Below are 57,671 nucleotides of genomic sequence, written 5' to 3' on the forward strand. Positions count from 1 at the left end.
GCGGTAAAGCCCGCCATTTCAGGGCTTTTTATTACTGCCAGCACCTGGCCTTTGTTTACAAAATCACCGGAATGTACTTTCACTTCGGTGACGATACCGCTTACCATCGGGAAAATGCGGGCGGTCTTGTCTTCGTTTTCGCTGATTTTGCCGGTCAGGTCAATTTCGTTGTCCATAGCAGCATTACTGGCGGTATCCACCACCAGCGTACGCAGCATAGAGTCGCTGAGGGCCCACCGGGCAGTTGTTTCAGGCGCCTTCTTGCTGCTACAGCCGGTGAGGATAATGCCCTGGATGGATATAATAAAAACAGCTGCAGGTATATAACGTTTCTTAATATTTTGCATGATTGGTGTTTGATCAAAGGTGGAAGATAGCAGCGCCGGTAGCGAAATTGATTTGCTCCAGTGCATTAAGACGGTTGTATTTCAGTTCGTTCATTTTGAGTACGTTGTTGCGGTAGGCGTCGTACAGGTCTATGAATTCCAGTAGTCCTATATTGTGCAGCCCATAGTTTTTTTCTACCTCGCGCATCATGGTGGTGTACTCCTGTTCAAACCCGGGATCAAACTCCTGTAACAGTTTTTCGGTTTTCAGCACCTGCTGCAAACTGTTCATCACATCGTGTTCCAGCTGGTCCTGGGTACCGCTGAGCTGTAGTTTACTGTTCTCCAGCCCGGCTTTTGCCATTTTAATATTCCCCTGGTTACGGTTAAAAAACGGTAGCGGCATGGCGATATTCAAACCATTGTAGTTTCTTTCAAAGTTGCCCTGCTTATCATAGGAGAAGCCCAGTTGTATGTCCGGTACGGCCAGGGATTTCTGCAGGTGCAGGTTCGTATTGTTGTACTGTACGTTTTCCTGTGCGATTTTCAGATCGTAACGGTTGGCCCGGGCGGTATCCAGCAGGGTCTGAAAAGACAGTGCTGCGGCAGGCGTAGGTGGTACAGGGTCGGGCAACTGTGGCTGTATACTAACAGTGGCGGGCACACGTATCAGCAGGGCCAGGTCGGATTGTGTTTGCTGAATATCTTTTTCCAGTTCCAGCGCATCGTGTTGCAGGTCGTAGAGTAATGATTTAATACGGATAATCTCTTTGGGGGCAATATTACCCATGGCCTTCTGCTGTTCAAATACCTTGACAATCTGCCGAAGGAAAGTAATCTGGCGGCCAAAGGTTTGCAACGATTGTTGTTTGTAATAGAGATCGAAAAAGTTATCGTGCAGGGAAAAACGGAGCGTGCGCAGCAAGTCGAAGAACTCGTATTCGGTCATCTTCACGTTGCTCTGCGCCAATTTCACGGCCTTGTTACGCTGACCGGCAATCTTAAACAACTGTTGTACCTGCAGGGCGTTTTGACCATTATATGAAAAGTCGAACCACTTTTTAGTCGTATGGTTATACAACACGTTTTCAAAAGTTACCTGGGGGTTGTCCCACAGCCGGGCTGTGATGACGGCCGCTTTGGCTGCGTCGATGTTGAATTTTTGGGCCAACAGCGGGATATTTTTCTGAAGGAGCTGCTGTTCCGCCTCCGGGAGTGTAAGCTTTAGGGTATCCGGGGTTTGCGCACGTACGCTACAGCCCCATAAGATGCCCGACAGTACAGCGAAGGTTTGTAATGCTAGTCTGATCGTCATACAACTTAATTTTCGTTGCAAAGATGGCGATAGGCTATTAAGCAGTAATTAGAATGAAGTTAAAACAAAATTAGATTTTAACATCCGTTGGAAAAAAAATGTTAAAGGTGGTACCTTCTCCGGGTACGCTGCTCACCGTCACTGTAGCCCGGTGGAGCTGGAAGATACGCTGGGCCATCGCTAAGCCGATACCATAACCGGAAAACGTATAGGCGTTGCCTGCACGGTATAGCGGGAGAAATATTTTATCCAGTTCATCCGGCGCAATGCCAATGCCTTTATCACTGATGGAAACCACCAGACACCCGGTATTGTAGCTAAGACGGAGACTAACGGGCTGGTTATACGAAAACTTAAAAGCGTTGCGTACAATGTTCTGCAACGCCAGCATCAACAGGGGGCGGTTGCCCCGGACAACCAGCAGAGAGGCTTCTGCCGGTAAATTATGGAGCACTACGTCTACCTCCTGGGGCGGTGTTTTATATTGCCAGTGTTCCTGTATCTCCCAAAGCAGTTCATCAAGCCGTACTTCTTCCGTATTGGCAGGTGTGAGGATCACATCTACCCGGGTAAGTTGTAAAAGTCCGTCGGTAATGACTTTGAGCTTTTCCGACTCATCCAGCACGGTGCCCAGGGTAGTAATATATTCTGCGTTGGTACGTTCCCGGTGGAGGGTCACTTCTATCTCACCGATAATGGTGGTCAGCGGTGTACGCAGCTCGTGGGAAGCGTTGGAAACGAAAGAACGCTGCATCTCGAAAGCCTGTTCCATATGTTGTAATAGCTCATTAAAGTTGCGGGCCAGTTCGTCCACTTCATCTTTATTGCGCCCTTGCGCTACCCGCATGTGCAGGTTGTTGGAGCGTATTTTTTTCACCTGCCGGTTAATGCTTTGGATAGGCTGTAATGCTTTGCTGGCAAACCATTGTCCCAGCAGGAAGGTAACGAGCAGGGATATACAGAGAATGATGCCCAATATGAGAGCCAGGTATTGCAGCTGTTGTTCGCCGGCACTGTTGCGGGCGGTCACAATCACCACAAAATCACCCTGGTTATCGGGATAAAACATGCCTACCCCATACTTCTCCCTGAAAGTAAAACGGTAGGTACCCACTTTACGGACGGTATTTAACAGCGAGGGAGGCCAGTTGTATTTTACTTTTTCAATGAAAACGGCTTTATCGTCTTCATCATAAATATTGCTGGATTCATCAGGAATACTCTGTTGATAGCTCTTTTCGATTTCCAGGAATTTCTTTTTGGTAAGCTCGTCTTTTTCGAGGTACACCTGTGCGGTGACCAGCGCTCTTACCTGCAGCAGTTTATAAAAGCTGTTCCGGATGTATTGGGCAGACAATAAATAAATCAATACAAACACCCCGGCGAGGATAATACCGGTGATGAGGGTGAACTGCAGGGATAGACGATGCCTTATCTTCATAGCTGTTGCTGCCAGGTACTTTTAACTTTCATCACGTACCCCATTCCCACTACCGTGTGGATCAGCTTCTCGCCGCTGAAGCCTTTTTCGATTTTATTGCGGAGGTAGTTCACATATACATCGATGGTATTGGTGCCGGTGTCGAACTCCAGTCCCCATACGGCTTCCGAGATCAGCGCACGGGACAGCACCTTGCCGGTATTTTTAAGCAGCAGCTCCAACAGGGCATATTCTTTGGCGGTGAGCGTTATCTCCTGCCCTTCTCTGCTGGCGGTTTTAGATGTAGTATCCAGTCGCAGGTCTGCCAGCGTAAGTATTTCCTTTTCCTGTTTAAAATTGTTTTTGCGGCGTGACAGTGCATTTACGCGGGCTACCAGTTCAGAGAAATGAAATGGTTTAGCGAGGTAATCGTCTGCACCGGCATTGAGGCCGTCCACAATATCATGAGTAGCGCTGAGGGCCGTGAGCATGAGTACCGGCGCCGTTACATCGCGGGCGCGCAGGTTTTTGCAGATGGTCAGACCATTGATACCCGGCAACATAATATCGAGTATCAACAGATCATAGTCCTGATCCATTGCGGCTTGTTGTCCCTGAAGCCCGTCTGCGAATACATCTACCTGGTGGTGATGTTCTTCCAGTCCTCTTTTGATAAAGGCGCCTACTTTGGACTCATCTTCTATTACCAATATTTTCATACTTGATGCATTATTATACTATGACCTATGCAAAAGTAGCAATGTTTATGTTGGTGCGGATTAAAGCCACATTAAAACATTTCCGGATTTTGAAATTTTGATATTTAGATATTTGCCGGGAAGGATTAGTTTTGCAACCAACCTAACCAGGTATTCAATCATGCAACAACCCGTCCTCCAATCAGCACAACTGGTGCTTCGTCCTATTACAGAAAAAGATACTGCAGCATTGTTTTCCCTTTTTTCCAATGAAGAAGTAACACGCTATATGGATATCGATGCTTTCAGCAATATAACGGAAGCTACACAGATTATCACATTTTTCCGGGAGCGCTGGGAAAAGCAGGAAGGCATGCGCTGGGCTATTACATTTAAAGAGAAAGACGAGTTGATAGGCACCTGTGGGTTTCACCACTGGAATAAAACACATCATAAGATAGAGCTGGGCTATGATCTGCAGCCGGCCTACTGGGGCAAGGGTATTATGACCGAAGCCATTCCGCTGGCGCTGAAGTTTGTGTATGAAGAGCTGCAGTTTAATCGTGTAGAGGCTTTTGTAGATCCGGTGAACGGAGCTTCGTCCCGCTTACTGGGGCGGCTGGGTTTCCGTCATGAGGGCATGTTACGGGATGCTTTTTTTGAAAAGGGGCAGTTTGTGGATGCGGACTTATATAGTTTGCTGCGCCGGGAATATGACCGGGAAATTAACTGGCAATAATTTTTTATCAGACATATGATGCATTTACAGTACCGGGATGCCGTCCTGGAGGATTTACCGGAGATAGTAGCGATTTATAACAGTACCGTGGCCGGCAGGATGGTGACAGCCGATACCACACCGGTGACGGTGGAGAGCCGGTTGCCCTGGTTCCATGCCCATGGTCCGGAGCGTCGTCCTTTATGGATGGCATATGATGGCGAAACGCTGGTAGGCTGGATCAGTTTCTCCTCTTTTTACGGCAGACCGGCTTACGACGGCACGGTAGAAGTAAGTATCTACCTGGCAGAAAACGCCCGGGGCAAGGGTTACGGCAAAGCCGTGCTGCAATACGCCATCGATGCAGCGCCCCGGCTCAGCATCCACACTTTGCTGGGCGTTATTTTTGCGCATAATGTTCCCAGCATAAAACTCTTTATGGACAAAGGTTTTGTTGAGTGGGCGCATCTCCCGGATATCGCCATCCTGGATGGAACACCCAGAAGTGTGAAGATCCTGGGTCTTAAAGTCAGCAATCCGTAATTTGTAATTCGTAATTCGTAATTGCCTATGTGGTGGATATATGCATTATTATCGGCTGCTTTTGCAGCGTTGACAGCCATCTTCGCCAAGATAGGCGTGGCTGATGTTCCTTCCAACCTGGCGACCGGTATCCGGACGATTATTATTTTGTTCGTTGCCTGGGGTATTGTGCTGGCGCGGGGAGAATATAAAGGTGTTACACTGACGCGGCACACGTTGCTGTTCCTGGTCTTATCCGGCCTGGCGACCGGTTTTTCCTGGATATTTTATTTCAAGGCCTTGCAGGTGGGCAAGGTATCGCAGGTAGCGCCGGTGGACAAGCTGAGTGTAGCGTTGACCATTATCCTGTCGGCCATTTTCCTGCAGGAGGCTATTACCTGGAAAACGGCGATTGGCGCCTTACTGATTATTTCAGGCACCCTCACCCTGATTATTTAGATATTTAGTTATTTTAATATTTAGATATTAAAATAACCAAGCATTTAAATAATTAAATAACTAAATAGCTAAATAGCTACATGATTAAATGGCTGGATTTTGTAGACGCAGCGGCGGGCGCCGTTGATGATATGATCCAGGCGGGTCACCTGTACTTCTTCTCCGATTACGCTGATAAAGGTGTTCATTTCTGAAGTACAGATATTGTCGCAGGTAGCGGCAGCGCAGCAGATGGGGCAATGGTTTTCGATAAAGAGGAAAACATCGCCTTCTTTTCTCCATTCTGCCAGGTAACCTTCGCCGGTGCGGATGGCCGCAAAGGCTGTCAGCCTGTTTTCGATGCCGGTTACCCCTTCCAGGGCGGTATTATATTTATCCTGTTGATTCTTTTCACGTGCTTTGATCACATTGGCCAGTGCTTCCGGCCCCAGGACCGTTTTAATGGTCTGGATGATGTCTACCGTCAGTTCAGTATGGCTGTCGGGAAAGCGGGCATTACCCAGGGGGGTGAGGCTCCATATTTGCATGGGGCGGCCAACGCCTTTGGATATGCTTTCAAACTGCAGCAATCCCTCTTCTGCCAGCTTTACCAGCTGCAGGCGGGCGCCTTCCGTGGTGATACCCAATTCACCAGCCAGTTCAGCAGCAGACAGGGGGCCCCTGGTCTTGATGAGCATCAAAAACCTGTCAGCGGCATTTTTGGTTCGTGTTGGATATTTTTCCAAGTTATTACTTGTTTTATTGTCAAATCTCGTAATTTTGTAGGAGCTAAAAAAAAGAAATTTGAGATTTGGATGATTTTGAGACGGCTTTCATCAAAAAAAAATCTCATAATCTTTTAAATCTCTAAACCTTAGGTATTAATGAACGTACTCATATTTAACGGCGCCACTGACACCCGCCCTGAGGCCACCTCCAACCGGTTGGCCGCCTATTTGTCAGATGCCCTGACAGAAAAAGGGTTAGCTACCGAGATTTTTAGCCTGGCCGAGAAGCAGATCCCATTTTTTTCCATGCCGGAGGCCGCTAAAAAACCGGAGAGTGTAACGGCGATGCTGGAGGCGTTTGGTAAAGCGGATCTTCAGATCTGGATGACACCATTGTATCATGGTAGCATGACCGGAGCGATGAAGAACTGCCTGGACTGGCTGGAGCTGACAAGCAAACACCAACGCCCGTATTTAACCGGAAAGGTTGTAGCTTTGCTCTCCTGGGCCGACGGCACACAGGCTATGCAGGGAATCAACGCCATGGATGCCGTGGCTAAAGCACTGAGAGCCTGGGTACTGCCCTACTCACTGCCTATCCTGAAAGACAACCTTTATGACCCGCAAACCAGCGGGTTTACTGCATTTTATAAAACCAAGCTGGATATGATGGTTTCCCTGCTATACGCTGCCCAGTCACATGTGACAGCCGGTATAACAGCCTGAGCCATCCGCCACAGCTTTAACAACATAAAAAATTCTGAATTATGATAACCGTTTCAGAAAAAGCAGGAGCATATATCAAGACATTGATGGAGACAGAACATCATGCCCCTGGCACTTTCGTAAGAGTAGGTGTAAAAGGCGGCGGTTGCTCCGGCCTTGAATATGTGATGAAATTCGAAACAGAAGAACAGGAAGGAGACCAGATATTTGAAGACAAAGGCGTAAAGGTAGTCGTACAAATGAAAAGCCTGCTGTACCTGTATGGTACCGAACTGGATTACTCCGACGGCCTCAATGGCAAAGGCCTTTTCTTCAACAACCCGAATGCAACGAGAACATGCAGCTGCGGCGAAAGCTTCGCGGTATAAATATCAAAATCGTATGATGAACAGTAACGAAATAATAGATGATATAGCCAATAAGGAGTACGAGTTTGGCTTTACCACCGATATTGAAATGGATATCGCTCCTCCGGGGCTTAATGAAGATATCATCCGCTTTATTTCTGCTAAAAAGAATGAGCCGGAATGGCTGCTTGAATGGCGTCTGAAAGGATTTGCCGCCTTTAAAAAAATGCAGTTCCCCAAATGGCAGCACTTTGAAATGCCGGAACTGGACCTGCAGGCGCTCTCCTACTATGCCGCTCCGAAAAAGAAAAAACAACTGAACAGCCTCGATGAGGTAGATCCGGAACTGCTGGCCACTTTCGAAAAGCTGGGCATTCCCCTCAACGAACAGAAGGCACTGACCGGGGTTGCCGTAGACGCCGTATTTGACAGCGTGTCCGTAGCCACCACCTTTAAAGGCAAACTGAAAGAGATGGGCGTTATCTTCTGCTCTTTCGGTGAAGCGGTACAGGAATACCCCGACCTGGTAAAAAAATACCTGGGCACCGTGGTTCCCCATTCAGACAATATCTTCGCCGCCCTGAACTCCGCTGTGTTTTCTGACGGCTCTTTTACTTATATACCCAAAGGCGTACGCTGCCCGATGGAACTGAGCACCTACTTCCGTATCAATGCCCAGAACACCGGTCAGTTTGAACGTACCCTCATCGTAGCCGACGAAGGCAGCTACGTGAGCTACCTGGAAGGATGTACCGCCCCCATGCGCGACGAAAACCAACTGCACGCCGCTGTCGTGGAACTGGTAGCGCTGGACCATGCGGAAATCAAATACTCTACCGTTCAGAACTGGTACCCCGGCGATAAAGACGGTAAAGGCGGTATCTATAACTTCGTGACCAAAAGAGGTATCTGCAAAGGCAACGCCAGCAAAATCTCCTGGACACAGGTGGAAACCGGCTCCGCTATCACCTGGAAATATCCCAGCGTAATCCTGCAGGGCGACTACTCCGAAGGCGAATTCTACTCCGTAGCGGTAGTACGCAACAAACAGATCGCTGATACCGGTACCAAAATCCACCATATCGGTAAAGGCACCAAAAGCCGTATCATCTCCAAAGGTATTTCTGCCGGCAGAGGCGATAACAGTTACCGCGGACTGGTAGCCGTAGGCCCACGCGCCGACAACGCCCGTAACTTTACCCAGTGCGATTCCCTGCTGATCGGCAACGACTGCGGCTCCCACACTTTCCCGTATATCGAATCCCGCAATAAAACCGCGATGATCGAACACGAAGCCACTACCTCTAAAATCGGGGAAGACCAGATCTTCTACCTGAATGCCCGTGGTATCGATACGGAAAAAGCAGTAGCCCTGATCGTAAACGGTTATGTGAAGGAAGTACTGAACCAGCTCCCCATGGAATTTGCCGTGGAAGCACAGAAATTATTATCAATCACCTTGGAAGGAAGCGTTGGATAATTCGCTTATCCAATTAACTACATACAGAACGAAATAAAACAATCATGCTGACGATTAAAAATCTGCACGCAGAAGTAGAAGGGAAACAAATTCTGAAAGGCATTAACCTCGAAATAGGTAAAGGCGAAACACATGCCATCATGGGCCCCAACGGCTCCGGCAAAAGCTCGCTGGCCTCCGTGCTCGCAGGTCGTGACAACTATACTGTTACCGAAGGGGAAGTATGGTTCAATGGTAAAAACCTGCTGGACCTGTCTCCCGAAGACCGTGCCCGCGAAGGCGTATTCCTGGCTTTTCAATATCCTGTTGAAATCCCGGGCGTATCCAACCTGAACTTTCTGAAAACTGCCCTCAATGAAATCAGGACCTATAAAGGCCTGCCTGCCATTGAAGGCCGCGACTTCCTGAAACTGACCAAAGAGAAACAGCAGCTGGTAGACTTTAACGCTAACCTGATGAACCGTTCCCTCAACGAAGGTTTCAGCGGTGGCGAAAAGAAACGTAACGAAATCTTCCAGCTGGCCATGCTGGATCCCCAACTGGCTATCCTGGATGAAACAGACTCCGGTCTGGATATCGACGCCCTGCGTATCGTTTCCAATGGCGTGAACAAACTCCGCGATGCAGAAAAATCTTTCGTAGTCATCACCCACTACCAGCGTTTGCTGGAGTACATCGTGCCTGACTTTGTACACGTACTGTACAACGGCCGTATCATCAAAACCGGTACCAAGGAACTGGCCCTGGAACTGGAAGAAAGAGGTTACGACTGGCTGAAGGAAGAGTTACATTTGAAAGAAGCATAAGAAGCATATAATTATGACGAGTGATATTACACTGCCTTTTTACCAGGCGTTAACTACAGATGTGAACGCATTATCGGCCTGCCAGGCGCAGGACGAGCTGCAGGGCATCCGCCGGGAGGCTTTGGAACGCTTCGCCGTGCTGGGCCTTCCCACACTGAAAACAGAAGCCTGGCGTTATTCCAACATACAACGGTATCTCAAGGAATTCCCTTATGAACTGCTGTATGCTACCACTACCGTACCGGCAGCTACGATAGCCCAGACGGCTATTCCGGAACTGGACAGCTACCGCATTGTGCTGGTCAACGGCCATCTGCAGGCTGATCTTTCCGAACTGCCCGCAGGCAAAGGCATCACCATCGGTGCCCTGAGCGCACATACACAGGCGCCCGGTTTTACCACCTGGTTCAACAAACAACACCACCTGGCACAGGAATCCCTGGCTACCCTCAATACCGCCCTCTTCGCCGATGGCCTCTATATTGAGCTGGCTGCCAATACTGTCATCGATAAACCGGTACATATCGTTCACGTATACACGACCACACAGCATGCCTTCATTCAGCCCCGCCACCTGTGGGTGCTGAACAGAAACGCTGCCGCTACCATTATCGAAACATCCGTACATCCGGACGCCGGCGCGGTTACCTTTACCAACAGCGTACTGGAAACCGTAGTGGAGGAAAATGCGGAACTGTGGCATTATAATATCCAGCAGGGCGACCAGCACTTCCGCGAAGTGCATACTACCGCCGCCCAGCAACAGGCCAACAGCCGTTACCACCACTTTAATTTCACACTGCCCGGTACCCCGTTCACCCGCAACAACCTGAGCGTGGCTCTCAACGGCAGCAATACGGAAACAAACCTGAACGGCCTGTACATTGCCAATGAAAGTCAGCATGTAGACAACCATACCTTTATGGACCACATCATGCCTAACTGCAACAGCAATGAACTGTACAAAGGCGTACTGCTCGATAACGCCAACGGCGTATTCACCGGCAGGATCCTGGTACACCGCGAAGCGCAGAAAACCAACGCCTTCCAGCAGAATAACAACCTGCTGCTGGGTACAAAAGCAGATATCAACTCACAACCACAGCTGGAAATTTACGCCGATGACGTAAAATGCAGCCACGGTTTCACCGCCGGACAGTTCAGCGAAGAATCCATGTTCTACCTGCGCTCCCGCGGTATCGGGGAAGACGCCGCCAAAGCACTGATGGTAAATGCCTTCTCCCATGATATTACAGACGCAGTGAAGGTGCCTGCCCTGCAACATTACCTGCAGGAACAGATTGCCGCTATCATGAACAACTAATTACCGATCCAATGGAACATATTGCTAACATAGAAACTGCAGCCCTGGACGTACAAACAATCAGGAAGGATTTCCCTATCCTGCAGGAACTGGTGCATGGCAAACCGCTGGTATACCTCGATAACGGGGCTACCACGCAGAAGCCGCTGACCGTGATAGAAACAGAAGCCCGGTATTACGAAGAATATAACAGCAATGTGCACCGCGGCGTCCATCATCTGAGCCAGGAAGCCACCAATGCCTACGAGAAAGCCCGCGAAATTGTAGCCGGCTTTATCAATGCAGCGCACAGCCACGAAATCATCTTCACCAAAGGCACAACCGACGGCATCAACCTGGTGGCCAACACCATGAGCCGCCGTTTCCTGAAGGAAGGCGACAGCGTGATCATCTCCGCGATGGAACACCACTCCAACATCGTTCCCTGGCAGATGGCCTGCGAGGAAAGCGGCGCTACCCTGAAAGTGATCCCCTTCAATGAAAAGGGAGAACTGAAGATGGAGGAATACACCGCCCTGCTCGATGATACGGTGAAAATGGTAGCAGTGACCTATGTTTCCAATACGATGGGTACCATCAACCCGGTAGAAGACATCATCGCACAAGCGCATGCCCGCAATATACCCGTACTCCTGGATGCCGCACAGGCCATCCAGCATATGAGTATCGACGTGCAGGCCCTGCAGGCTGATTTCCTTGTTTTCTCCGGACATAAAATTTACGGTCCTACCGGCATCGGCGTACTGTATGGTACCTCCGAATGGCTGAATAAACTGCCTCCCTACCAGGGCGGCGGCGATATGATCAAAACCGTAACATTTGCCAAAACAACCTATAATGAGTTGCCCTATAAATTTGAAGCCGGTACCCCGCATATTGCAGGCGCCATCGGTTTAGGGGCAGCTATCCGATACCTGCAACAGATCGGTCTGGACAAAATCCAGCAATGGGAAGAGCAGCTGCTCGCCTATGCGCTGGAACAACTGCGCCAGATCGAAGGTATCCGTTTTATCGGCGACGCCGCCCACAGAAGCGGCGCCATCTCCTTCCTGGTACACGATATTCACCCGTTTGACCTGGGCGAACTGCTGGACCAGCAAGGTATTGCCGTAAGAACAGGCCACCACTGCTGCGAACCGCTGATGGACGAGTTTAAGATCCCCGGTACCGTTCGGGCTTCGCTGACTTTCTACAATACCAGGGAAGACATCGATAAGCTGGTAACCGGTATCAAACGGGCCGTTTCCATGTTGCGGTAAAAGGAGAATATTTATTATGACGATTAACGACAGACAGGAAGAAATAAAGTCCGATTTTGAAGTGATGAGCAACTGGGAGGATAAGTACGAGTACATTATCCAACTGGGCAAGGATTTGCCACTCATCGCCGAAGAATTTAAAACACCGGACAATCTGATCAAAGGTTGCCAGTCACGCGTGTGGCTGCATACCGAGCTCAGGGATGGGAAGCTGTACTTCACCGCCGACAGCGACGCCGTGATCACCAAAGGGCTGGTAAGCCTGATGATTTACGTGCTTTCCGGGTATACCCCGAAAGAGATAGCCACCGCGGATATCTACTTTATCGACGCCATCGGTCTGAGTAGCCATCTCTCTCCCACCCGTTCCAACGGGCTGCTGAGCATGCTCAAACAGATGAAACTTTATGCAGTAGCCTACCAGGCAAAAACAAACCAGTCATGAGCGAAGCTACATTAAGGGATAAGATAGAAGAACAGCTGAAAACCGTATACGATCCGGAAATCCCTGTCAACATCTGGGAACTGGGACTGGTATACGAAATCAAGATCAAGGAAAACAACCGCATTGGTATAGATATGACCCTCACCGCGCCGGGTTGCCCCGTAGCCGGTGATATCATCCGCGAAGTGGATGAGAAGGTCCGGAATATTGAAGGCGTGTCTGAGGTAGATGTTCACCTGACTTTTGATCCACCATGGACCAAGGAGATGATGAGCGAAGAAGCGAAACTGGAACTCGGATTTTTATGATTAATATTGATTTCGCTGATTTGGGGGAGACCACCGGGGAGATCTTTAACTTGTGATGGACATGATTAGTGCTGATTTCGCTGATTTGGGGGAGACCACCAGATAGATTTTTGCGAATAGATTTTACCTTTTTGATAATACCTTCGGGATACATCTTTGAAATTTTTCTTTCAAAAATGTATCCCGAATTTTTTTGCTTTTATGTTGGGTTGATGAGGATGACGACGCTTGTATGCTTTATCTGATCCATCATGAAAAGCCTAGCCTGTTTTTTATTTTATGTTTATTATTAAATATGAGATGGAATGATTTTTATAATTGATAATCAGATTATTACAATATATTAACTAAACATCTTAAGAAAGCAGTTTTCTTTATCTTTTTACAGCCATCGCCTTATATTTTTTACAAAAAAATCCATTTGATACGATATACACTGCGCAGTAATAACCGAAATTTGATTACTATTTTATGAAATAATTTAATTTGTAGCATTATTCATCAACACCCCTTTTTAGTGTATTTTGATGTTCTGCAACAAACCAATAAACAACAAATAACCAAATATAAAAATAATTAAATATCAAAATAATTGGACCTAACGGAAGAACAGGTGCTGGCGATGGCACCCGATGAATCGTCCCGCAAGGCGGGAAAAGACCTGGGGAAAGCGGCTAAGTGGGTTAGTAAAGGCTTCAGTGAAGCAGCGCTCTGGGGAGAGTGCCAGGGCAGCGGCAGCAAACCTTACCAGACCCAGGTAGACATCAGCGACATGGCTTTCCGCTGTAGTTGCCCGAGTCGCAAGTTTCCCTGTAAACATGGCATTGGCCTTTTATTATATTATGCCCGGGAGAAAGCCTCCTTTACCCGGCAGGAACAACCGGCCTGGGTAACGGAATGGATCGGTAAAAGGGCGGAGAAAGCGGAGAAAAAGGTACAGCAGTCCGCCGAAGCCAAACCGGTGGACGAAGCCGCCCAAACCAAAAGACAGGAAGCCCGGCACCGCAAAGTGACCGACGGCCTCGAAGAACTGGTGCGCTGGGCCAAAGACCTGGTACGCAACGGTATCATCAGCTTACCGGATAAAGGCGCCGATATGTGCGACAATATGGCCAAACGTATGGTAGATGCCCAGGCATCCGGACTGGCCGGTATACTCCGCGAAATGGCGGAAATTGGCTACTACAGCGACGGCTGGCAACATAGCTTTATGGACCAGCTGCTGCGCCTGTACCTGGCAGCAAAGGCCTATGGACAGCTGGACAGGCTGGAACCCGGACTGCAACAGGATATCCGTACCCTCATCGGGTACTCCCAGTCGCAGGATGAACTCAAAGCCCAAACCGGTATCACCGATACCTGGCTGGTACTGGGTAAACAAAGCACCGAAGACGACCGCCTTATCACCGAACGCTACTGGCTATACGGCCTTACTACCCGCCGGCCGGCACTGGTATTACAATTCACTATCCGGCACCAGCCATCCGTACAACTGATGCCGGCGCCCGGCAGCTGCATACAGGCGGAACTGGTATATTACCCGTCAGCCGCTCCCCTGCGGGCACTGATCAAAACCCAGCAACCCGCGCCTGCTAATCCGGCTTTCCGGGGATACGCCGACTGGACCGGCGTGGTAACCGCACAAAGCCAGGTAAGCAGCCAATTCCCTTTGTATAACGACCAGGTATATACGATCGCCGCACTCACCCCCGTACAGCGTAATGGTCAGTGGTGGCTGCGCGACGAACAACAACAGGAAATGCAGCTCCGGCCGGACTTCCGCAGCCTTTGGAAACTACTGGCGCTCAGCGGCGGCCAACCCTTACCGATGGCGGTCATTGGCCGGGAAACACTGTATGAACCCATCGGTGTATGGTATGGACAGGGTTATAAGGTATTATAACATCTTTTAGCAATTGACATTTGAGTGCTTTACAATATGTATGGACAGGGTTATAAGGCATTGTAACCCTGGTTCCTTAAATAGCAAAACGGTGCTGAATAATACTCTTGCATAGTTGAAACACTTCGTTAACATGAGAGAACTCTCCGGCGGAAGGAATCTCTATGACAAAGCAATCCACCCCATTCACGATATGCTGTACCAGCACACCGGCCACCTCTTCATAGCTGCCTGCATGATAGGGACAATCTGCTTTAAAGTGCTCAAAGGGGAACAGGCTATAGGTTGTCTGTACAGGATTTTCCGTTAGGTGAATTGTTTCATGAAGTTCTTTTTTCCAATGGCTGTCTGTATTACCCATAGAATAGTCCAGCATGGCTTTGTCCATCTCATCACCGGAGAAAAGCTCCTTCATGCGCTGCCAGGCAGCATCCGCGTCGGGCCTTGCTACGATCCCGAAATGCAATGCTTGTTTGGCAGGAGGCTTCAGACTGTCTGACGGCGGGTATTTAACATCTTTGGCCATCCCGAAAGAAGAAGAACCAAAGAATGCGTTGGCTTTCCGGGCACTTTCAGAAGAACCGGCTATAAAGAACTCCGGCAAGATCTCGGCGGGTAGCTTGTCAGACAGCTGCAGATCGTTTACGGTGTAATACTCCCCCTTAAATTTCAGTGTCTTTCTATCTGTCAGCAGATGCCTTACTATCTGGATATATTCAGTGAGCCGCTGATATCGCTGATCATGTTCCAGGTAATCGTTCAGGTTAGCCATATCACTTTTGGAAGTGCCGGTAATGAAGTTCAGGTATATCTTCCGTTGATATAAGCTCCCCAGGGAAAGTATTTTCCGGGCCGCCGTAAAGGGGTGCATATAAACCGGGTTTACAGCGATAAAAGGGGAAAGTGTGGAGGAGTTACTTAATACTGACTGTGCAAAAACCCACGGCTCAAGGTTTCCCCGGTTGCTCTGAAAAAGCAGCAAACCTGTATAATTAAACTCATCACTCAACCGGATAGTATCAAGCACATTTTCAAAGTTGTACGACTGTATATTCTCATCTCTGTATAGAACGGAAAACACCTTTATTTTCCTGTCCCGGAAGGTCATTTGCATAGTAAGTATTTAATCGTTGAAAAGCACTCCCCCCTGAAAAGCACCAGCGAGGATCACAGCCAGGGAAAAACCGGCCGGGAAACACGGGGATTGTAATGCGTAGCGGAGTAATAGTCGTGGAGCGGCCAACCGCTGATCTGGCTTAAATGTATATGGTTCAGATCTTCCTTCAGCATCTGGAAATAACTGCCACTTCTGCCCTCCAGGAGTTTTCTGTGCTCTTTCAGCACATCGCCGGGCACCAGGGTGTTACCGGGATCAAAGTAACGGACCGCGCCATCTTTGTCCCGCAGCGTCTTCACCTTTCCTGCATTATAGATACTGGGAGAGAAAGGAACATCTATATAACCACAGGCAAATGCGTTGATAATGCTCTTTGCAGGATCGCCGTCACCGGTACCCAGTATACTGTCTACCATGCTTCTGACCGACCGTTCTATCATGGCCCGTTCATAGGCGACTTTTACCGGATCGTAGCTGCCGGAAAGCTCAAATCCTATTCTGGTAAGCTCAACCCCTTTTACATTCGCCTCCTCCAGGGGCACGTTCACTGATTCTACCGGCGACTTGGTCATGATCCTCGTTGCCCCGGCCAGTCGCGCTGTGACCGCGGATTCGATAATAATTTCCTCCGACATTTGCTGGTTCAGCGGAAAGGCCGCCATATACGTGTGAAATACGGTGGAGGTATAAACATCATGGTGCCCATACTTTTGCAGGTATTCCTGCGTAAGCATCTCCAAAGCGTGTATGGCTGCAATATCCTGCTCCCGGTTACCCTGTTCTGCATAACCCAGCGATAAATACTTTACGCCGTTCTGCGCTGCCAGCAATGCTTCCAGGATATTAACCGAAATAGCGATGGACGGCTCTATCAGCGTTGCGGTAAGAGTTCCAAAGAACTCTCTGTCAATCGGCCATCCTTCACGGGTGAGGTCTCCACTAAGACGGTCCACATACTGCCATGTTCTGATAGAACTTTCCAGGGAAACATCAGTGAAATAAGGGACATTATAACAGATCGCCCCGCCTTCAATAGCGGTAAATCCACTGGCGAATCCAGCTTCGGCCAGCAGCCTGCCATCATAGGAGCCATGCCGTACCTGTAGCGGAACATCCGGGAAACGGTCTATCAGTTCCTTGTTTCGCGGTACCCCAAAATTGATCAATGGATAGCCGTTCATCTCCTTGCCCGCCGCCAATAGTTCGTCCACATCTTTAAACTGGTGATGCCTGGTAGAGCTATCCACCTGTACCGACAGACAATCGGCGCCCGCTTCCTTCAGTTTGCGGAAAAGGACCGCCTGTCCTTCTACGGAAGGCACGCCACACCTGGGATGTATCAGGGTCTTTCCTGCTTTTTTAGCCTCCTGCAGGACTATTGCAAAACGGGTCGTTATCTGCTGCTGCCGGCGGGCCGTTTCTGCCAGCGGGCCTACTGCGGCATCATGTTCCTGTAAAACATCGTTTCTGTTATTAGACGGGACATGAGCGACAGGTTTCTTCAGGGAAAATCCGTTTTCAACCGAAACGATACCCAGACTGCTGAGATCTTTCTCCAGCCGTTCCAGAAAGATGTCCAGATCAAAATCCCCGGGCTTTGCATAAGCTTCTGTAAAGCCCATCTCCCGGAACCTGGCGCATACCTGTTGAGGATCTTCGTGTATACACAGGTTCCCCCCGATATACCACAGGCGCCTTCCACGGGCTGCTTCAAAACCAGCCATCTCCCGTCGCTGGTCTTCATGCAGCAGCCCGTTAGCATGCCCGTTCAGGGAAGAGATCAGTATGGCGTGCCCATACTTCGCTGCTTCCAGGAAGTGGGAAAATTTGTTCTGCAGTTTAAGGTCGATGATCTGATATCCTTTTTCCTGTAATGCCAGGGCGATCAACGACCTGCCGACGTTATGGGAATCGTCTCCATACGTCCCGATCACGATCCGGTAATCTGCCGGGTTAAATTGCTCCTTCATTTAAAGGTCTTTTAAGAATTTATTATCGCCATCTACCAGGAACTTCTTCGGTTCCTTTATATCATCTGTTACCTCAAAGGCAATGATGGTGATGACATCTCCTTCTTTAACCAGGTGCGCGGCGCCTCCATTCATACAGATGGTACCTGATCCCGCAGGGCCCTCTATCGCATAGGTCTCCAGCCGGGCGCCGTTCGTATTGTCTACCACCAGTACTTTTTCACCCACCAGTATATCGGCCCGCTTCAGCAGGTCGCTATCAATGGATATGCTTCCTGTATAGTTTACATTCGCTTCGGTAACGGTTGCTCTATGGATTTTCGATTTTAACATGATTCTCATTTTCATATATTTTGGGAAGTTTTAAAAAGGCCTTTTCCAGGCTTGTTTGTTATGAATATCAATTGGAAAACCGGAGCGCTGAAAATTGTGCAGGCAGATGCCCATCCGAACATCAGTCAGATGCCGCGACGGTTTTCTTATTTGGCAGTATGGCAGCGGAAATGGAAGCCGGCAGGGATCTTGTTGCACAGCTGTCGCAGGTGTAAGTAACAAACCTTACAAAAAACAGGGGAAACAGGCTTATATAGTCAGTAGCATCACTTCACCATACACACAAATGCCTGTCTATATCCAAGTTAATCTAAAATGATGCGCTTTTATTTAGTAGAAATACGAATTTTGATTGCAGGTTTTACTAAAAGCGCTTTAAAATAGTCTTGAAAGGATATGGGGCGAATCAATAAGCCAATCTTATAATTTTCTTTTCAATAGCATATTTTAACAAGCCAATCGTCGACCGGATACCTAGTTTTTGTTTCATATCCTGTCTGATCTTTTCGATGGACCGTACGCTCAGGAAAATCTCATCCGCAATTTCCTTGTTGCTCTTTTCCTCCCATAGCAGTTGCAGGATCTTCTTTTCCCGGTCATCCAGCGTCATCAAACTACAGGCGGAAGACACGCTTGCACTATGCTGCCTGTTCAGGTACAAGGCTTCCGTAAAAAGCTTATTACGGTACAGCTTACCATTGGAAACCGCTATGATGGCCCGAAGCACTTCTTCCGGATCATCCATTGTGGAAATATAACCATGTATACCCAGGTCCAGCAAATCACTGATCAGGCCAACATCAACAGGCCAGGACAGCACCAGAATCCTGATTCCGGGATACTTACTCCTGATGGCGTCCAAAGTTTCCATGACATTCCGCTGATCGACAAACAGGTCTGTTAACAGTACATTCGCCGAATGAACATCTAACTTCCTGAGAAGATCAAACAATTCTGATGCATGAAAACTAACACGGATGTTATCCTGATCTTCCAGATAATTTTTGAACACCTTACTAAATAACGTGTGTTCATTAAACAGGGCTACATTAATAGGATTTGTTGACATAGGTTAAATATTGAGAGGTTCTGACGATAGTATACCGGGTAACAAAAACGTATTGGGTTGTATTTTTAAAGCAACGATTTAATCCTCCGGGTAAAATATTCCATGTTTACCGGTCCGATCCAGACAGGACAGGTCATCTGGGGCATGATGATTTCAACTATCTGAAAACCAATTTTTTGAAAATTACTTTTATTTTTAAAGACATCGTTTACATCCATACATATACGTTCTTTTTTTTGTAATTTAGAGCTCATTTTCCCTGTCTGTTTTTAATTTAATTGTTCAACTAATGACCTTAAAATATAACAATAGTTTATCTGAATATTCCCGTATACCGGGCGATTTTCCCCGCTGTTTTCCATACATTTTTCAGACAACTATGCCTATCCACCACGGCCTCGTGTAAAAATAGCCGTACTCAAGAAAATGACCATGCAGTCCTGGAATGATATTATCAACATAGCCCTGTTGGGTACCGCCAAGAAGCAGCCGGATACCGGCAGTTTGCCCGGACCCTTACAGGTGGCGGCCCGGGAGGTATTCACCAACCCGGATACCGACCGGGAAGAACAGTTCCTGCAACTGGCCTCGCTGGTTTTTAACTACCGGCAAAGCGGCGCGATGGCGGTAGACGGCGGTGTAAGTACCATGACGGTCTGCCCGCCGGAGACCAAATCCTATTGCAGCGCTACTGCCGTGCAGGCGCTGAACCATACGCTGGACAGCGAAAACATACCGCTGCTGACGCTTTGGCTGGAACTATGCGCCCGCAATAATCAATTGCTTCCTCCCGAATACCTGCCGCGTATACTGGAAAATGCCAGCCGGCATAAAGCGCTGCGCAACCTCGCTGCAGCATGCTGCGGCAAACGTGGTGAATGGCTGGCACAGTTCAACCGCGAATGGAACTTCTCCGTAGCGGTAGATACTACCGAAGACATGTGGGAAAACGGCACCACCGCACAAAGACTGGAAGCGCTCACCCGCCTGCGGCGCGAACAACCGGCACATGCCCGCACTCTCCTGCAGGTGACCTGGCCACAGGAAAGCGCGGCCATAAAAGCGGAACTGTTGGGCGCCCTCGCCACCAATATCAGCCTGGATGACGCCCCCTGGCTGGAAAGCCTGTTGGCTGAAAAAAGTAAACAGGTAAAAGAAGCTACCCTGACGCTGCTCAAAAAAATCGCCGGCAGTGACCTGCATGAACAATACTGGCTGCTGCTGGAAAAAGCGATCCAGGTCAACAAAGGTAAAGTGACCGTCACTGCAGCGATTCCGCCGGATGCCGAGATCTTTAAAACCGGTATCGATAAACTCAGCAACAATGCCCGGGTATCGGACGATGAATACATCCTGTCACAACTGGTAGCCCTGGTACACCCCAGGGTATGGGAAACGCACCTCAATGCATCATTTGAAGAAGTGGTGGACCTGTTTCACCACCAGAAAGCGCTGAAACCTTTTGCACCCGCGCTGGCGCAGGCCATTGCCTGGTTCGGTGATGGTAAAAGGGCGCTTTCGTTTGTGCAGCACAGTGATACTTTCCATATGACGCTGCTGCCCCTGCTGCCATCAGACCAGCAGGATACCTACCTCCTCCAGCACTTCGATGCCCACAGCAACCTGGTGATGAACTATGTGGGGCAACTGCAGCAGGTATGGAGCGAAGAGCTGGCGATGAAGATATTCCGGTTTTGCGCCAAAAATCCGTATACCTATTCCCAGCGGACCATGGGCGATTTCATTGCGCTCATCCCCTCCTCGGTGAAATCTGCCCTGGATGACGTCACTACGGAGAATGAAACCTACCAGACCTACTGGAAATCTATTTCCCTTCACCTGGTCGGCCTTTTACAGATCAAAACATTTATACAACAATCCTTTTCAAAAAACAGCTAAATCATTATATACCATGTCTGACACCTTACGCCAACACGCAGAGGCCCTCTACGCCACCGAACTGGAAGAGCTGAAAAAGCAGGACAGCGGCAAACGACCGCATAACTGGCTGCTATCGCCACAAGCGGTAGTGACCTACCTGATCGGCGGTAAACTGAAAAACGGTTTTGAGGTGAGTCCGAAATATATCGGCAGTAAAAGACTGATGGAGATTGCCGTGGCTACCCTGGCCACCGATCGCGCCCTGTTATTATATGGTTTGCCCGGTACCGCCAAAAGCTGGGTAAGCGAACACCTGGCAGCCGCCATCAGCGGCGACTCTACCCGTATTGTACAAGGTACGGCCGGTACCAGCGAAGAAAGCATCCGTTACGGCTGGAACTACGCACGGCTGCTGGCTGAAGGCCCCTCCCGTCAGGCGCTGGTGGAAACACCGGTGATGCGCGCCATGCAGGAAGGCAAGATCGCCCGTATAGAAGAGCTGACCCGTATCGGCGCAGACGTACAGGACACGCTGATCACCATCCTTTCTGAAAAAACACTGCCTATCCCGGAGTTGAACAGCGAAGTACAGGCAGCCAAAGGGTTTAACATTATCGCTACTGCCAACAACCGCGACAAAGGCGTGAACGACCTTTCCAGCGCTTTGAAACGCCGTTTTAATACCGTGATACTTCCTGTGCCTGGCACCATGGAAGAAGAAATTGACATCGTGAAGAGACGGGTGGAAAGTTTTGAGAAAGTGATGGAACTGCCCGCCGAAAAACCGGCGATGGAAGAAATCCGCCGTATCGTTACCATTTTCCGCGAACTGCGGAATGGGGTAACAGAAGACGGGAAAACCAAAATAAAATCACCCGGAGGCACGCTCAGTACAGCAGAAGCTATCTCTGTGGTAAACAATGGCCTGACGCTCGCCGCTTATTTCGGTGATGGCCGTCTGACTGCCGCCGACCTGGCTGCCGGTATTATTGGCGCCGTGGTGAAAGACCCGGTACAGGATAAACTGGTATGGCAGGAATACCTGGAAACTGTTGTCAAAACCCGCGATGAGTGGAAAGATGTGTACCGTGCCTGCCGCGATTTGCAATAACCTAACTGAGTAATCATGTCTGTTCATATACTTGGAATCCGGCATCATGGGCCCGGCTCCGCCAGAAACGTCAAAAATTTCCTGGAGGAGTTGCAACCCGATATTGTGCTGGTGGAAGGTCCGCCGGAAGCTGATGCCATTCTTCCCTGGGCCAGCCATGAAGCGTTGAAACCACCGGTGGCCATACTGGTGTATCAGCCCGATGATCCACAGCATTCCTGCTTTTATCCGTTCGCCGAATACTCCCCCGAATGGCAGGCCATCGGCTATGCCCAGCGGCAGCATATCCCCGTGCGGTTTATGGACCTGCCGCTGGCACATGTTTTTGCCATCGAGAAGGAAAAACGCGCCGCTGCCGAAGCTGCCCGCCGGCAACAGGAAGTTACCGGCGAACAACCCGATAGTTCAGCTGCCGTCGACGAAATCACGCCGCTGCAGGAAGCTTCGCTGAACGTAGACGATACGGAAGACATTCCGGCCCAACCGCTTACCCCCGCTACTTTCCGCCATGATCCTATCGCCTACCTGGCGCATGCTGCCGGGCATGACGACGGGGAAAGATGGTGGGAACATATGTTTGAATACCGGCAACAGGACGACCAGGTGTTCGACGCCGTGAGCGATGCCATGCAGGCTTTGCGGGAAGAACTACCCTCGCGCGACAGCCGCATGGAACAACAACGTGAAGCCTGGATGCGGAAAATGATCCGCCAGGCAGAAAAGGAAATGTTTACCCGCATTGCAGTGATCTGTGGCGCCTGGCACGCTCCCGCGCTTAAAAATATGCCGGCCCAGAAGGTCGACAACGATCTGCTGAAAGGGTTACCAAAAGTAAAAATAGACTGTACCTGGATACCGTGGACGTATAGCCGTTTAAGTTATGAAAGCGGTTATGGCGCCGGCGTACCTTCTCCGGGATGGTATCAGCATATCTGGGAACACCCGTCGGACGATGGCACCCGCTGGATGGCGCTGGTAGCCAAACTATTCCGCGACCAGCAGAAAGATACCTCCGTAGCGCACGTACTGGAAGCAGTACGCCTCGCCAATGCCTTAACGTCGCTGCGGCAATATTCCCGTCCCGGGCTGGAAGAACTCAACGAAGCTACGCTCAGCGTATTATGCAACGGCGAAGATGTGCTGATGCAACTGATACGCGATGAACTGATTGTGAGCAACCGTATCGGACAGGTACCCTCCGACATCCCTAAACCGCCGCTGCAGGCCGATATTGAGCGGTTGCAGAAAAGATTGCGGCTACCGCAGACAGCGGACTTTAAGGATTATGTACTCGATTTGCGTAAAGACACAGACCTGGAACGCAGTATCCTGCTGCACCGGCTGCAACTGTTGGGCATCCGCTGGGGCGAACGCATGGAGACTTCCGGCAAAGGCACCTTTAAAGAACAATGGCGCCTGCAATGGGACCCGTCCTTTTCTGTAGATATCATTGAAAAAGGCAGTTGGGGTAATACCGTACTGGAAGCGGTTACCCAATACATCCTGGACGTTTCCGGCAAAACAGCCACGCTCCGGGAGGTTTGCCAGATGCTGGAATCCGCCCTGCCGGCAGAACTGCCGAAAGTAGTGGATGCGCTGATACTCCGGATCAACAATCTCGCAGCAGCTGCCGGTGATGTATTGCAGTTGCTGGAAGTGGTACCTTCCCTGGTGAACATCACCCGTTATGGTAACGTGCGAAAAACAGATGCGGACCTGGTGATGAACATCGTAGAGAGTATGATCAGCCGCGTATGTATCAGTCTTCCGGCAGCCTGCACAGCCGTTAGTGAAGATGCCGCCCTGGAACTGCTGGAACAGTTTCAGGCCATGAACGATGCCATCAACCTGCTGCAACACACCGACCTTACCAGTGCCTGGACCGGGACTTTAACCGCTATTTCGGGTAATAGTCAGTCGGCGCCGGTACTTGCCGGGTACGCTTCCCGCCTGTTGTTCGACTTTAAAATACTGGACAACGACGCCTTGTTCAACCGTTTCAGTATAGCCATGTCCGTTGCCAATGCTCCCGCCGTGACAGCAGCCTGGCTGGAAGGTTTTCTCAAAGGCAGCGGTACCCTCCTGCTGCTCGACGAAATCCTCTGGAACATGGTATGCAGTTGGGTAAGTCAGCTGGAAAATGATATTTTCATGCAGATATTGCCGTTATTACGCCGCACCTTTTCTAACTTTACCGCCCCGGAAAGGAAAAAACTGGGAGAAAAAGTACGAACAGGAAGCGACGGAAGTCCGGCCACCATCACGCTGGCTACCGGTGTAGATGATAGCCGGGCAGCTCTTGGCATCCCGGTAGTGATGAAGATGTTGGGATTTTTTCACCCTGAAAACCAGGCAGAATAATGGAAGAAAATATACGACGCTGGCGACTGATCCTGGGAGGCGATAATAATGATGGAACTGCTTTTTCCCTCAACAAAACCGACCTTCAGGTAGACAAAACACTGGAAGCCTTATACGACAGTAACCGCAAAGGCGGGCTGGGGGCTTCTTCGCCCAACGTCAGCCGCTGGCTGGGCGATATCCGCAGTTATTTCCCGGCTTCCGTCGTACAGGTGATGCAGAAAGACGCCCTCAAACGGCTCGATCTCACCGCCATGCTGCTGGAAAAGGAAATGCTGCAAAACGTGGAACCGGATGTACACCTGGTCGCCACCCTGATGACACTCAGCCGGGTGATCCCGGAGAAGACCAAAGACACCGCCCGGCAAGTGGTAAAAAAGGTAGTGGATGAACTGCTCAAAAAGTTGTCGCAACCCATGCAACAGGCCATTACAGGCAGTCTTAACCGGAGTGTGCGCAACCGGCGTCCCCGCCACAACGAAATCAACTGGGACCTGACCATCCGCAAAAATCTGCAACATTATCAACCGGAATATAAAACCATTATACCGGAAACATTGGTAGGCTATGGCCGTAAAAGATCGGCACTGAAAGATGTGGTGTTATGCCTGGACCAGAGCGGCTCTATGGGCACCTCCGTGGTATATTCCGGTATCTTCGGCGCCGTAATGGCCTCTATCCCGGCCGTACAAACGAAGATGGTGGTTTTCGATACGGCGGTAGCAGATCTTACCGAAGAGCTGCAAGACCCGGTAGAACTGCTGTTTGGCGTACAGCTGGGCGGCGGCACCGATATTCACCTGGCCCTGCAATATTGCCAGCAGCTGATTACGCGGCCGGCAGATACCGTGCTGGTGGTGATCACCGACCTGTTTGAAGGCGGCGATGAAACCGGCATGCGCAAACGCTTTACCGACCTGGCCGCCAGCGGCGTACAGGTGGTGGTGTTGCTGGCCCTCAACGATGAGGGCGCGCCCTCATATGATCATGAAAATGCACAGTTCCTCGCCGGCCTCGGCATCCCGGTATTTGCCTGCACGCCAGACAAATTCCCTGATATGATGGCCATGGCCCTGAGCAAACAGGACATTGCCCAATGGGCTGCCAGAGAGGAAATTGTCCTGAAAAAATAAGAACCTATTTAAGCCTTATGCCATATACTAAGGAAACTATACTACCTTTTATTGAGCGACAGCAACAGCTTTACGAAGACAGCAGCCACTATGGGCAGCTGCAGGACGGGGTAGCTTTCCTTACCGGGCAAATCATTCACCCGCCTGTATGCACCGATGCCGCTATGGCCCGCGAAATGGGTGTTTTTCTGCAGCTGCTGAAGCTGCCCGACCAATGGGACGACAACGACCGGCTGGTGTTACAGCTGCTCGCAGATCCCCTGGTGTGGCAGCAATGCAGGGAGAGATTCTTCCAACACGTGGTGCCCATGCTGGACACACCTGGCTCCGCATCCGCTATCGTGCTGCGTTTCAGCTATTTTACCAGCTATCTGCAACAAAGAGGCTGTTCCACGGAAGACATTGGTTCTATCCTGATTATCCATTCCGGTGACGGTAACAACTTCGACCTGTCACCACTCAAATTCACACCGCTGCGCAAGTTCCTCCAGGACCTGATCAAAAGCGCAGAATGGCCCGTAGTAGATGCTTACCTGCGTACCTGGAAACAACATGGATGGAACTCCCTGTTTTTCCGGCTTTTGTCCAAAGGTCACCCGGACCGGGAAATGGAGTACCTGGAACATATCCTTGAGCAACCGGACAAGGGTTTTGTCAACGTAGAACTATCCCGGGTACTGCTGCAAACCAACCAGGGCAAATACCAGCCGCTAATTGAAAAAGCAGTGACCCACCTGGCCACATTGCCCGACTATACCGCCCAACTGGGCGGGTATTACCTGTTGGCCCAATATCAGCCGGAACAATACCAGCCACTGCTACTGCAGGCATCCTATGCTTATCTGCAGGAATACAACAGCAGTCTTAGCAGTCAGGCTTTCCGCCAGCAACAAGCCGCTATGGGCGGATCTTCCGCATTGCCGGCACCGGATGTGATGGCCGTAGGTCAACTGCTCCGACAGGACCGGCGCAATGCCCTGCCATACCTGGATACCCACGTGGATGAAAAACGTTACCTGCATCCGGAGGCATTCCAGCTACTGCAGCAGGAACTGGGCAACCAGGCCGTTCCCCTGCTACTCAAAGCCATCCGCAACGATTACGAAGCCAAACATATTTTCCCGCTGCTGACACAGCTCGACGCCTCCCTGTACGCCGAAAGCCTATGGGATTTCACATTGCATAAACTGAAGTCAGTACGTACGCTCGTTGTCGTTATCCTTGCAGATCACCCGCAGGCACTGGAACGCGCCGGCGAGCTGCTACAGCATAAGAAAGCAGAACAAAGGCTGACCGCCGTTCAGATCCTGTGCAGGCTGAATACGCCGGCAGCCAAACAGTTGCTGCAACACGCCCTGCAGCAGGAAATCAACGACGATGCCCGCGATCTGATGCTCGATACCCTGGGTCATACCCTGCAAAGCGAAGACGATACCACTACCGCACAGCAACTGGTAGCTTTCGCCAAAAAGCGCGGCAAACTTTCCCGTCCACTCGAAAAATGGCTGGATGATACCGCCTTATCACCGCTGTACCTCCGTGATGGTACACCCCTCACGTTGGAAATGACGCGGTTTTTATTATACCGCATGTCACGCGTAGCAGCAATGCATGCCGATATCGAAGCCAAACCTTTGCTGCGGCTGATAGACCGCTCCCGCGGCGGCGCCTTTGCCATGCAGCTGTTCCAGCTGTATGTAGCCAGGAACGGCGATGCCAAAGCCAGATACCTGCTGGCACTGGCTGGCCTTACCGGCGACGAACAGCTGGCCACCACGCTGGAAACCGCTACCCTTCAATGGATCAGCGAAAAAAGATGGCGCATGGCCGAACATGGTGTTGCCGCCCTGGCTATTCATGGCAGCAAACAGGCGTTGCGCACCGTGGAATTCCTGTCCCGTAAATACCGTGTCCGCAAATCCAACGTAGGGGCGGCAGCGTTAGCCGGCATGCAACAAGCCGCCGCCGACATGGGCCTCAGCATGCATGAACTGGGAGACCGCATCGTACCCGATTTCGGTTTCAGGGGACTGTTCCTGCCTTTCGATGTAAAAGGAGATACCTACCAGTTATATATCGACCTTCAGTTCAAACTGGCAGTACTCAATCATAAACAACGGCGGCTGAAATCCATTCCTGTCGCCACGCCGGCCGCAACCAAAGAGGCTATTAAACAGCTGGGCAAAGCCATCACCGAAACCGTGAAGCTGCAAACCGCCCGGCTCGAACATTTCCTGGTAGTGCAGCGTAAATGGGAGCCTACCCAATGGCAACAGTGTTTCCTGCATAACCCGGTGATGTTCGTATATGCCAACCGGTTATTATGGGCGCTGTATGATGAACAGGACCGTTTGCTGACCGGTTTCCAGTGCCGTGACAATGGCGCACTGACCAACCTGCAGGGCCTGCCCGTAGACATACCTGCCGGTGCTTCCATCCGGGTACTGCATCCGCTGTACCTTAGTGCCGCGGAGATTATCCAGTGGAAACAACGGTTTGCTGCCGATGGTATTGAAGCCGTATTCCCCCAGCTGGACAGGCCCGTGGCCGCTTTACCGCCACAGCAGGCGGATACCACACTGGTACACGACTTTGAAGATATTGCCCTCGAAAGCACGCTGTTGAACAAACACATGGAGCAAAAAGGCTGGAAACTGAGTGAAGGCAGCGACGGTAAATACGTATATGCCTATCACAAAACAGATGACGAAAACCAGCTGGAAGTAATTGTGGAAATGAGCAGCATTTATAAAGAAGAAGGTTTCCGGTACAAACTGGGAACCCTTTATTTTGTAGATAAGACCAAAGTGCGGCAACGCTGGGCCCGAAGCGTGGACAAAGAAACCGACGACTGCCTGCTGCCTCTGGGCCATGTACCGCCTGTATTCTATTCCGAGGCGATCACAGATATTGCGATTTCACGGGATAAGGTAGAAGTAGCCTGAAGCATTTAAATATGATATTTTTTTCGTATTTTATCGTTCCTTAGATTTGTGAACAATAAAATACATATATGCTCAGACTTCAATCCATGGTCATCAGCAGTTGCCTGTTGCTGGCCGTGACTGCCAAAAAGTTGCAAGCGCAGCGCCTTATACCGCAACCCACGCAGGTAACCGCTACTACCGGCGTTTTTAAACTCTCCGGCGCCACTGCCATCATCGGCGGCAGAAGTGCCGGAGAGGCTAAATACCTTCAGGAAGCGTTTGACGATCGTATCCACCTCAAGCTTCCGTTACAACCCTCCGCTCAGAGCAATTTTATACGTTTAACATTGAATGAAAAGCTGGACTCTCTCCTGGGTAAGGAGGGATACCAACTGAAAGTTACGCCTGCCGGCGCGACCATTACTGCCACTACCAATGCCGGTATATTCTATGGCATACAATCCCTTCAACAACTCATCGCTTATAAAGACGGTAACTATTTCATTTCGGGCGTAGAAATACAGGATAAGCCCCGTTTTGGCTGGAGAGCGTTTATGCTAGACGAGGGCCGTCACTTTAAAGGCGCGGCAGCGGTTAAAAAGCTGCTGGAAGAAATGGCAGCCCTGAAGATGAACACATTCCACTGGCATCTGACCGATGACCAGGGCTGGCGCATCGAAATCAAAAAATACCCCTTGCTGACCAAAGTGGGCGGTCACCGCGATTCCACCCAAACCGGCAGCTGGAACAGTACCGTATATGACGGCAAACCGCATGATGGCTTTTATACCCAGGAGCAAATCCGGGATATCATCGCGTATGCCGCGGCCCGTCACATTACCATTATTCCGGAGATAGAGATGCCTGGCCACTCTGCGGCTGCCATTGCAGCTTATCCCTGGCTGGGTACCAAACATACGCCCATCAAGGTACCAGGTAAATTCGGCGTGCATTACGACGTATATAACGTAACCGATCCTAAAGTAATCACCTTCCTGCACGACGTGCTGGACGAAGTGATGCAGCTCTTCCCCTCCAAAGTGATCCATATTGGCGGTGATGAAGTAAAGTATGATCAATGGAAAGCCGATGCCGGTGTACAGGCCTATATGAAAGAACATCAGCTGGCCTCTCCTGCCGATCTGCAAATCTATTTCACCAATAACATTTCCACTTATCTCGCCGGCAAACAACGCCGTATGATGGGCTGGAATGAAATCATGGGTGCAAAGCTGCATGAATACAACGATAGCAAAGATATAGGTACCACCAAACTGGCGCCTGGCACGATTGTACATTTCTGGAAAGGGGAACTTAACCTGATCACCGATGCCGTGTCAAAAGGATACGACGTGGTGAATTCCTATCATGCGGCTACTTACCTGGACTACAACTACGAAGAGATATCACTGGAAAAAGCGTACAGCTTTGATCCTATTCCAGCCGGACTGGATGCCAGATACCACTCCAAAATACTGGGCACCGGTTGCCAAATGTGGGGAGAATGGATTCCGGATGTAATGTCCATGGAAGATAAAGTATACCCGCGACTGGCGGCCTATGCCGAAGACGGCTGGACTTTGCCCGCCAACAAAAACTTTAAGGATTTCCAAACCGCACTCCAGGTATTTTATGCCCGTTGGAGCAATAGAAGTATTTACTACCACCGGTAAATCATTTATGGATTTACGAATTTTGGGATTTACGAATTTTGGGATTTAAAAAAGCGAAGATCTAAGCGAATAAATACCAGCGCTTAGATCTTCGCTTTTTTAAATCCCCAAAATCCGTAAATCCATAAATCTCAAAATCCCTAAATTTTTTTCAGCGTGTAGGCGTCACCGGTTTTCACCAATTGATACCGGATGGTTTTGCGGGTGTCTTTTGCCAATACATCCTGTTGCCCTTCCTGCATCGCAGGATAGGAACGGATCAGTTCTTTTCCTTGTATATAAAACGAATCGCGCCCTTTATAATCTTTCCCTGACAGGCTGTCAAGTGCGCCTGTATTGATTTTCACCACACCTTTCGGTTGTATTGCGAAAGCATACACTTTACCATACAGATTAGTACCGGCAGAGGTACTGAATACGTATAGTTCCGGTTGCCCGTCACCGTTCAGGTCGGTCACCGCCACATCTGAAACAGCACCTTTAAAATCCTTTTCCACAATAGTATCTGCACGGGTGGTATCTTTTACGGAACCGATGCTGATAAACAGGTTGCGCAGTGTTTCATCTCCCCTGGTAGTTACACTAAAGCGATAATTTTTGAACGTGGTATCCATCTTGAAAGTGGGCCGTTCCGGCGCCTTGGGAGCCGGTGTAGCAGCTCTGGCACTGTCGTCGGCCTTATTTTGCTGTACTTTTTTTTGTTCACTCAGGTTGTTACAGGCCATCATCATCCACAACAAAAAGCCTGGCAACAGGTACTGTATTCCTTTCATAAGCTAACGTTTATGTTTGGCAGATTTATGTTCCTTTCGGTTGTGGGTGGTATCAGTTCCCTTAAAGTCCTGTTCTTCATTCTTGCGGCTGTCAAGGTTATCGCGGATTTCCGGCTTAGGCATATTGCTGAGCGGTTGCTGTTTGCTTTGATGCGTGTTTTCATTCCTGGAACTTTTCATAACCAATATTTTGAGGTGATCAATACAGGATGCGCTACAAAAGCAGTGCCTTAGTGCCGAAGCCCGCCGCAGGAAGGATTTCAGCGCATCGTTGTTGTCTAACCGTCTCCCCTGAATGCCCGTCAAAATCCACACAATGGGCGGGATCGGCCTCTGCAAACGTGTTTCAGTCACTCAACACAAGGGCTCCATTCTCAATAGCTTACGCTGGTCCGGGCCGTTAGCTGGAAAATTGAGCATGATATTGGTCATATATCTCCCGACAAAAATCAAATTTTATGAAGAATCTTCCTGCTACCATCGGACTTATGATCGTATTATTTGTATTCTTTCTGTTCCAGGGCAGTGATGACCGTGCTGTGCAGGCCAATCCCATCAGCCAGGATGAGTTGGTAAAACCGGGCGGATACCAGGAATTGCTTCAGGATACCATGCCTCCCAAACTAAGGGATACTATCAGTCCTGCACGCAAAGCGCACAAGAAAGAGATGAAAGAGATGAAGAAGAACATGAAAAAACATGAAAAAGATTCAACGCGAAGGGATACAATGAGGTAAAACCACTTTTAGCTCCGGCATTGACCGGAGCTTTTTTATGCGCTCCAGGATATCTCCTTTACGCCGCTGTCCGACTGAATATCGGCTATGATAGCTGAGAAGGTGGTTTTATCCAGGTTTTTAAAACGAATGCTGAGCAGGAAAAGCGTGTCTGTCTGTTCGATATTACATCCCGTAATGGTGAGCGCGTTGTTTTGAAAAAGTTTATCAATCAGTTCTACCGATTTACTTCTTTCAAAAGTTACAATACGGATACTTTTATGTTCAAAGCGGGCGAGGAATTTTTTCTCCAGCGGCTGTAATCCCCAGAGGATAATTAACGCTATAATGGTGGCAATGAGACCGGCAAAATACATTCCGCCGCCGGTAGCCAGGCCGATAGCCGCTACTGTCCAGAGACCGGCAGCTGTTGTTAGGCCTCTGATCACGCCTTCTCTCAGAAAAAGAATGGTACCGGCGCCGATAAAACCAATCCCGCTGATCACCTGTGCCGCCACCCTGGAAGGGTCCAGCACTACATTGGGCGCACCCAGGATATCTCCGAAACCATAGGCAGACACCATCATGGTGAGGGCGGCGCCCACGCATACCATCATATGGGTGCGTAAACCGGCAGCCCACTCCTTCCGCTCCCGTTCCAGGCCGATCATTCCACCGAAAACAGCAGCCAAAGAAAGTCTTAACAGTATTTCCGTCCACGGGATCATACTATTAAAGTTAAACTATTATTCTGTAACAGGAATGGCTGTACGCAGATCAGGCTTCCAGTGTGCCGAAGAGCCCATTTTTATAATCCGCTATCGCCTGATCCACTTCTGCAGCGGTGTTCATAACGAAGTTATCTTTCGCGGCAACCGGTTCATTGATCGGTTCAGCGCAGAGATAGAGGATACGGGAAGTTTCCCCGCAGGTGATCTGTATGTCTTCCGCTGCATCGTCCTTATCGAATACCACGAGGTGGTAACCGTTGACCGTAGTACCGTTGATAGTGAGTTGTCCGTCAACGACATACAGCAGGGTCCAGTAACCGGGGGTTGCTTTCAGGGTAACAGATTTACCGGTTTGGATAGTGCCCCATATCGCCGTGATAGGCGTAAAATTTTGCAGGGGGCCTGTTTTGCCTTCGTAGCCGCCGCTGACGAGTGTCAGTTGTACTCCGTCTGCCTGTGCTACAGGCGGCATATCCGCGCCTTTTACATATTGATAGTACGGCGCATCACCCTTGCGGGCTGCGGGTACATTGAACCAGAGTTGCAACAGTTCGTAGTTACCGCCCTGGCGGAGAAAATCTTCAGAAGGGCCTTCACTGTGCAGAATACCTTTACCCGCAAACATCCATTGCACATCGCCGGCAGTAACAGTCATAGCGTTACCCGCATTATCACGGTGATACCCCTGCCCTTGCAGCATAAAAGTGACCGGTGCAAATCCACGGTGCGGATGCGGATGCAATCTTTCCGCCGGAGCGCCCGGTTCGTAATATTTTGCCGGCATATGATGTATCACAATAAAAGGGCTGGCAAAACGGAACTGCATGGAGGGCAGCGGTTGCCGCACCACTTCAGTATCTGTAATGTGTTTTTCCCGGCCTTCGACAACGTGCAGGATTTTCTTTTCCATATGCAATGTATTAACGGATCAACTTTAAACGCGCCTTCTCCACAGAGCTGCGGAACATCTTCAGAATCAACACTTCGTAGTTTTCAATGACCAGCACTTCTCCTTCTCTCGGGATATTGCCATGAATATAGTTGATTAAACCAGAGAGTGTTTCATAATGTTCGCTTTCCGGGAGTGGGACCGGCAGTAACTCGTTGATGTCTGCCAGGTATTCATGGGCGTCTACGAGGTAGGTGTTTTCATCTTTTTTCTCTACGATCGGGGTTTCCTGGTCGTGTTCGTCCTGGATATCGCCCACCAGTTCTTCGAGGATGTCTTCCATGGTCACGATGCCTTCCGTATCGCCGAATTCGTTGGTGACTACCGCCAATTGCAGGCGCTGGCTCTGGAAAGTACGGAGCAGGTCCTTGATCTTCATGCTATCCGGCACGTAGAAGCAGGGTTTGAGGATATCCTGGATATTGGTGAGGGTTTTCTCCAGTACCCCTTTCACCAGGTCTTTCGTATAGATCACCCCTTTGAGTTCATCGAGGGTATTATTGTATACCGGGTAGCGGGAATAGCCGTCTCTGATCACCTGGTCCACCAGTTCCTGGAAAGGTTTGCTGATATCGAGCGCAGAGATGTCTTTCCGGTGGGTCAGGATTTCTTTTACACGGCTGTCGTCGAATTCAAACACGTTCTGGATCAGTTCCCGTTCTGTTTCTTCGATAGCGCCGCCTTCCTGGCTTTCAGAGATGATGAGTTTCAGTTCCTCTTCCGAATGGATTTCAGCCTCTCCTGCGGGCGTTAAACCGATCAGGCGGAGGATACTGTTGGCCAGGCCGTTGAGCAGCCATATAAAGGGCCGGAAAACGACGAAAAAGAACCGTAACGGCAGGGCTACGGCCAGGGTGGTAGGCAATGGTTTGCGGATGGCCATGGATTTAGGGGCCAGTTCACCGAAAACGATGTGCAATATGGTAATGGTCAAAAAGGCGATGGGTATCGAGATGTTATGCGCCATGCCTTCCGTCATGTGGATATGCAGTGCATCCATCAGGCGGAGGATCAGTTGCGTTACTACGGACTCCCCCACCCAGCCAAGGCCCAGGGATGCCAGGGTAATACCCAACTGGGTAGCCGCCAGGTAACCATCCAGGTTGGTTACGATGTGTTTAGCCGCTGTTGTGGCCCTGCTCAGGCCGCCTTTGCTGTTAATCTGTGAAGAACGTACTTTCACGATGGCAAACTCCGCCGCTACAAAAAATCCATTTAATAATACTAGAAAACAAGTCAGAAAAACCTGCAAAAGCATGAATGTGGTAATTGGTTCGCAACCCCAAATATAGGTAAATCAATTTTGATGCGTTGTTTTTTCTCGCAAAGCAGGGTAAGGGAAAAAAATCTTTTCAATAGTCTACTAATTTCATAGAGTTTATGTATTTTGTGGAGAATTTGGCCGGAAGATTTTTATAAAATGGAGAAAGCAACAACTACATTGGTCACCACAGCGCCTGCAGACGAAGCAGCACTGAAGCCCCTGCTGGTAAGCGGGGCGGCGACCGGCGGCGCTACCGCCGCGGTAAAAAAGCAGAAATGGATGTATTGGTTGACCGGGATCATCATCCTGGCCGTGACCCTGGTGCTGGTCTGGTACTTTGTACCGACGTTCAGGGTACATGTGGAAGACGTGCCGCCTACCTTTTATTATTTCCTGATAGCGGGGTTTATTTTTGCGATGATAGACGGGGCCATCGGCATGTCTTACGGCATCACCTCCACCACTTTCTCCCTCTCCATGGGCATCCCGCCTGCTTCGGCCAGTACGGCGGTACATATCTCGGAAATTCTGAGCAACGGCATTGCCGGATGGATGCACTTCAAAATGGGCAATGTCAACAAAAAGCTGTTTAAAATACTGATCATCCCGGGTATTGCCGGCGCTGTGATCGGGGCTTACCTCCTCTCCTCTTTGGAACATTATTCCATGTATACCAAGCCGGTAGTATCGCTGTACACGCTGATCCTCGGCTCCATCATCCTGAAAAGGGCCATTCAGGCGAAACGGGCCAACCATACCGGAAAGAAAATAAAACGTATCGGATTGCTGGGTTTTGGCGGCGGCTTCATTGACGCCATCGGTGGCGGTGGCTGGGGGTCTATCGTATTATCATCCCTAATCGCCGGCCGCCGGCATGCGCGTTTTTCACTGGGCACGGTGAAGGCTACCCGTTTTTTCATTGCGATGCTCAGCTCACTCACCTTCGTGGCAGCCTTGTCATTTATACACTGGGATGCCGTGCTCGGATTGGTGATCGGCAGTGCCATCGCCTCCCCTATAGCGGCAAAAGTGTCCAATAAAATTTCAGCGAAAACGATTATGGTAGCGGTAGCCCTTATTGTAATTGCTGCCAGCATTAAGAGCATCTATGCTTTTGTATTTAAACTGCTGTAATCTGATATTGAACTAATCATGCGTTACGGGCCGGTTAGCCGTCAGGGTGACCGGCTTATTTATTTCGTATTGTACCCAGGCTTCAATAATCACTTCATCCTTATCGTTGAAAGGTTTGCCCGGCAGGAAACGATCCGCAATATCCACGCGGATTTCCGCCGTACGGTCTTCCAGCAGATAAGTAGACCTGCCCACTTTTCCCGTGATATATCCTTTGATCTTTACCGTTACACTGTCGTACGTTAATTGACGCGCGTTTTTTAAAACCTCTCCCACCGTGTAGTACTTTTTTTGCGGCAGCAGGAACAGCGGTAGTAATAAACCCATTAACAAACATTTCATATGGACGATGTTGGTTTTTTATATGTAACAAAAAAGTGGCGAAAATGTTACAGTTTATTTACTTGTCTGTCACACCGGGTGAGGGCAAATGTTCGTATAGGCAATGGCGTTGTTCCGTTTATAGGCTCTCTGTCGCCATCCATTTCAGCGACAATCTGTTCATCGTTCCCATATAAATAAGTGAATTAAATGTACTAGCTTTCAGGAGAATAAATTTCCTTTTATGGAATTCATCAAAAATTACCGGGGTATGTTCTGGCTGTTGGGCGGCATTATAGCGGGTTCCGTAGCCGGACTGATACTTGGTCCCCGGGTGGAAGTACTCAAACCGATCGGCGATATTTTTCTGAACCTCTTATTTACTGCCGTCATACCGTTGGTGTTTTTCGCCATCTCTTCAGCCATTGCGCATATTGACGCTTCTCACCGGCTGGGGAGAGTATTGGGTGTGATGTCGCTCGTATTTTTAAGCACCTTGCTGATAGCCGCTTTCCTGACGATAGTAGCGGTATGGTTGTTTCCGATTCATCAACCCGTAACGCTCACGCCGGTGCAAGATCCTGGCAGTACCGGCACTTTCGGGGACCAGGTAACACGGCTGCTGACCGTCAGCGAGTTTTACGAACTGCTATCCCGCAAGAATATGTTGCCGTTTATTGTCTTTTCCGTGTTGACCGGTATGGCCGCTATGCGGTCCGGCGAGCGGGGAGCATCTTTCCGGCGTTTCCTGCATTCGGGTAATGAAGTGATGAAAGACTTATTGATTGTATTGATGAAAGCCGCGCCACTGGGGCTGGGCGCTTACTTTGCCTACCAGGTAGGAACTGTAGGGCCGCAGTTGTTCGGTACCTACCGGCATGCGTTGGGTATCTATTATGGTTTCGGTATTTTATATTTCATCTTTGGTTTTACCTTCTATGCCTTTATAGCCGGTGGTTTAAAGGGTATCCGGATTTTCTGGAAAAACAATATTATCCCTACCCTCACCGCAGTAGGTACCGGCAGCAGTATTGCCACTATTCCGGCCAACCTGGAGGCCGTTCCCAAAATGGGTGTGCCGGCCTCGGTCGGTAATGTGGTAGTACCATTGGGCGCCACATTGCATAAAGATGGTTCCAGTATCAGTTCCATTATAAAAATGGCAGTGGTGTTTGCCATGTTTGGCAAAGGTTTCGACAGTGTGAATGTGATTGTAATGGCCCTGGGTATCACGGTGATTGTAAGCATTGTAGAAGGCGGTATCCCCAATGGCGGGTATATCGGTGAGTTGCTGGTGATGTCCGTATATGGTTTTCCGCCGGAGGCGCTCCCGCCGCTGATGGTAATTGGCACGCTGGTAGATCCGCTGGCCACCATCTTAAACGCGACGGGAGACAACGTAGCCGCTATGCTGGTAACGCGGTTTCTGCCGAAGCGGTCTGCCGCAGGTGTGTAAAGGCCTGCTCCAGATCGGCGAGCAGGTCGGTTGCTTCTTCCAGGCCTACAGACAAACGTATCAGGCTGTCGCTTACACCGGCAGCCTTTCTTTTTTCCGCCGGAATAGATTTATGGGTCATGGTAGCGGGATGGCTGACCAGGCTTTTAATACCGCCGAGACTTTCTGCCAGCTTAAAATACCGTGTACCGGTAACGAAAGCCGTAGCTGCTTCGGCGCTGTCATCTTTGAGTGTAAAAGAGATAATGCCACCGAAACCTTTGCTTTGTTGTTTGGCCAGTTCATGACCGGGATGCGAAGGCAGACCGGGATAAAACACTTTATCTACTGCCGGATGTTGTTCCAGATATTCTGCGATGGTTTGTGCAGAAGCCACATGCTGGCGGATGCGGAGGTGCAGTGTTTCGATACCGCGTATCAGCAGGAAACTATCGAATGGAGATAGGATAGCGCCACAGGCATTCTGATAAAATTTGATCTCCTCTCCCAGTTGTGGTGTTTTGGCTACCACCACGCCGGCAATCAGGTCGCTATGGCCGCCGAGGTATTTGGTGGCGCTGTGAATCACCAGGTCGGCGCCCAGCGCCAATGGTTGTTGCAGTACGGGGGAAGCGAAGGTATTGTCTACGCAAAGCAAACAATTACTGGCTTTAGCGATACGGCTGATAGCAGCGATATCAGAAATTTTAAGTGTAGGATTGGTGGGCGTTTCCAGCCATATCAGGCGGGTAGCCGGTGTAATGGCCTGGAATACCGCCTGTGTATCCGCTGTATCCACGTAGTGTACTTTGATACCAAATTTTTCATACACTTTATGAAAGAGGCGGAAGGCACCGCCGTAGATATCATCTACCGCTACAATTTCATCGCCCGATTTCAGTAGTTTGATGACCGCATCGATGGCGGCAAGGCCGCTGGCAAAGGCCGATGCAGCTGCTCCCCCTTCGAGGTGAGCGATAATTTTCTCCGCTGTTTCACGGGTAGGATTGTTGGAACGGGCGTAGTCATATCCTTTGTTGACGCCGGGTGCATCCTGTACAAAAGTAGATGTCTGATAGATAGGCACGGCGATAGCGCCTGTTTGCGGATCTACGGGAATGGAATGGATCAATGAAGTAATGGTGCTCATCTTTACTTGTTTTTTAATTTGATGAAAAATGAATAAACAAGTTCTTATGCAGCGCCCACCAGGAAATTTGGTTATTTGATTATTTTGTTATTTTAATATTAATAAAAATGCAGCGAGACGGTTGTCATCGCTGCATTCCAATAATAAAATATCTAAATAATAAAATAATAAAATGTAGATACTTATCTTTCCCGGCTTTGCCGGGATGGATGCAGCACCTTTCATCGACGTAGTGATGAAGGTTGCTAAGGTATCGTCGGGCCATTTCCCTCCTCCTTTCTTGATAAGCGATTAAAAGAACTGGTGCAAAGATAGGACACAAATTCAATCTGCCAAATTTATTTCCTACAAATTTTGTAGACTATTGTATTTGTAAGGTTTGCCTTATCCCTTCTTCATAGGAAGTTGGTTTCACTTTAAAGTGATTTTCAAATTTGGAAGAATCGAAAATATAAGGGTAATTGTTTTGGTACAGCATCTCTTTCAGTTCGCGGATAGTGCCATCAAAGAGGCCGGTGAGCCCGATGAGGAAGCCATTTAGTTTCATGTATCTGGGTTTCACGCCCATCTGGTCTGCGATGAGTTGCATGTATCCTTTCCCATCCGGTGCGGGATTGGTAGTAGGCAGATGCCATACCTGGTTCCAGGAAGATTCATCCTGGGAAAGCAGGTAGAGACCTTTACCGGCATCGGGCGTGAAGGTATAGCTGTGTGTCACATTGTCTTTCCCCAGCCACATGGCAGTACTGTTTTTACGGAATTTATCGATGATAAGCAGGTTGAGAAAACCGGTTTTATCAGCGCCGGGGCCGTAGAAATCCGCTGCCCTAGCGATGCTGGCGGTAATGTTACCGGCTTTTACCTCATTCATCAGTTGGGTAGCGATAGCAGCGCGGATTTTCCCTTTTTTACTGACAGGCTTATAGGGAGTGGTTTCCGTCATAGGGCCGCTGACTAACCCGTAGGAATATACGTTATCGAAAAAAATCAATCTGGCGCCGGCTTCCTTGCAGGCTTCGATGACGTTGGTCATGATACGGGGCCAGGTTGTTTCCCATAATTTATGATCGTATTTAAGGCCGGCGGTCAGGAATACGACGGTAGAACCGGCCACTGCGCGGCGGGTTTGGTCAGCGTCGGTGATATCGGCAGCCACCAGGTCGGTGATACCAGCTGTAGATTGCGGGGAGCGGCTTACCAGGCGTACCTGTTTGCCGTTTTTTACCAGTTCTTGCGCCAGTTCATTAGCGATAACGCCGCCGGCTCCGAGGATAGTGTACATGTGCAGTGTGTTTTATGGATAAGAAGAAGACGAATATTTTTCACACATATTGTATGCCGTTATCAGGGATCGAGGGGGTCCATGGAATTAGCCTGTAATGATTCCAGGTTGGGTATAAAAGACAGGTAGTACAGGTCAGCCTGTTGTATGTCAGTTGCCGGCTGGTACCCCAGTTCTTCCTGGCAGCGCTTGCTAAAAACGGCGCTGTTGACGTAATACAGCTGTAAGGCATCCGATACGCACAGCATTCTTTTATGGAGGGGCATCCCGCTCTTCCACGCTATGCGGACGGCATTCCGCACATTGGTGGTGGTATGCCGGGCATGCGGTTCGAGGATAACGGCTTCCGCAGGTATTTTCAGTTCATTGACCAGGTACTTCTTCATTTCCACTGCTTCTGCATATGGTGTTCCAAAAGGGTGTACATGCCCGCCGGATACGATGATAAAAGGTGCGCTTCCTTTCCGGTACATTTCGGCCCCAATGCGGCAGCGGTTTTTACCTGCATCGCTGATCGGATCGTTGCTGCCCGGACCCGCGCCAGGTATCAGGAGCGCGGCGTATTTATATTTATCCCAATCGACTGATTTTACTTTCGTATAGGCAGCGCTGTTAGTTTTTTCCAGCGGCTGATAACGGGCGCATTCATCATGTTTATTCAGTTCCAGTAAGCCGATTGCAGCCGACAGGGAAGGTTGGAAAAACATTGCGCGACGGGGTGTTTTATGTGCTACCGTATGCAGGAGTTGTCTCAGCATTTTTTGATAGCCAGGGCTCTTTACATAAAAAGCGGCGGAATCAATTTTGGGATACCGGAAACCGGTGTTGTGCGTGTAGGCGTTGAGGATATAGTTCACCCCATGGGCCGCATCCAGCCAGGCATTAGCGAGCAATTCAGCGTCCGTTTTGCGGGCATATAACTGGAAGAATCCTGAACGGCGCATCTGTTGCAGCAGGTCGTCCATTTCTGTAGGATGTTGTTGCAGCAGCTGAGGCCAGTACCTTTCAAAGCGGGCGATCGTAGCTTCGTCGAAGCGAAGGGCGGTGAGGCTGTCGGCCGCCTGCAGGCGTTCCCGGTACAGGGTATTCCATCGCTGCAGGAGCGTGTCGTTTGTCAGCAAACGGTTTACGGCCGGCAGTTGTTCCAGCAGGGTAAACAGGTAAACGTTTCTGTTTACGATCTCATTTTTTTCTTTTAACAGGCGATAACCGGGGTCTGGTGGGGTGTTTTGAGCGGGAGCGGTGCTTATGCCGGTGCATAACAGCGCGATAATCCATATGACATGCTTCATATCGTCCACGAAAGTGTTATGGTTTTGAAATATTAAAGCAAAGTACAAATTACCTTTAAATAACATTTACTTGAATATAGAATTTAAAAAATCAATAATACATACATAATCATCATACATATCACAATTATTTAAAATCATATATCCATCAACATATTCGCTATAAGTAGCTTTTACCAGCTAACCGGAAAATGAGTTAATTTCAACGCGCCGGAGAGTACCAATCACTCTTTCGTGCCAACTTTCAATCCGTGTAATATCCGTGTAATAAAGAAATGTACAACGCCCACGAAAGAAAAAGTTTTTTCCGGTTTGCGGTAGTCATTCTGATGGTAGTCATCCTGGTCACCTTCTTTATGATCATTTTTTTGCGCAAGCGCGCATCTGATCAGCTGAGTGCGGGTGTCAGGGACCTGGTGGCGACCAAAACCGATGCCAGTCATATTGACCAGGCGATGCAGTTATTATATGCGTCCGACAACGACTTCCGTTTTTATACACTGACCTACGACCCGGCTTATCTGCATGCTTATGTAGCCTCTCTGGAAGCGGTGAGCGCTCATATTGACACCGCCATTGGCAAAGCCTCCAAACAACAACAGGTTCAGGACCTGCTGGCCGACAAGGAAGAAAAAACCCAACTGTTTTTGCACACCCGTCTGTATGTAGATTCGTTGCTGCAACTGTCGCAGCAGTGGGATACCACTGCCACGCCGGTGGTGATACAGGAACTGAAAAATATAAGGTTGCCCCAGCGGGAACAGATAGACACCATTATTACCTCCTCTTCTTCTACCGTAAAACCCAAAAAGAAACTGCTGGGCCGTATTAAAGACGCCATTTCCAACAAGGCTGCGGTACAAACCAACCAGGAAGTAAAAGTCATCAAACGGGATGCTGGCGGCGATGGGCAGAGCAGCGTTATTTCCTCCGCTGATCTGAAGAAGATGCAGCAACGCTACCAGCAGTTCATGCGGCAGGCGGCGCAAAGTCATGCTAACCTGAACCGCAAGGAATATGCCCTGGTGATGGCCAATCAGCGGTTATTCAACGCCCTGCAGCAGGTGTTGGTGAACCTGCGGAAAAACATGGTGACCGAAACCGACAAAAAGCGCTGGATGTTGAGCCAGCACATCGGCAACTCACTTAACCGGATGGATAAACACACCTATTGGGAAATTCCGTTACTGTTACTGCTGACCGCTATTATCATCTATGGTATTATCCGATTGTATAAATACGATCTGGTGTTGCTTCGTTCCAAGCAACAAGCCGAAGAGTTTGCCCGGCTGAAAAGTGAGTTTGCCTCAACGATGAGCCATGAAATACGGACGCCCATTCATTCGCTGTTAGGCTATACCAGTCAGCTCGAAGGCGACCAACCCGGAGAAACCGCGTCTGCCATCCGTAACTCCGCGGAGATGCTGTTATCCGTCGTCAATAACGTGTTGGACTACACGCAGATGGAAGGCGGCAAACCTCAGTTGAAGCAGGAGAAATTTTCTCCCCGCACCGCCATTGAAGACATCTGTAATAGCCTGCAGGTACAGGCCAAAATCAAGTCGCTGGTATTGCAACCTTGTATTTACTTTCCTACTACCCAACAGGTATACGGGGATGTATTCCGCCTGAAACAGGTATTGATGAACCTTATCGCCAACGCTATCAAATATACCGGCAAGGGAGCCGTAACCGTTACCGCCTACCTGCGCGACGGCGAGCTGTTACAAGTGTCGGTGAAAGACACCGGCAGCGGTATCCCGGCAGAAGAACTGCCCACTTTGTTCGATGCATTCACCCAGGGGCGCAATGGCATCTCCAAAGGCAGTGGCTTAGGGTTACATATCGCTAAAAAAATTATAGATCTGCATGATGGGAAAATAGAAGTGAAGAGTACACCCGGAAAAGGCACTACATTCTATTTTGAAATAAGGTATCCCGCTGTTGTTCAAACACCAGGTACCGTTAAAATTACCATGCCCGTGAACAATACTACCGAATCATCCGCTACCCCCGCCACACCTGCACACATCCGGTTGTTGGTCGTGGAAGACAGTGTGCTGAACCAGAAACTGCTGTCCCTCCTATTGGACCGCCTCGGCATTGCACATGTCATCACCGGTTCCGCCGAAGAAGCACTGGCCATTTATGCCGGTGAAACGTTTGATATGGTGCTGACAGACATCGATCTTCCCGGAATGGACGGTATCGCACTCACACAGCAGATACGCCGGATGCCCGACAAAAAGAAGGCCGGCGTTACCATCATCGCCATCACCGGTAATGTGCTGGATGATGATGTGGCTTCCTATATGAGCTGCGGACTGAATGACTATATCATGAAACCATACCGGGAGGAAGACATCCTGGAAAAAATCAGCGCCCACGGCCTGCTGGTATAAGTTTCAGGATATTCCCCGTTTCTGTCTTATCTTGAGGTAATGACATTCGCAGATCACATCATCGACTTCAATAAAAATCTTGTATTCAACGGCCGGCTGCCCGATGGTATCCGTATCATGAACCCGTTCCGGGAGAACCCCGAGATCAACGGTATCATGGAACAGTTCTATAAAAAGTACTACAACGACTCCTCGCAACGCCGTATGATTTTAGGCATTAATCCGGGCCGTCTTGGCTCCGGCGCCACTGGCGTGCCTTTTACCGATACCAAACGCATGGCTGAAAAATGTGGCATTACTATCCGGGGATTTAAATCCCACGAACCCTCTTCCGTATTTATCTACGACGTCATCGATGCCTATGGTGGCGTGAAGGCTTTCTACAAAAAGTTTTATATCAGCTCTATCTGTCCGCTTGGTTTTACCCAACAACAGCCCGGCGGCAAGGAGATCAACTATAACTACTACGACAGCCCGGCCCTTACCAAGGCGGTTACACCTTTTATCATATCACATCTCCGCTCCCAGCTCACCTGGAATATAGACACCTCCATTTGTTACGTGATGGGCACCGGCAAAAACGCCTCCTTTTTTGAAGCACTGAACAAAAAAGAACAGTTCTTCCAAAAGGTGGTACCATTGGAACATCCGAGGTTTGTGATGCAGTATAAGTCGAAGACAAAGGAGGAGTATGTAAATAAGTATATTACCGCCCTGGAGCTATAGTTTCTCCAACCGGCAGGCCCATACCCGCTCCACCTTTCCGGCATCCGCTTCCGGCTCCGTTTCAGGTATAATACCGGTGATTTTATACAGGTCGCCTTCCCGTTGGATACGCTCTCCCAATTGGGGGCAGGAGTTATCCTTAAATTGCACCGTGGCCATAATGCCATGGGAAGTATAACTGTTTATTTTCAGGATACTGGCAGGCCGTACAGGTGTCAGTAAACGGCTCCTTTTGCGGGCGTTGCTTTTGTATTGGAGATACAGCAACCATAGGGATAAGGCAACAATGCCTATGAATAGCAGGTTCACAGCTACGATAAGGTTTAGGTGATTTAGTTTAAATCAGAAATTGGCTGTCGTTGGCATCAAACAGCTTTACAATTTAATCAATTTGGCTGATAAAAGACCGCATCGCGGAAATAAAAAAGCCCGGCTGCCAAAGCAGCGGGCCCCGATTGATTCCATATGAACGATGTAAGTGACTGTCAGCTTATTAACCGCGCCCTGCCGGTGTAAGTGGCGGCGTACGGAAAGGTACCCATTCCGCAATTTTTCCGATGTCTTCCCGGATGGTACCCAGCACCTGATCTACAGCTTCGAAACGAAGATCTATTACGCTAAAGCGCATATCTATCGTTTTTTCCAGCGAATCCACTTTGTTCTCTAGCGAAAACATGCGCTGCTCCAACGAGCCTACGTTTTGCTCCAATGAACCCACCCGGTTTTCGAGAGCATCGAACCTGCGGTCAAATTTTCCATCCAGGGCATCCAGTTTGGTTAAAATCTGCTGTAATTCCATGATCAAAAATTTATTTTGTTCCACTAAATTAAAACAACTTTTAACACCAACCATCAGCTGACAGAAATCCGATCCTATTGACAACCACCTTATCAAAACCCGCCACCAAACAACACTTCATCGGATGGAGCATACAGGTAATAGTATATCCAGGATACGATACCCAACAACAAAAAAAGGATTCCTACCCAACATAAACAACGGAAAATAAACGGGTATTTTCTATAAAAAAGAGGGCTGATCATCCCATAAAAAAAGGCGCTCCACATAAACGCAGCACCCAGCCACCAGTCGAACAGCAGCGGAATAGGGTCCTGCAAACGGAATGTCAGGAAAGCTGCCACGAATAAGGGGAATACGGCAATCGCGCCCAGGCACAATACTTTTTTCAATTTATTGACCATCAAAAACCTGTAAGGGATCATCATAGATAAACGTATAGCCGAGCCGGTGTTTCAGCTTATCGGAATTTACGAGTTTATGCGGGGGTGCTACAGACGCATACTTTTCCGGTATATCCAGTCCCAACGCCCTGGCAGCGGCCCGGTAATATTGATACCGCAGCGGATGTGCACTGGCACAGGCATTAAAAACTTCTCCCCAGATATCTTTTGCAATCAGATCACAGATAATACGAATACAGTCATCGCGGTGTATGGCGTTCATCGGCGCATCGTTATTACGCTGTTGGGTAGCCAGTGTTTCAGCGTTCGGCAAACGGTTGTAGCCTATCAGTCCACCGAAACGGAGTATCGTTGTCTGAAAGACAACCGACTGCATCAACAGCTGTTCCACTTCCCGTAAAGCCATGCCATTAGGTGTTTCCGGCATCAGGGTATTCTCTTCCGTCACCGGGCCATCTACCCCGGCATATACGGAAGTAGAGCTGACAAAAAGCACTTTTTTTATACGGGAGGCTTCCAACCGGGTCCGTAATGCTTCTATTTCCGCTACATGTGCGGCTACTCCCCTTTCGCGGTTACGGGGCGGTACGTTGATAACAAGGATATCCGCATCCCAGAAAGATGCCGGAGCTTCCGGCACCGATGGCCGCAATACCACCTGATACCCATCAATACCGGCTGCCTGTAATTCCTGTACGCCTGCGGCAGATGTACGGGCGCCTTTTACAGCATAGCCCCTATCCTGCAACGCCAGCGCCAGTGGCTTTCCCAGCCAGCCACAACTTAAAATACTGATCACAGGAAGATGTTGTTCCATCATCATAAAATCATTAAATAACATACCCCGCAAATGAGCACAATCATCAAAAAAGTAGTCGCATGGTTGACATACCGTACCTTACGAAATTCAGCATGCGCAATATCCCTGGCCTGTTCGCCGATGTATGGCTTTACCACCACCTGACCATGATAGGTATTGGGACCACCGAAACGACAATGCAGAATACCTGCCAGCGCCGCTTCGGGGTAACCGGCATTGGGACTGGCATGCGCGCTGCCAAAACGTATTACATACCGGGCAGCTCTCCCGCTGCCGGTTACCAGTATCATCAATAACGCGGTCAATCTCGCCGGGATAAAATTAGCCACATCATCCAGACGGGCCGCCACTCTTCCGAAGTAGCGGTATTGATCGTTTTTATACCCCACCATGGAATCCAGGGTGTTGATCATCTTATACAACATCATCCCCGGCACTCCTAATACGGCGTAATAGAACAGCGGCGCAATGACGCCATCATTCAGGTTCTCAGACATAGATTCCATCACCGCTATCCGTATCTGGTTAGGTGATAGCGCCGACGTATCACGCCCTACTATCCAGGAAAGCCGCCGGCGTCCAGCTTCCAGTCCTTCGTGTTCCAGCGTATCAAATACTTCGCACCCTTCCTGCAGCAGGCTTTTGTTGGCCAGCGCAAAAAATACCATCACAGCGGAGAACAATGTGCTTGCCCAGGGCCAGGGCTGAAGGCTACGTACTATATAATAAAAGCCGCCAAAAACGAGCGCACATAATACGGTCGTCATCAGCGCCCCTTTCCACAGGCGTGCCTGGCCCCGATTGAGCCAACGGATAGTCCACGCAATAAGTTGACCGTAACCCTTTACCGGATGCGGCCACTTCCGCGGATCTCCCAGCAGCAGATCCGCAACATAACCTAACAGTAAAGGCAATACGAATTTTAAGTAAGCGTCCATTTGCGCAGTGCTGTTAACAGTAATGTGTTGTCTTCCTGGTTACGGCAGGCAATGCGGCAATGCCCCTGTTCCAGTCCGTAAAAATTGGACGCATCGCGGATAAGGATACCGTAATTGTTGACCAGCCATAGTTTCAGCGCAGCCGAAGTACCTGTTAGTGTTTCAAAGAGGAAATAATGTGTATGGGTAGGATGTACCCTGAACTCCGGCATCTTCCGTAGGCCTTCCCACAGCTGGTAGGTATCCGCCAACAGGGCATCTACGGGGACTTCAAATTCAGCCGGGTGGTCCATGATGTAATAGCCAGCTTCCAGCGCCAGGCTGTTGACAGCCCAGGGCATGCGGTAGGCGCGGATTTTATCCAGCAGGGCTTTTTGTCCGGCCAGGTATCCCAGCCGCAGGCCCGGAATGCAGCAGGATTTCGTCAGCGAACGCAGTATCAGTACGTTGGGTAACTTGTGCAACTGCGGCAGCAGACTGTCGGCATTACGGGTAAACTCTATATAGGCCTCATCGATAATAAAAGTTGACCTGCCGTTGAACTGTACCAGTTGCAGCAAGGCCTCTTCATTCATTGCCTGGGCCGTAGGATTGTTGGGATTACAGATAAACACCAGGTCTGTGATAAAGCGGGTATCCGGTTCCAGCTTATCCCGGAAAAAATAGCTGATCTCATGTCCGTGCAGTTTACATGCATCTGCGTATTCCGCAAACGTAGGTACCACCACGGTGGTAGATGCGCCGTGAAAAGCCTGTGCCACCAGGTAGATCGCTTCCGTGCCGCCATTGGTGACCATCACCATCCCCGGGGCCAGTTCCTGCCGCTGTTCGATCAGCTGTTGCAGTTTACCGGCGCCGGCGTCGGGATAGTGGTCTATTCCGCGCAGGTGGGTGGTGAGGTGTTGCACCAGTTTTTCCCGGATACCACCATAGTACACATTGGAGCTAAAGTCAGCCACAATAGGACGATCAAACAGGTAAGCGTCGTCTCCGTGTCCTTGTATCATAAACGAATAGCTTTATAGACCGCTTCCATGTCCAGGTGTTGCCGGATATGGGCAGCCAGTTTATCGTATTGGGCAGACCGAAAGGCCTTGTAATCGAAGCTTTGTGCGGCATCTGCCGTTTTGCCGCAGGAAGCGAGTAGGTCATCCAATACCGTGGCATTATCCAGGATACCGTGCAGATAGGTACCCCAGCATTTGTCATGCAGGAAATACCCGTCCGGTTGCCCATCGTCCAGTATTGTGAGCGGCGACGGTGTTTCACTTCCGGTAATACCCATATGTATTTCATAACCTTCACAGGAGGCCGTTTGTTGCCGGTAGGTAAAACGGCGCTGCCGGGTTACCTTTTCCCGGGTGAGGACCGTTGTTACCGGCAGGATACCCAGTCCCGGCATACTGCCCGGTTCCCCTTCCACTCCATAGGGATCGGCAATAGAGACGCCCATCATCTGAAAACCGCCACAGATACCTACCACCACTTTATTTCGTTTAAACGCCTCCGTGATAGCCCGCGCCGTACCGTTGTTCCTGATCGCCACCAGGTCGGCCAGCGTATTTTTACTACCCGGAATAATCACCATATCCGCTTCGGTAATATCGGCCGGATTATCAGTATAAAAAATATGTACACGCTCATCTTTCTCCAACACATTAAAATCGGTAAAATTCGACATATGCCGGAGCAGCACGACCGCAATATTGATCCTGCCTTCCGACAGCCGCCGGTGTTTGAGTGATAGCGCTACCGAATCTTCTTCTTCAATATGAATATCGTGATAATAAGGCAATACGCCCGTCACCGGGATACCGGTAAGGCTTTCCAGTTGCCGGCATCCATCTGCAAAGAGGCGGATATCGCCCCGGAATTTATTGATGATAATCCCTTTGATCAATGCTTTTTCTTCCGGTGGCAGTAACGCAATGGTACCATATACGCTGCCGAAAACGCCGCCCCGGTCAATATCTGCAATGAGATAAACCGCAGCATTGGCATGCAGGGCTATCCGCATGTTGGTAATATCGCGCTGACGTAAATTAATTTCAGAAATACTCCCAGCTCCTTCCATCACGACGGGGTTATACTGCGCCGCCAGCCTGTCAAAAGCCGCTTTTACTTCCTCAAACAGCTGGCGTTTATCATCTTCCATAAAATACTCCCAGGCCGTTTGGTTACCGGCTGGTTTGCCATGCAGCACCAGCTGGGAAGTCTTATCATTGGTAGGTTTGAGCAGTACCGGGTTCATATCGGTATGACAGGGAATACCAGCCGCTTCCGCCTGTACCGCCTGTGCACGGCCTATTTCAAAGCCCTCAGGCGTAGCGTAGCTGTTGAGCGACATATTCTGCGCTTTGAAAGGCGCCGGATGATATCCATCCTGTTTAAATATACGGCAAAACCCGGCAGTGATCACACTCTTCCCAACATTGGAAGCAGTGCCGACAAACATAACAGGCCGGAGTTGTTTTATGGTATCCATCATATCAAGCAGCAACGAAGATATTAACTTTCGTATAACTTACCTTTGCCGGGTATGAAACCACAGTTCCTGATAGCGGCACCCCATAGCGGCGCCGGTAAAACGACTATTACACTGGCACTGCTACGGGCACTGCAAAGGAGCGGCCGACGGGTACAACCTTTTAAATGTGGCCCCGACTATCTCGACCCCCAACTTCATACGATAGCAGCCGGGCAGGCCAGCATCAATCTCGACGCCTGGATGATGTCCGAAACACATTTGCAGGAACTATACCAGCGATACACCAGCGACGCAGCTATCAGCATTACAGAAGGCGTGATGGGACTTTTTGACGGCGCCCATAAGATGGAAGGCAGCAGCGCCGCGTTGGCGGCCTTGTTACGTATCCCGGTGATATTAGTGGTAGATGCCAGGGCGATGGCTTATTCCGCAGCAGCACTATTGTACGGGTACAAACATTTTTTCCGGGACATTACGCTGGCGGGTGTCATTTTTAATTTTGTTGATGCCCCCTCCCATTATCGGATATTACAGGAAGCGGCCGCAGATGTCGGCGTGCCGGTGCTGGGCTATCTGCCTGAGCGGCCGGATATCCGGATTCCTTCCCGGCACCTGGGGTTGCATACTTCTGCAGAAACCGATTACGATGCCATTATAGATGCCGCCGCTGATCACCTCAGCGGGCATATAGACCTCGAACTATTGCTGCAACAAACACTGCGGCCAGTGTCTGCAGCAGCTCCTACCCAAGCTGTTTCCACCGGCCGGTTAAAAATTGCCGTTGCACAGGATGAGGCCTTTCATTTCATCTACCCGGAAAATATTACTGCGTTGAAGCAGCTGGGCGATATTACCTATTTCAGTCCGTTAACAGCGGGCGCATTGCCAAACGCCGATCTGTTGTACCTCCCCGGCGGTTACCCGGAACTGCATCTTCCACAACTGGCCGGCAACACCGGTTTACTGCAACAGCTGCGCCAATACAAAGGCCGGATACTGGCCGAATGTGGCGGCATGATGTATCTCGGGGAACAAATCACCGATGAGAAAGGTGAGGCGTGGACGATGGCCGGTTTATTACCGGTTAGTACCACTATGCAGCCACCACGGCTATCGCTGGGTTACCGGGAAGTGCATATTGGTGATGTGGTGTTGAGAGGGCACGAATTTCACTATTCCCAATACATAAAAGCACCGGGTACAACGCAAACGGATATACGCGTATTGAATTCACGGCAGGAAACCGTGGATAGCCCTGTTTTTCACGGCCCGCGGATATTGGCAGGGTATATGCATTTTTATTGGGGAGATAATATCCGGGGATTATCACAGCTACTGGGAATTGACCGGGGATGATCACTTACCCTTCAGCTTTCCCAGCTTATACCAGGGAAAACCCAATGCGCCTTTGTGCATCTCGATGTTCACCGGGTCATTGATGTTCATTGCCTCGTACACCTCACTTCCTACGGAGAAAGATTTATTGGTTTTTACCGGTCCCCAGGGCAATACTGACAAGTGATAGCTGGTAGCTCTCCGCCTGCTGATCCATTTACCCGCCACGCTTGTCTGGTAATGATCTGTTTTACTGTTGTCAAAATAAACATTCAGAAAGGTAATTGACCCGAAAGCCACCATGACTAAAAATAAAGTAATGGCAACGACACCCCAGATTTTATAAGCCAGTTTGGGTTTCCATCCCTGGCTACAATAGATAGTGAGCACCACAAGCCCCGCGGTCACTATCAGCATCACCATCCATATATCTCCTGGTTGAACCAGGTATACATGGGCCGAATATATCAACAATCCGACACCGCAGCACATGATAGCCCAAACAATAGTGGGTAAGACTTCATGTTTCTCTACACTAATAGACAGGTAGCCTTTATGGTACCGCACCATCGCTAAAGCCGAGAGTGCCAGCAATATTAATAAAACAGGCAGCCAGGGAAGTTCATCTCTCAAAAAATAGGTCATGACGGCCAGCACGGTAGCGCTCACATTCAGGAAAATGGCCGTCTGTTTGGCACGTTTCATCTTTTCGGGGTCAATGGCTTTATAGGCTTCCACAACACGCGGATCGGCGTATTGTAGCCGCAGGTTCTGATAACGGCTGCTTACCCAATTAATAATTTCCCCCTGATTACGGCGGTAAAAAGAGACCTTAAACCTTCTCTTGCCTGGTATGTTCGATACCAGCACCAGTGTTTTGTTGATAATCCTGTAACCGTTTACATCCTGCCATAGCAGCTCCCGCTTGTATAAAAAGGACTTGTAAGTGATGCCATAACTATCGGAAGTAATCACGGACAGCCATTCATTACTGCAAAAGATCACTACCAGGCCAGAGAGGCATATAGATATCAGGCCGAATCCCCAGTCCTCGGAAGGTATCATGATCATGCTATAAATGGAAAGCAGTGGTATCAGCGCAAACGGCGTCAACAAACAAAACATAAAAATGCGAAAGCCGCGACGATAGGCGTACATATGCTGCATACAGGGTAACAATAAAAAGTCCGGCAACAAACATAAGGAAAAAACCTGTTTGTCGCCGGACTTTATAACTGCGTATATTTTATTACCTATTACTTAAACTGGTCGTCGCTGATATTGCCGTTGACCACAGCTTTCAGCACTTTTACGCTGGTATCGAAACCACCGGCAGTAGTGCGGTAGCGGAAGGGTATCCGTACACCGCTTACTTCCTGGTATTCGGAATAGTCCATCTGCACATTCGGCGCCGGCGCGCCTTCCTGTCCGCTGAGCGTCTGGGAGCGCACTTTCAGGCCTGACTGTACGCTGTAGTATTCTTTTAGCAGCGTGCCATTGGGCGTGGCAATAGTCAATACATAAGTATCTTCATCATTGATCTGCTCTGTTTGTGGCGCCAGTTCGACCTTTACGCCATCCGGCTTTTCGAGCCAGGACAGTTCGGGGAATAACTGCGTTCTGTCTTTCACCATGCCTTTTTCTGCAGGGCCCATGGGCACATCCCGGCCCATGGCGGATACTTTTACAGAATCGCCGTTGATAACTACCTTGCTCACAGCCGCATTTATAGCCGCCACCGTTACTTCCTGCCTGGCTTTGCCGGGTTGTTTGAACAGGGATTTAATTTCTACTTCCGTACCCTGGGTTTCTCCGGATGCTTCCATAGAAAAGGACGTCACCTGTTGCAGTTTGGCTTTACCACCAATAGCGTTGATATAGTGTTCCAGCACCGTAGTAGCCGTAGTACCGGCGGGAATGGGTTTACCGTTTTCCGCTTTCCAGCTGTTATTGGCCGGGTTGATATCCGGCATCTCCCCTTGCGGATCGATGACAACGCTGGACAGCTTTACTTTGGACGGATGATGATATACCCAGGTAGATCCGCGTTGCCATATTTCTACCGGTAATTTCACGGTATCCCGGTGGCCTTGTTCATCCCTGATGGTCATCACCACCGGCATAGGCAGTTTCTCCAGGTTCTGCAGGGTAATTGTAGCACCTTTAGCCGGATCATTACCGGCGTAGGTAACGCTTTTAACCGCCTGGTCCAGTTTCCAGGTATTAAAGAACCAGCCTTTCCAGAACCAGGCCAGGTCTTCACCTGCCGCGTTTTCCATGGAACGGAAGAAATCCCACGGAGTAGGATGTTTAAACGCCCAGCGTTTGATATATTCCCGGAAAGCGTAATCAAAACGCTCATGGCCGAGGATCTGGTCCCGCAATAGTTTGAGGCCCATGGCGGGTTTAAAATAAGCTGCAATGCCGTTGTACCGCAGCCCTATCACGTCCGGCGTGTTCATAATAGCTTCCGCATTGGCGCCGAACATCATAGGCGCCGCGCGTTGTGCGGACTGTTCGGAGTTGAATTCTCCTTTATTGAATTCCGCTGCCGCTACGCCGTTGATGAAGGTATTAAACCCTTCATCCATCCAGGCAAACTTACGTTCGTTGGAACCGACGATCATCGGGAACCAGTTGTGACCGAATTCGTGGCTGGTAACACCCCAAAGGCTTCCTTTGGCAGCCTTCCAGGAGCAAAATACGATACCGGGGTATTCCATACCCCCTACGACGCCTGCCACATTGGTGGCTACAGGATAGGTATAGGGATACCATTGTCTGGAATAATGCTCGATAGCGCCTTTTACAAATTCAGTAGAACGGCGCCAGGCAGCCGGATCAGCAGACTCCACCGGGTAAACGGATTGTGCCAGGGCTGTTTTCCCGCCGGGCAGGTTCATACGGGCAGCGTCCCAGATGAAGGCTTTGGAAGCAGCCCAGGCCACATCGCGGGTTTCCTTGCATACGAAATGCCAGGTACGGTTACCCTGCGCAGCCGCTTTAAAATCCACGGTATCGCGGATCATCACGGTAGCGTCGCTATTGCGGGCCTTAGCCATGCGCGAGGCTTCCGTGGGCGTGAGCACCTGCGCTTCATTCACCAAAGCACCGGAACCTACCACCACCATATTGGCCGGTGCGGTAATGGTATAATCAAAATTGCCGTATTCCAGGTAGAACTCGGAGGCGCCCAGGTAAGGAATATTATTCCAGCCGGACACATCATCATATACGGCCATACGGGGGTACCATTGGGCAATTTCGTATATCCATCCGTGACGGGTATTCAGCCGGCCTGTACGGTCGGTGCCATACTCTGAAATGGCGTAACTATAGTCGATTTTCAGCTGGACACTGCCGCCGGGTTTCAGGGCTTCTGCCAACCGGACCTGCATACGGGTATCATCTACCAGGTATTTAGCGGCGCTGCTCTTACCATTGGTCACCAGGTCTACCGATTTCAGCTCGAAACCATTGGTATAGGCCCGGTTGGCAAAACGCTCGCTGGTAGCGGACACCGTAGCGCTGCCACGGGAGTCTTTGCGGTATACGTTCTGGTCCATCTGCAGCCAGATAAACGGCAGATGATCAGGGCTGTTATTTTTATAGGTGATCCACAAGGAGCCGGATATACGGTGCTGCACTGTGTCCAGCGTGACCGTTATCTTATAATCGGCAGCATTTTGCCAATATTTCGGTCCGGGCTGTCCTCCCGCACTGCGGTACTCATTTCCATTGAATGGATAAAACAAAGGAGAAAATGCCTCATGCTGGTCATAGTTGGAAACCGGCGTGTTCTGCGACAGACAAGGCTGTGCTATTCCGCACAGCAGCAGGGAGGCCAGAGAATAGAGCTTGCGTAGTTTCATCTGGTTGCGATATAATTAGATTTTGTGCTCTCTAAATATACTGCGATTTGGGGATTTTGACCTATACGGATTTTAACTGTTATGGTTGTTTTATGGATTACCCTGGTGTAAAAAGTACTTTTGGGCTTAATGCTGTTTAGCATATCGCACAACAGCATAAAACAAGTACTGTCAAGTTTAAAAGAAAAGCGGACATCTCAAAAAGGATCGTTTTGAGACACCGCCTCATGGGTCAAAAATGGATAAAGGCCGGCTATTCAATTGCGAAACACACCAACATAGAGACATATCGGTCCTCCACCGGATTAGCACGGGCACGGCTAGCCCATCCCGACATCATTAAGATGACGGCCAGTATTATTTTCTTCATCGTTTAAAAGTTGGATGGTGAAAGATAATGCTAGGCAATCGTAAAGAGGAAGGAGGCAACGATCATCCATGCACCAACGATTATACCCAATATACCCAGTTGTCCTTGTTTGGGAGCCACTTTTGCCCGGATTTGCGCCGTCTTTTCCCGGGCCTTTTCGTTGCCGGAAAGAAAGAGCTTATTGATAAGCGGAAATCCTAACAGGAAACCCAGACATGCCTCCACCAGGCTGCCTGCCGTCAACGTGATCCACCAGATGGGCGCCGCGGTGAGCCAGCGCAGGTTTAAAACTGCTGTAATAAGCCCCCATATCCCCCAGAAACAGAAAATAATTCCTATCCACCCCTGGTAAGGCTCCACTTTTTCCAGCAACTCCTTTGCGTTGGGTTTCTTAGATAAAATCAGGGAAGGAACGGCAATAATACTCAGCAGGATTAATGTGATTCCGTAGATCATAGCATTACATTTTTTAGTTACAGGATGCTTTTTGTTATGCAACAAAGGTAGCCCCGTACGATCCCGGCAACAACATCCTATTCAGTGAAATTCAACACCCTGTTTTCAGGGGGTTAACCGAGAAGGCCTAGTTTGACGGCGTACCTCGTGAGACCGGCCAGATTGCGTACTTTCAGCTTCAGGATGAGGTTTTTCCGGTAACTTTCAATCGTATGTTTGCTAAGAAAAAGTTTGTCTGCGATTTCCTGGGTAGTGTATTCTTCCGCGATCAATTTCAGTACATCTCTTTCGCGGGAAGTGAGCATTTCAAGCGTTTCTTTTTCCTTATTAAAGACGCTTTTGAGATAGGCTTGTTTTACAGATTCGGAAAAATATTTCCCTCCTTTGAGGATCATTTTGACCGCTTCCAGCAATTCGCCGGAATCCGCATTTTTGGATAAAAAGCCGTCCACATGATGCTGGATAAGCGTATCAATCATATTCGTATCAGTGTGCATACTTACGACGAGCGTACTGATCTCCGGTCTTTTTTCCTTGATATAATTATTCAGTGTTATACCGTCCATATCCGGCATACTGATATCGGTGATCACAAGATCGACTTGTTCTTCCGGATGCTGATCGATATAGTTCACGACCTGCCTGCCATTATGCGCATAGTAGAGTACATGAAAATCCTTCTCCTGTGTTATTAACCTGATAAGGCCTTCCAGGAATAATTTATGATCATCGGCGAGAATAATATTATGCTTCATGAGATGCTTGATTTAAAGGTATTTCAATGTCAATAACAGTACCTTTTGAAGGGAAAGAGTTGATAGAAAATATACCGTCGAATAATTTCAATCGCTCACGAATATTCTGAAATCCGAAGCCATATTTCACCGTATCCACGGAAAATCCCTGACCGTTATCTTCAAACAATAATTGCAGTGTGCTGTCCATCCGGGTCAGCTGTATCTCTATTTTTGAAGCCTGGCTGTGTTTTTGGGCATTGGTGATCAGCTCCTGGATAATTTTATAAATCTCCACTTTCAGCGTGGTTTCGATCCGGTCTATTTCCTCACCGGGAAAGGCATGGAAGGTAATAGTGGCATTACCCGCCCCATCGAATTGCCTGATATAACCGGAAATGAGTTCGGTAAAACCTGTATGGCTGAACTTTTGGGGAACAAGATCATGGGAAAGATCACGTACCTGGCGGTAGGTATCGTCTACCTGACGGATTAGTGTTTCCAGACTATTCATTCCCTTTTGGTTGGAGAGCTGGAGTTTGATAGCAGCGAGATTACCGCCGATGCTGTCATGCAGTTCACCCGCGATCCGTTTCCGTTCCTTTTCCTGTCCGCTAACGGAAGCCTTCAGCAATTCCAGTTCTTTATCTTTCAGTAATGCTGCTATTTGCTGCCGGTTCATTTCCTCCAGGGTCGTGTTTAGTTTACTTTGGGCCTGAAGTTTCTGATAATACACATACAGCAACGCGATGATAGGCATCAGTATGACAAGAAACCCGATGAGCAGGCTGTATTGTACTGTTTTCTGATAGTTTAATTCGTTCTCCTTATTTAGGATCTCTTTTTCTTTCCGGGCAGTCTGGTATTTTATTTCGAGTTCGTTGATCTCCTTTTTATTCTGCCTGTCCAATACCTCCCGGTAAACCGCCTGGTACCGGGTCA

The 57,671-nt window shown here is 49.4% G+C and carries 54 protein-coding genes and 1 riboswitch (2 of these 55 running past the window's edge); of the genes, 24 read left to right on the forward strand and 30 right to left on the reverse strand.

The genetic code is table 11. The features are described from left to right. The 4 genes from ICL07_RS02925 to ICL07_RS02940 form a co-directional block, all read right to left on the reverse strand. Positions 1-347, reverse strand: partial view of an efflux RND transporter periplasmic adaptor subunit gene (locus tag ICL07_RS02925; RefSeq protein WP_188086447.1) — the 5' end (the start) only. The gene continues 766 nt to the left of window position 1, outside the view; only the first 347 of its 1,113 coding nucleotides appear in the window; its start codon is at positions 345-347; its stop codon lies beyond the left edge, outside the window. Between the two features lie 13 nt (positions 348-360). After that, positions 361-1,641, reverse strand: coding sequence for a TolC family protein (locus tag ICL07_RS02930; protein ID WP_188086448.1), 1,281 nt, complete (start codon positions 1,639-1,641; stop codon positions 361-363). A 70-nt stretch (positions 1,642-1,711) separates the two neighbouring features. After that, positions 1,712-3,082 (reverse strand): sensor histidine kinase, encoded by a 1,371-nt coding sequence (locus ICL07_RS02935; RefSeq protein ID WP_188086449.1) that lies wholly within the window; start codon positions 3,080-3,082, stop codon positions 1,712-1,714. Further along, entirely contained in the window at positions 3,079-3,780 is a 702-nt protein-coding gene (locus ICL07_RS02940) for a response regulator transcription factor (RefSeq protein WP_188086450.1), read from the reverse strand. The genes ICL07_RS02935 and ICL07_RS02940 overlap by 4 nt, the downstream gene beginning before the upstream one ends. Before the next feature lie 160 nt (positions 3,781-3,940). Here ICL07_RS02940 and ICL07_RS02945 point away from each other — a divergent pair, with 160 nt between their 5' ends. The 3 genes from ICL07_RS02945 to ICL07_RS02955 are packed head-to-tail and all read left to right on the forward strand — an operon-like array spanning position 3,941 to position 5,458. Beyond that, positions 3,941-4,498, forward strand: coding sequence for a GNAT family N-acetyltransferase (locus ICL07_RS02945; protein ID WP_188086451.1), 558 nt, complete (start codon positions 3,941-3,943; stop codon positions 4,496-4,498). Positions 4,499-4,513: 15 nt separating this feature from the next. Continuing rightward, positions 4,514-5,020: a GNAT family N-acetyltransferase gene (locus ICL07_RS02950; RefSeq protein WP_246484963.1), complete on the forward strand. Its 507-nt coding sequence runs from the start codon at positions 4,514-4,516 to the stop codon at positions 5,018-5,020. Positions 5,021-5,047: 27 nt separating this feature from the next. Further along, a complete protein-coding gene (locus ICL07_RS02955) occupies positions 5,048-5,458 on the forward strand; it encodes an EamA family transporter (RefSeq protein WP_188086452.1) in 411 nt (136 codons plus the stop codon). Positions 5,459-5,526: 68 nt separating this feature from the next. Here the strand turns inward: ICL07_RS02955 and ICL07_RS02960 are convergent, their stop codons facing one another. Beyond that, the gene (locus tag ICL07_RS02960; protein ID WP_246484964.1) at positions 5,527-6,183 is read right to left on the reverse strand and encodes a helix-turn-helix transcriptional regulator; all 657 of its coding nucleotides are present in this window, start codon (positions 6,181-6,183) and stop codon (positions 5,527-5,529) included. A 138-nt stretch (positions 6,184-6,321) separates the two neighbouring features. On the opposite strand from ICL07_RS02960, the gene ICL07_RS02965 reads away from it, so the two are divergent. From ICL07_RS02965 to ICL07_RS03005, 9 genes are all read left to right on the forward strand, one after another. Then, positions 6,322-6,891: an NADPH-dependent FMN reductase gene (locus tag ICL07_RS02965; protein ID WP_188086453.1), complete on the forward strand. Its 570-nt coding sequence runs from the start codon at positions 6,322-6,324 to the stop codon at positions 6,889-6,891. A gap of 41 nt (positions 6,892-6,932) precedes the next feature. After that, positions 6,933-7,259 (forward strand): HesB/IscA family protein, encoded by a 327-nt coding sequence (locus ICL07_RS02970; RefSeq protein ID WP_188086454.1) that lies wholly within the window; start codon positions 6,933-6,935, stop codon positions 7,257-7,259. Positions 7,260-7,272: 13 nt separating this feature from the next. Continuing rightward, positions 7,273-8,718, forward strand: a complete 1,446-nt coding sequence (sufB, locus tag ICL07_RS02975; protein ID WP_188086455.1) for a Fe-S cluster assembly protein SufB — start codon at positions 7,273-7,275, stop codon at positions 8,716-8,718. Positions 8,719-8,762: 44 nt separating this feature from the next. Then, positions 8,763-9,524: a Fe-S cluster assembly ATPase SufC gene (gene sufC / locus ICL07_RS02980; RefSeq protein WP_188086456.1), complete on the forward strand. Its 762-nt coding sequence runs from the start codon at positions 8,763-8,765 to the stop codon at positions 9,522-9,524. 13 nt (positions 9,525-9,537) lie between these two features. Further along, positions 9,538-10,848: a Fe-S cluster assembly protein SufD gene (sufD, locus tag ICL07_RS02985; protein ID WP_188086457.1), complete on the forward strand. Its 1,311-nt coding sequence runs from the start codon at positions 9,538-9,540 to the stop codon at positions 10,846-10,848. Between the two features lie 11 nt (positions 10,849-10,859). Beyond that, the gene (locus ICL07_RS02990; protein WP_281389407.1) at positions 10,860-12,107 is read left to right on the forward strand and encodes an aminotransferase class V-fold PLP-dependent enzyme; all 1,248 of its coding nucleotides are present in this window, start codon (positions 10,860-10,862) and stop codon (positions 12,105-12,107) included. A gap of 16 nt (positions 12,108-12,123) precedes the next feature. Next, positions 12,124-12,552 (forward strand): SufE family protein, encoded by a 429-nt coding sequence (locus tag ICL07_RS02995; RefSeq protein WP_188086458.1) that lies wholly within the window; start codon positions 12,124-12,126, stop codon positions 12,550-12,552. Continuing rightward, positions 12,549-12,860, forward strand: coding sequence for a DUF59 domain-containing protein (locus tag ICL07_RS03000; protein WP_188086459.1), 312 nt, complete (start codon positions 12,549-12,551; stop codon positions 12,858-12,860). The genes ICL07_RS02995 and ICL07_RS03000 overlap by 4 nt, the downstream gene beginning before the upstream one ends. A 592-nt stretch (positions 12,861-13,452) precedes the next feature. Continuing rightward, positions 13,453-14,763, forward strand: a complete 1,311-nt coding sequence (locus ICL07_RS03005) for an SWIM zinc finger family protein (protein ID WP_188086460.1) — start codon at positions 13,453-13,455, stop codon at positions 14,761-14,763. A 76-nt stretch (positions 14,764-14,839) separates the two neighbouring features. Here the strand turns inward: ICL07_RS03005 and ICL07_RS03010 are convergent, their stop codons facing one another. From ICL07_RS03010 to ICL07_RS03025, 4 genes are all read right to left on the reverse strand, one after another. Continuing rightward, entirely contained in the window at positions 14,840-15,877 is a 1,038-nt protein-coding gene (locus tag ICL07_RS03010; RefSeq protein ID WP_188086461.1) for an LLM class flavin-dependent oxidoreductase, read from the reverse strand. 53 nt (positions 15,878-15,930) lie between these two features. Further along, entirely contained in the window at positions 15,931-17,850 is a 1,920-nt protein-coding gene (locus ICL07_RS03015; RefSeq protein WP_188086462.1) for a methylaspartate mutase subunit E, read from the reverse strand. Further along, complete coding sequence (panD, locus tag ICL07_RS03020) at positions 17,851-18,183, reverse strand: aspartate 1-decarboxylase (RefSeq protein ID WP_281389408.1); 333 nt, start codon at positions 18,181-18,183, stop codon at positions 17,851-17,853. Between the two features lie 406 nt (positions 18,184-18,589). Continuing rightward, positions 18,590-19,252, reverse strand: coding sequence for a LuxR C-terminal-related transcriptional regulator (locus ICL07_RS03025; RefSeq protein WP_188086464.1), 663 nt, complete (start codon positions 19,250-19,252; stop codon positions 18,590-18,592). 432 nt (positions 19,253-19,684) lie between these two features. On the opposite strand from ICL07_RS03025, the gene ICL07_RS03030 reads away from it, so the two are divergent. The 6 genes from ICL07_RS03030 to ICL07_RS03055 all read left to right on the forward strand — a co-directional run bounded on the left by ICL07_RS03030 (position 19,685) and on the right by ICL07_RS03055 (position 30,338). Continuing rightward, positions 19,685-21,151: a DUF5691 domain-containing protein gene (locus tag ICL07_RS03030; protein ID WP_188086465.1), complete on the forward strand. Its 1,467-nt coding sequence runs from the start codon at positions 19,685-19,687 to the stop codon at positions 21,149-21,151. 13 nt (positions 21,152-21,164) lie between these two features. Next, positions 21,165-22,244 carry an ATP-binding protein gene (locus tag ICL07_RS03035; RefSeq protein ID WP_188086466.1) on the forward strand — a complete coding sequence of 360 codons (1,080 nt, stop codon included), beginning with the start codon at positions 21,165-21,167 and terminating at the stop codon, positions 22,242-22,244. A gap of 15 nt (positions 22,245-22,259) precedes the next feature. Continuing rightward, positions 22,260-24,605 (forward strand): DUF5682 family protein, encoded by a 2,346-nt coding sequence (locus ICL07_RS03040; RefSeq protein WP_188086467.1) that lies wholly within the window; start codon positions 22,260-22,262, stop codon positions 24,603-24,605. Continuing rightward, positions 24,605-25,738 carry a VWA domain-containing protein gene (locus ICL07_RS03045; protein ID WP_188086468.1) on the forward strand — a complete coding sequence of 378 codons (1,134 nt, stop codon included), beginning with the start codon at positions 24,605-24,607 and terminating at the stop codon, positions 25,736-25,738. Before ICL07_RS03040 ends, ICL07_RS03045 begins: the two co-directional genes overlap by 1 nt. Before the next feature lie 17 nt (positions 25,739-25,755). Beyond that, on the forward strand, positions 25,756-28,683 hold the full coding sequence (locus ICL07_RS03050; RefSeq protein WP_188086469.1) for a DUF4132 domain-containing protein: 2,928 nt from the start codon (positions 25,756-25,758) through the stop codon (positions 28,681-28,683). 68 nt (positions 28,684-28,751) lie between these two features. Further along, the gene (locus ICL07_RS03055; protein WP_188086470.1) at positions 28,752-30,338 is read left to right on the forward strand and encodes a beta-N-acetylhexosaminidase; all 1,587 of its coding nucleotides are present in this window, start codon (positions 28,752-28,754) and stop codon (positions 30,336-30,338) included. 140 nt (positions 30,339-30,478) lie between these two features. Here the strand turns inward: ICL07_RS03055 and ICL07_RS03060 are convergent, their stop codons facing one another. Together ICL07_RS03060 and ICL07_RS03065 are read right to left on the reverse strand one after the other, a co-directional pair. Next, positions 30,479-31,111, reverse strand: coding sequence for a PliI family lysozyme inhibitor of I-type lysozyme (locus ICL07_RS03060; protein ID WP_188086471.1), 633 nt, complete (start codon positions 31,109-31,111; stop codon positions 30,479-30,481). Between the two features lie 3 nt (positions 31,112-31,114). Next, positions 31,115-31,291, reverse strand: coding sequence for a hypothetical protein (locus tag ICL07_RS03065; protein ID WP_188088910.1), 177 nt, complete (start codon positions 31,289-31,291; stop codon positions 31,115-31,117). Between the two features lie 278 nt (positions 31,292-31,569). Between ICL07_RS03065 and ICL07_RS03070 the strand changes: the two genes are divergently transcribed. Further along, on the forward strand, positions 31,570-31,848 hold the full coding sequence (locus tag ICL07_RS03070; RefSeq protein ID WP_188086472.1) for a hypothetical protein: 279 nt from the start codon (positions 31,570-31,572) through the stop codon (positions 31,846-31,848). Positions 31,849-31,883: 35 nt separating this feature from the next. Here the strand turns inward: ICL07_RS03070 and ICL07_RS03075 are convergent, their stop codons facing one another. Genes ICL07_RS03075 through ICL07_RS03085 form a run of 3 tightly spaced genes read right to left on the reverse strand, consistent with a single transcriptional unit; the run spans position 31,884 to position 34,765 of the window. Beyond that, positions 31,884-32,555, reverse strand: coding sequence for an MgtC/SapB family protein (locus ICL07_RS03075; protein ID WP_188086473.1), 672 nt, complete (start codon positions 32,553-32,555; stop codon positions 31,884-31,886). A 49-nt stretch (positions 32,556-32,604) separates the two neighbouring features. Continuing rightward, positions 32,605-33,468, reverse strand: coding sequence for a pirin family protein (locus tag ICL07_RS03080; RefSeq protein WP_188086474.1), 864 nt, complete (start codon positions 33,466-33,468; stop codon positions 32,605-32,607). A gap of 10 nt (positions 33,469-33,478) precedes the next feature. Further along, positions 33,479-34,765 (reverse strand): hemolysin family protein, encoded by a 1,287-nt coding sequence (locus ICL07_RS03085; RefSeq protein ID WP_188086475.1) that lies wholly within the window; start codon positions 34,763-34,765, stop codon positions 33,479-33,481. Between the two features lie 162 nt (positions 34,766-34,927). Here ICL07_RS03085 and ICL07_RS03090 point away from each other — a divergent pair, with 162 nt between their 5' ends. Next, positions 34,928-35,905, forward strand: coding sequence for a sulfite exporter TauE/SafE family protein (locus ICL07_RS03090; RefSeq protein WP_188086476.1), 978 nt, complete (start codon positions 34,928-34,930; stop codon positions 35,903-35,905). A gap of 12 nt (positions 35,906-35,917) precedes the next feature. On the opposite strand, the gene ICL07_RS03095 is transcribed toward ICL07_RS03090, so the two are convergent. Further along, positions 35,918-36,247, reverse strand: coding sequence for a NirD/YgiW/YdeI family stress tolerance protein (locus ICL07_RS03095; RefSeq protein ID WP_188086477.1), 330 nt, complete (start codon positions 36,245-36,247; stop codon positions 35,918-35,920). Positions 36,248-36,470: 223 nt separating this feature from the next. On the opposite strand from ICL07_RS03095, the gene ICL07_RS03100 reads away from it, so the two are divergent. After that, positions 36,471-37,682, forward strand: a complete 1,212-nt coding sequence (locus ICL07_RS03100; protein ID WP_188086478.1) for a dicarboxylate/amino acid:cation symporter — start codon at positions 36,471-36,473, stop codon at positions 37,680-37,682. On the opposite strand, the gene ICL07_RS03105 is transcribed toward ICL07_RS03100, so the two are convergent. The 3 genes from ICL07_RS03105 to ICL07_RS03115 form a co-directional block, all read right to left on the reverse strand. Next, positions 37,633-38,811 carry a trans-sulfuration enzyme family protein gene (locus ICL07_RS03105; RefSeq protein WP_188086479.1) on the reverse strand — a complete coding sequence of 393 codons (1,179 nt, stop codon included), beginning with the start codon at positions 38,809-38,811 and terminating at the stop codon, positions 37,633-37,635. The genes ICL07_RS03100 and ICL07_RS03105 overlap by 50 nt on opposite strands. A 179-nt stretch (positions 38,812-38,990) precedes the next feature. Further along, a riboswitch (SAM riboswitch) is annotated at positions 38,991-39,101 on the reverse strand. A gap of 71 nt (positions 39,102-39,172) precedes the next feature. Then, positions 39,173-40,093, reverse strand: a complete 921-nt coding sequence (locus ICL07_RS03110; RefSeq protein WP_188086480.1) for an NAD-dependent epimerase/dehydratase family protein — start codon at positions 40,091-40,093, stop codon at positions 39,173-39,175. A 62-nt stretch (positions 40,094-40,155) separates the two neighbouring features. Further along, positions 40,156-41,385, reverse strand: a complete 1,230-nt coding sequence (locus ICL07_RS03115; protein WP_188086481.1) for a YdcF family protein — start codon at positions 41,383-41,385, stop codon at positions 40,156-40,158. A gap of 275 nt (positions 41,386-41,660) precedes the next feature. On the opposite strand from ICL07_RS03115, the gene ICL07_RS03120 reads away from it, so the two are divergent. Next, positions 41,661-43,787, forward strand: coding sequence for an ATP-binding protein (locus ICL07_RS03120; RefSeq protein ID WP_188086482.1), 2,127 nt, complete (start codon positions 41,661-41,663; stop codon positions 43,785-43,787). A gap of 39 nt (positions 43,788-43,826) precedes the next feature. After that, on the forward strand, positions 43,827-44,513 hold the full coding sequence (locus ICL07_RS03125; protein WP_188086483.1) for a uracil-DNA glycosylase family protein: 687 nt from the start codon (positions 43,827-43,829) through the stop codon (positions 44,511-44,513). On the opposite strand, the gene ICL07_RS03130 is transcribed toward ICL07_RS03125, so the two are convergent. The 7 genes from ICL07_RS03130 to ICL07_RS03160 form a co-directional block, all read right to left on the reverse strand. Then, positions 44,508-44,822: a hypothetical protein gene (locus ICL07_RS03130; protein WP_188086484.1), complete on the reverse strand. Its 315-nt coding sequence runs from the start codon at positions 44,820-44,822 to the stop codon at positions 44,508-44,510. The two genes, ICL07_RS03125 and ICL07_RS03130, sit on opposite strands and share 6 nt — an antisense overlap. A gap of 184 nt (positions 44,823-45,006) precedes the next feature. After that, positions 45,007-45,312 carry a hypothetical protein gene (locus ICL07_RS03135; protein ID WP_188086485.1) on the reverse strand — a complete coding sequence of 102 codons (306 nt, stop codon included), beginning with the start codon at positions 45,310-45,312 and terminating at the stop codon, positions 45,007-45,009. Between the two features lie 92 nt (positions 45,313-45,404). Beyond that, on the reverse strand, positions 45,405-45,716 hold the full coding sequence (locus ICL07_RS03140) for a hypothetical protein (protein WP_188086486.1): 312 nt from the start codon (positions 45,714-45,716) through the stop codon (positions 45,405-45,407). Then, positions 45,706-46,539 carry a Rossmann-fold NAD(P)-binding domain-containing protein gene (locus ICL07_RS03145; RefSeq protein ID WP_223151735.1) on the reverse strand — a complete coding sequence of 278 codons (834 nt, stop codon included), beginning with the start codon at positions 46,537-46,539 and terminating at the stop codon, positions 45,706-45,708. The genes ICL07_RS03140 and ICL07_RS03145 overlap by 11 nt, the downstream gene beginning before the upstream one ends. After that, entirely contained in the window at positions 46,536-47,474 is a 939-nt protein-coding gene (cbiB, locus tag ICL07_RS03150; protein ID WP_188086487.1) for an adenosylcobinamide-phosphate synthase CbiB, read from the reverse strand. Before cbiB ends, ICL07_RS03145 begins: the two co-directional genes overlap by 4 nt. Beyond that, complete coding sequence (locus tag ICL07_RS03155) at positions 47,459-48,481, reverse strand: pyridoxal phosphate-dependent aminotransferase (RefSeq protein WP_188086488.1); 1,023 nt, start codon at positions 48,479-48,481, stop codon at positions 47,459-47,461. Before ICL07_RS03155 ends, cbiB begins: the two co-directional genes overlap by 16 nt. Further along, on the reverse strand, positions 48,478-49,929 hold the full coding sequence (locus tag ICL07_RS03160) for a cobyric acid synthase (RefSeq protein ID WP_188086489.1): 1,452 nt from the start codon (positions 49,927-49,929) through the stop codon (positions 48,478-48,480). Before ICL07_RS03160 ends, ICL07_RS03155 begins: the two co-directional genes overlap by 4 nt. A gap of 84 nt (positions 49,930-50,013) precedes the next feature. Between ICL07_RS03160 and ICL07_RS03165 the strand changes: the two genes are divergently transcribed. Further along, positions 50,014-51,318: a cobyrinic acid a,c-diamide synthase CobB gene (locus ICL07_RS03165; RefSeq protein ID WP_188086490.1), complete on the forward strand. Its 1,305-nt coding sequence runs from the start codon at positions 50,014-50,016 to the stop codon at positions 51,316-51,318. Here the strand turns inward: ICL07_RS03165 and ICL07_RS03170 are convergent, their stop codons facing one another. From ICL07_RS03170 to ICL07_RS03190, 5 genes are all read right to left on the reverse strand, one after another. Further along, a complete protein-coding gene (locus tag ICL07_RS03170) occupies positions 51,319-52,464 on the reverse strand; it encodes a hypothetical protein (RefSeq protein ID WP_188086491.1) in 1,146 nt (381 codons plus the stop codon). A gap of 89 nt (positions 52,465-52,553) precedes the next feature. After that, the gene (locus ICL07_RS03175; protein ID WP_188086492.1) at positions 52,554-55,169 is read right to left on the reverse strand and encodes a M1 family metallopeptidase; all 2,616 of its coding nucleotides are present in this window, start codon (positions 55,167-55,169) and stop codon (positions 52,554-52,556) included. 400 nt (positions 55,170-55,569) lie between these two features. Beyond that, the gene (locus ICL07_RS03180) at positions 55,570-55,995 is read right to left on the reverse strand and encodes a hypothetical protein (protein WP_188086493.1); all 426 of its coding nucleotides are present in this window, start codon (positions 55,993-55,995) and stop codon (positions 55,570-55,572) included. A gap of 113 nt (positions 55,996-56,108) precedes the next feature. Next, positions 56,109-56,750: a response regulator gene (locus tag ICL07_RS03185; RefSeq protein WP_188086494.1), complete on the reverse strand. Its 642-nt coding sequence runs from the start codon at positions 56,748-56,750 to the stop codon at positions 56,109-56,111. Continuing rightward, on the reverse strand, positions 56,740-57,671 hold the 3' end of the coding sequence (locus ICL07_RS03190) for a tetratricopeptide repeat-containing sensor histidine kinase (RefSeq protein ID WP_188086495.1). The gene runs 946 nt beyond the window's last position; 932 of the gene's 1,878 nt are visible here — the last part of the coding sequence; its start codon lies beyond the right edge, outside the window; the stop codon is at positions 56,740-56,742. Before ICL07_RS03190 ends, ICL07_RS03185 begins: the two co-directional genes overlap by 11 nt.

Source organism: Chitinophaga qingshengii, from assembly GCF_014529935.1.
In the GTDB taxonomy this organism is placed as follows: Bacteria; Bacteroidota; Bacteroidia; order Chitinophagales; family Chitinophagaceae; genus Chitinophaga; species Chitinophaga qingshengii.

Bases quoted from the DNA above. Each gene is read 5' to 3' on its own strand.
- ICL07_RS02930 (WP_188086448.1), bottom strand. From the start codon at position 1,641: ATGACGATCAGACTAGCATTACAAACCTTCGCTGTACTGTCGGGCATC.
- ICL07_RS02935 (WP_188086449.1), bottom strand. From the start codon at position 3,082: ATGAAGATAAGGCATCGTCTATCCCTGCAGTTCACCCTCATCACCGGT.
- ICL07_RS02940 (WP_188086450.1), bottom strand. From the start codon at position 3,780: ATGAAAATATTGGTAATAGAAGATGAGTCCAAAGTAGGCGCCTTTATC.
- ICL07_RS02945 (WP_188086451.1), top strand. From the start codon at position 3,941: ATGCAACAACCCGTCCTCCAATCAGCACAACTGGTGCTTCGTCCTATT.
- ICL07_RS02950 (WP_246484963.1), top strand. From the start codon at position 4,514: ATGATGCATTTACAGTACCGGGATGCCGTCCTGGAGGATTTACCGGAG.
- ICL07_RS02955 (WP_188086452.1), top strand. From the start codon at position 5,048: ATGTGGTGGATATATGCATTATTATCGGCTGCTTTTGCAGCGTTGACA.
- ICL07_RS02965 (WP_188086453.1), top strand. From the start codon at position 6,322: ATGAACGTACTCATATTTAACGGCGCCACTGACACCCGCCCTGAGGCC.
- ICL07_RS02970 (WP_188086454.1), top strand. From the start codon at position 6,933: ATGATAACCGTTTCAGAAAAAGCAGGAGCATATATCAAGACATTGATG.
- sufB (WP_188086455.1), top strand. From the start codon at position 7,273: ATGATGAACAGTAACGAAATAATAGATGATATAGCCAATAAGGAGTAC.
- sufC (WP_188086456.1), top strand. From the start codon at position 8,763: ATGCTGACGATTAAAAATCTGCACGCAGAAGTAGAAGGGAAACAAATT.
- sufD (WP_188086457.1), top strand. From the start codon at position 9,538: ATGACGAGTGATATTACACTGCCTTTTTACCAGGCGTTAACTACAGAT.
- ICL07_RS02990 (WP_281389407.1), top strand. From the start codon at position 10,860: ATGGAACATATTGCTAACATAGAAACTGCAGCCCTGGACGTACAAACA.
- ICL07_RS02995 (WP_188086458.1), top strand. From the start codon at position 12,124: ATGACGATTAACGACAGACAGGAAGAAATAAAGTCCGATTTTGAAGTG.
- ICL07_RS03000 (WP_188086459.1), top strand. From the start codon at position 12,549: ATGAGCGAAGCTACATTAAGGGATAAGATAGAAGAACAGCTGAAAACC.
- ICL07_RS03010 (WP_188086461.1), bottom strand. From the start codon at position 15,877: ATGCAAATGACCTTCCGGGACAGGAAAATAAAGGTGTTTTCCGTTCTA.
- ICL07_RS03015 (WP_188086462.1), bottom strand. From the start codon at position 17,850: ATGAAGGAGCAATTTAACCCGGCAGATTACCGGATCGTGATCGGGACG.
- panD (WP_281389408.1), bottom strand. From the start codon at position 18,183: ATGTTAAAATCGAAAATCCATAGAGCAACCGTTACCGAAGCGAATGTA.
- ICL07_RS03025 (WP_188086464.1), bottom strand. From the start codon at position 19,252: ATGTCAACAAATCCTATTAATGTAGCCCTGTTTAATGAACACACGTTA.
- ICL07_RS03030 (WP_188086465.1), top strand. From the start codon at position 19,685: ATGCAGTCCTGGAATGATATTATCAACATAGCCCTGTTGGGTACCGCC.
- ICL07_RS03035 (WP_188086466.1), top strand. From the start codon at position 21,165: ATGTCTGACACCTTACGCCAACACGCAGAGGCCCTCTACGCCACCGAA.
- ICL07_RS03040 (WP_188086467.1), top strand. From the start codon at position 22,260: ATGTCTGTTCATATACTTGGAATCCGGCATCATGGGCCCGGCTCCGCC.
- ICL07_RS03045 (WP_188086468.1), top strand. From the start codon at position 24,605: ATGGAAGAAAATATACGACGCTGGCGACTGATCCTGGGAGGCGATAAT.
- ICL07_RS03050 (WP_188086469.1), top strand. From the start codon at position 25,756: ATGCCATATACTAAGGAAACTATACTACCTTTTATTGAGCGACAGCAA.
- ICL07_RS03055 (WP_188086470.1), top strand. From the start codon at position 28,752: ATGCTCAGACTTCAATCCATGGTCATCAGCAGTTGCCTGTTGCTGGCC.
- ICL07_RS03060 (WP_188086471.1), bottom strand. From the start codon at position 31,111: ATGAAAGGAATACAGTACCTGTTGCCAGGCTTTTTGTTGTGGATGATG.
- ICL07_RS03065 (WP_188088910.1), bottom strand. From the start codon at position 31,291: ATGAAAAGTTCCAGGAATGAAAACACGCATCAAAGCAAACAGCAACCG.
- ICL07_RS03070 (WP_188086472.1), top strand. From the start codon at position 31,570: ATGAAGAATCTTCCTGCTACCATCGGACTTATGATCGTATTATTTGTA.
- ICL07_RS03075 (WP_188086473.1), bottom strand. From the start codon at position 32,555: ATGATCCCGTGGACGGAAATACTGTTAAGACTTTCTTTGGCTGCTGTT.
- ICL07_RS03080 (WP_188086474.1), bottom strand. From the start codon at position 33,468: ATGGAAAAGAAAATCCTGCACGTTGTCGAAGGCCGGGAAAAACACATT.
- ICL07_RS03085 (WP_188086475.1), bottom strand. From the start codon at position 34,765: ATGCTTTTGCAGGTTTTTCTGACTTGTTTTCTAGTATTATTAAATGGA.
- ICL07_RS03090 (WP_188086476.1), top strand. From the start codon at position 34,928: ATGGAGAAAGCAACAACTACATTGGTCACCACAGCGCCTGCAGACGAA.
- ICL07_RS03095 (WP_188086477.1), bottom strand. From the start codon at position 36,247: ATGAAATGTTTGTTAATGGGTTTATTACTACCGCTGTTCCTGCTGCCG.
- ICL07_RS03100 (WP_188086478.1), top strand. From the start codon at position 36,471: ATGGAATTCATCAAAAATTACCGGGGTATGTTCTGGCTGTTGGGCGGC.
- ICL07_RS03105 (WP_188086479.1), bottom strand. From the start codon at position 38,811: ATGAGCACCATTACTTCATTGATCCATTCCATTCCCGTAGATCCGCAA.
- ICL07_RS03110 (WP_188086480.1), bottom strand. From the start codon at position 40,093: ATGTACACTATCCTCGGAGCCGGCGGCGTTATCGCTAATGAACTGGCG.
- ICL07_RS03115 (WP_188086481.1), bottom strand. From the start codon at position 41,385: ATGAAGCATGTCATATGGATTATCGCGCTGTTATGCACCGGCATAAGC.
- ICL07_RS03120 (WP_188086482.1), top strand. From the start codon at position 41,661: ATGTACAACGCCCACGAAAGAAAAAGTTTTTTCCGGTTTGCGGTAGTC.
- ICL07_RS03125 (WP_188086483.1), top strand. From the start codon at position 43,827: ATGACATTCGCAGATCACATCATCGACTTCAATAAAAATCTTGTATTC.
- ICL07_RS03135 (WP_188086485.1), bottom strand. From the start codon at position 45,312: ATGGAATTACAGCAGATTTTAACCAAACTGGATGCCCTGGATGGAAAA.
- ICL07_RS03140 (WP_188086486.1), bottom strand. From the start codon at position 45,716: ATGGTCAATAAATTGAAAAAAGTATTGTGCCTGGGCGCGATTGCCGTA.
- ICL07_RS03145 (WP_223151735.1), bottom strand. From the start codon at position 46,539: ATGATGATGGAACAACATCTTCCTGTGATCAGTATTTTAAGTTGTGGC.
- cbiB (WP_188086487.1), bottom strand. From the start codon at position 47,474: ATGGACGCTTACTTAAAATTCGTATTGCCTTTACTGTTAGGTTATGTT.
- ICL07_RS03155 (WP_188086488.1), bottom strand. From the start codon at position 48,481: ATGATACAAGGACACGGAGACGACGCTTACCTGTTTGATCGTCCTATT.
- ICL07_RS03160 (WP_188086489.1), bottom strand. From the start codon at position 49,929: ATGTTTGTCGGCACTGCTTCCAATGTTGGGAAGAGTGTGATCACTGCC.
- ICL07_RS03165 (WP_188086490.1), top strand. From the start codon at position 50,014: ATGAAACCACAGTTCCTGATAGCGGCACCCCATAGCGGCGCCGGTAAA.
- ICL07_RS03170 (WP_188086491.1), bottom strand. From the start codon at position 52,464: ATGCAGCATATGTACGCCTATCGTCGCGGCTTTCGCATTTTTATGTTT.
- ICL07_RS03175 (WP_188086492.1), bottom strand. From the start codon at position 55,169: ATGAAACTACGCAAGCTCTATTCTCTGGCCTCCCTGCTGCTGTGCGGA.
- ICL07_RS03180 (WP_188086493.1), bottom strand. From the start codon at position 55,995: ATGATCTACGGAATCACATTAATCCTGCTGAGTATTATTGCCGTTCCT.
- ICL07_RS03185 (WP_188086494.1), bottom strand. From the start codon at position 56,750: ATGAAGCATAATATTATTCTCGCCGATGATCATAAATTATTCCTGGAA.